The organism is Acinetobacter sp. Ag2, from assembly GCF_001005515.1.
Taxonomy (GTDB): Bacteria; Pseudomonadota; Gammaproteobacteria; order Pseudomonadales; family Moraxellaceae; genus Acinetobacter; species Acinetobacter bereziniae.
On the sequence record NZ_LBNA01000034.1, the window covers coordinates 1 to 57,671 of the forward strand.

The 57,671-nt window shown below is 38.9% G+C and carries 53 protein-coding genes and 4 tRNA genes (1 of these 57 running past the window's edge); 35 read left to right on the top strand and 22 right to left on the bottom strand.

Annotation, left to right across the window (positions count from 1 at the left end):
- The 10 genes from AAV97_RS04130 to AAV97_RS04175 form a co-directional block, all read left to right on the top strand.
- A partial coding sequence (locus AAV97_RS04130; RefSeq protein WP_046759898.1) for an integrase core domain-containing protein occupies nt 1-228 on the top strand: 228 nt, incomplete at its 5' end.
- Nucleotides 229-266: 38 nt separating this feature from the next.
- The gene (locus tag AAV97_RS04135) at nt 267-1,127 is read left to right on the top strand and encodes a hypothetical protein (RefSeq protein WP_228136509.1); all 861 of its coding nucleotides are present in this window, start codon (nt 267-269) and stop codon (nt 1,125-1,127) included.
- Nucleotides 1,128-1,342: 215 nt separating this feature from the next.
- Nucleotides 1,343-2,287 (top strand): lipid A hydroxylase LpxO, encoded by a 945-nt coding sequence (gene lpxO, locus AAV97_RS04140; RefSeq protein ID WP_005035309.1) that lies wholly within the window; start codon nt 1,343-1,345, stop codon nt 2,285-2,287.
- A gap of 104 nt (nt 2,288-2,391) precedes the next feature.
- A complete protein-coding gene (locus AAV97_RS04145) occupies nt 2,392-2,811 on the top strand; it encodes a PH domain-containing protein (protein ID WP_046759900.1) in 420 nt (139 codons plus the stop codon).
- 331 nt (nt 2,812-3,142) lie between these two features.
- Entirely contained in the window at nt 3,143-3,703 is a 561-nt protein-coding gene (locus tag AAV97_RS04150; RefSeq protein WP_228136510.1) for a hypothetical protein, read from the top strand.
- A gap of 95 nt (nt 3,704-3,798) precedes the next feature.
- Nucleotides 3,799-4,728 (top strand): hypothetical protein, encoded by a 930-nt coding sequence (locus AAV97_RS04155; RefSeq protein WP_046759902.1) that lies wholly within the window; start codon nt 3,799-3,801, stop codon nt 4,726-4,728.
- Between the two features lie 160 nt (nt 4,729-4,888).
- Nucleotides 4,889-6,688: an excinuclease ABC subunit UvrC gene (gene uvrC / locus AAV97_RS04160; protein ID WP_009584445.1), complete on the top strand. Its 1,800-nt coding sequence runs from the start codon at nt 4,889-4,891 to the stop codon at nt 6,686-6,688.
- Nucleotides 6,689-6,830: 142 nt separating this feature from the next.
- Nucleotides 6,831-7,625 carry a thioesterase family protein gene (locus AAV97_RS04165; protein ID WP_046759934.1) on the top strand — a complete coding sequence of 265 codons (795 nt, stop codon included), beginning with the start codon at nt 6,831-6,833 and terminating at the stop codon, nt 7,623-7,625.
- A 106-nt stretch (nt 7,626-7,731) separates the two neighbouring features.
- A complete protein-coding gene (gene pgsA, locus AAV97_RS04170) occupies nt 7,732-8,319 on the top strand; it encodes a CDP-diacylglycerol--glycerol-3-phosphate 3-phosphatidyltransferase (RefSeq protein ID WP_004826293.1) in 588 nt (195 codons plus the stop codon).
- Nucleotides 8,320-8,652: 333 nt separating this feature from the next.
- Nucleotides 8,653-9,816, top strand: coding sequence for a hypothetical protein (locus AAV97_RS04175; RefSeq protein WP_046759903.1), 1,164 nt, complete (start codon nt 8,653-8,655; stop codon nt 9,814-9,816).
- A 348-nt stretch (nt 9,817-10,164) separates the two neighbouring features.
- Here AAV97_RS04175 and AAV97_RS04180 read toward each other — a convergent pair whose 3' ends face one another.
- The 4 genes from AAV97_RS04180 to AAV97_RS04195 all read right to left on the bottom strand — a co-directional run bounded on the left by AAV97_RS04180 (nt 10,165) and on the right by AAV97_RS04195 (nt 13,078).
- Nucleotides 10,165-10,383, bottom strand: a complete 219-nt coding sequence (locus tag AAV97_RS04180) for a hypothetical protein (RefSeq protein WP_004826300.1) — start codon at nt 10,381-10,383, stop codon at nt 10,165-10,167.
- Nucleotides 10,384-10,575: 192 nt separating this feature from the next.
- Nucleotides 10,576-11,199: a hypothetical protein gene (locus AAV97_RS04185; protein WP_005035326.1), complete on the bottom strand. Its 624-nt coding sequence runs from the start codon at nt 11,197-11,199 to the stop codon at nt 10,576-10,578.
- Nucleotides 11,200-11,229: 30 nt separating this feature from the next.
- The gene (locus tag AAV97_RS04190; protein ID WP_046759904.1) at nt 11,230-11,637 is read right to left on the bottom strand and encodes a DNA polymerase III subunit chi; all 408 of its coding nucleotides are present in this window, start codon (nt 11,635-11,637) and stop codon (nt 11,230-11,232) included.
- On the bottom strand, nt 11,630-13,078 hold the full coding sequence (locus AAV97_RS04195; protein WP_046759905.1) for a leucyl aminopeptidase: 1,449 nt from the start codon (nt 13,076-13,078) through the stop codon (nt 11,630-11,632). The genes AAV97_RS04190 and AAV97_RS04195 overlap by 8 nt, the downstream gene beginning before the upstream one ends.
- A gap of 144 nt (nt 13,079-13,222) precedes the next feature.
- Between AAV97_RS04195 and lptF the strand changes: the two genes are divergently transcribed.
- The 4 genes from lptF (at nt 13,223) to AAV97_RS04215 (ending at nt 18,293) form a co-directional block, all read left to right on the top strand.
- Nucleotides 13,223-14,323, top strand: coding sequence for an LPS export ABC transporter permease LptF (gene lptF / locus AAV97_RS04200; protein WP_010591214.1), 1,101 nt, complete (start codon nt 13,223-13,225; stop codon nt 14,321-14,323).
- On the top strand, nt 14,323-15,393 hold the full coding sequence (lptG, locus tag AAV97_RS04205) for an LPS export ABC transporter permease LptG (RefSeq protein WP_004826310.1): 1,071 nt from the start codon (nt 14,323-14,325) through the stop codon (nt 15,391-15,393). Before lptF ends, lptG begins: the two co-directional genes overlap by 1 nt.
- A gap of 151 nt (nt 15,394-15,544) precedes the next feature.
- A complete protein-coding gene (gpmI, locus tag AAV97_RS04210; RefSeq protein WP_046759906.1) occupies nt 15,545-17,092 on the top strand; it encodes a 2,3-bisphosphoglycerate-independent phosphoglycerate mutase in 1,548 nt (515 codons plus the stop codon).
- 28 nt (nt 17,093-17,120) lie between these two features.
- The gene (locus tag AAV97_RS04215) at nt 17,121-18,293 is read left to right on the top strand and encodes a S41 family peptidase (protein WP_046759907.1); all 1,173 of its coding nucleotides are present in this window, start codon (nt 17,121-17,123) and stop codon (nt 18,291-18,293) included.
- Nucleotides 18,294-18,391: 98 nt separating this feature from the next.
- Here the strand turns inward: AAV97_RS04215 and AAV97_RS04220 are convergent, their stop codons facing one another.
- From AAV97_RS04220 to AAV97_RS04230, 3 genes are read right to left on the bottom strand one after another with little or no spacing between them, the layout of a single operon-like run.
- Complete coding sequence (locus AAV97_RS04220) at nt 18,392-19,807, bottom strand: sigma-54-dependent transcriptional regulator (RefSeq protein WP_046759908.1); 1,416 nt, start codon at nt 19,805-19,807, stop codon at nt 18,392-18,394.
- A 17-nt stretch (nt 19,808-19,824) separates the two neighbouring features.
- The gene (locus AAV97_RS04225) at nt 19,825-21,393 is read right to left on the bottom strand and encodes a sensor histidine kinase (protein WP_009584451.1); all 1,569 of its coding nucleotides are present in this window, start codon (nt 21,391-21,393) and stop codon (nt 19,825-19,827) included.
- Between the two features lie 36 nt (nt 21,394-21,429).
- Nucleotides 21,430-22,065 (bottom strand): response regulator, encoded by a 636-nt coding sequence (locus tag AAV97_RS04230; protein ID WP_004718392.1) that lies wholly within the window; start codon nt 22,063-22,065, stop codon nt 21,430-21,432.
- Between the two features lie 232 nt (nt 22,066-22,297).
- Between AAV97_RS04230 and pbpG the strand changes: the two genes are divergently transcribed.
- Entirely contained in the window at nt 22,298-23,350 is a 1,053-nt protein-coding gene (pbpG, locus tag AAV97_RS04235) for a D-alanyl-D-alanine endopeptidase PBP7/8 (RefSeq protein ID WP_004826319.1), read from the top strand.
- Nucleotides 23,351-23,573: 223 nt separating this feature from the next.
- Here the strand turns inward: pbpG and thrC are convergent, their stop codons facing one another.
- The 4 genes from thrC to xerD all read right to left on the bottom strand — a co-directional run bounded on the left by thrC (nt 23,574) and on the right by xerD (nt 28,152).
- The gene (gene thrC / locus AAV97_RS04240; protein WP_046759909.1) at nt 23,574-24,713 is read right to left on the bottom strand and encodes a threonine synthase; all 1,140 of its coding nucleotides are present in this window, start codon (nt 24,711-24,713) and stop codon (nt 23,574-23,576) included.
- Nucleotides 24,714-24,866: 153 nt separating this feature from the next.
- Nucleotides 24,867-26,171 (bottom strand): homoserine dehydrogenase, encoded by a 1,305-nt coding sequence (locus AAV97_RS04245; RefSeq protein WP_009584444.1) that lies wholly within the window; start codon nt 26,169-26,171, stop codon nt 24,867-24,869.
- 125 nt (nt 26,172-26,296) lie between these two features.
- Nucleotides 26,297-27,109, bottom strand: coding sequence for a DsbC family protein (locus AAV97_RS04250; RefSeq protein WP_004826328.1), 813 nt, complete (start codon nt 27,107-27,109; stop codon nt 26,297-26,299).
- A 125-nt stretch (nt 27,110-27,234) separates the two neighbouring features.
- Complete coding sequence (gene xerD / locus AAV97_RS04255; protein ID WP_046759910.1) at nt 27,235-28,152, bottom strand: site-specific tyrosine recombinase XerD; 918 nt, start codon at nt 28,150-28,152, stop codon at nt 27,235-27,237.
- A gap of 166 nt (nt 28,153-28,318) precedes the next feature.
- Here xerD and AAV97_RS04260 point away from each other — a divergent pair, with 166 nt between their 5' ends.
- From AAV97_RS04260 to AAV97_RS04270, 3 genes are read left to right on the top strand one after another with little or no spacing between them, the layout of a single operon-like run.
- Complete coding sequence (locus AAV97_RS04260; RefSeq protein ID WP_010591216.1) at nt 28,319-28,588, top strand: FeoA family protein; 270 nt, start codon at nt 28,319-28,321, stop codon at nt 28,586-28,588.
- Nucleotides 28,585-30,447 carry a ferrous iron transport protein B gene (gene feoB, locus AAV97_RS04265; RefSeq protein ID WP_046759911.1) on the top strand — a complete coding sequence of 621 codons (1,863 nt, stop codon included), beginning with the start codon at nt 28,585-28,587 and terminating at the stop codon, nt 30,445-30,447. Before AAV97_RS04260 ends, feoB begins: the two co-directional genes overlap by 4 nt.
- A gap of 44 nt (nt 30,448-30,491) precedes the next feature.
- Nucleotides 30,492-30,743, top strand: coding sequence for a DUF6587 family protein (locus tag AAV97_RS04270; RefSeq protein ID WP_042088576.1), 252 nt, complete (start codon nt 30,492-30,494; stop codon nt 30,741-30,743).
- Between the two features lie 702 nt (nt 30,744-31,445).
- On the opposite strand, the gene AAV97_RS04275 is transcribed toward AAV97_RS04270, so the two are convergent.
- Nucleotides 31,446-33,248 carry an ABC transporter ATP-binding protein gene (locus AAV97_RS04275; RefSeq protein WP_046759912.1) on the bottom strand — a complete coding sequence of 601 codons (1,803 nt, stop codon included), beginning with the start codon at nt 33,246-33,248 and terminating at the stop codon, nt 31,446-31,448.
- 127 nt (nt 33,249-33,375) lie between these two features.
- Between AAV97_RS04275 and AAV97_RS04280 the strand changes: the two genes are divergently transcribed.
- A complete protein-coding gene (locus AAV97_RS04280) occupies nt 33,376-34,005 on the top strand; it encodes an alpha-ketoglutarate-dependent dioxygenase AlkB family protein (protein WP_046759913.1) in 630 nt (209 codons plus the stop codon).
- 44 nt (nt 34,006-34,049) lie between these two features.
- On the opposite strand, the gene AAV97_RS04285 is transcribed toward AAV97_RS04280, so the two are convergent.
- Complete coding sequence (locus AAV97_RS04285; RefSeq protein WP_046759914.1) at nt 34,050-34,748, bottom strand: NAD(P)H-dependent oxidoreductase; 699 nt, start codon at nt 34,746-34,748, stop codon at nt 34,050-34,052.
- Between the two features lie 319 nt (nt 34,749-35,067).
- Nucleotides 35,068-35,871 carry an IclR family transcriptional regulator gene (locus AAV97_RS04290; RefSeq protein WP_009584423.1) on the bottom strand — a complete coding sequence of 268 codons (804 nt, stop codon included), beginning with the start codon at nt 35,869-35,871 and terminating at the stop codon, nt 35,068-35,070.
- A gap of 495 nt (nt 35,872-36,366) precedes the next feature.
- On the opposite strand from AAV97_RS04290, the gene AAV97_RS04295 reads away from it, so the two are divergent.
- From AAV97_RS04295 to AAV97_RS04305, 3 genes are all read left to right on the top strand, one after another.
- Nucleotides 36,367-38,451: an FUSC family protein gene (locus AAV97_RS04295; RefSeq protein WP_046759915.1), complete on the top strand. Its 2,085-nt coding sequence runs from the start codon at nt 36,367-36,369 to the stop codon at nt 38,449-38,451.
- Nucleotides 38,452-38,453: 2 nt separating this feature from the next.
- Nucleotides 38,454-38,660, top strand: a complete 207-nt coding sequence (locus AAV97_RS04300; RefSeq protein WP_004826348.1) for a DUF1656 domain-containing protein — start codon at nt 38,454-38,456, stop codon at nt 38,658-38,660.
- A 68-nt stretch (nt 38,661-38,728) separates the two neighbouring features.
- A complete protein-coding gene (locus AAV97_RS04305; RefSeq protein ID WP_046759916.1) occupies nt 38,729-39,739 on the top strand; it encodes an HlyD family secretion protein in 1,011 nt (336 codons plus the stop codon).
- 54 nt (nt 39,740-39,793) lie between these two features.
- Here the strand turns inward: AAV97_RS04305 and AAV97_RS04310 are convergent, their stop codons facing one another.
- From AAV97_RS04310 to recN, 4 genes are all read right to left on the bottom strand, one after another.
- Nucleotides 39,794-40,507, bottom strand: coding sequence for an SDR family NAD(P)-dependent oxidoreductase (locus AAV97_RS04310; protein WP_046759917.1), 714 nt, complete (start codon nt 40,505-40,507; stop codon nt 39,794-39,796).
- 14 nt (nt 40,508-40,521) lie between these two features.
- Nucleotides 40,522-40,965 carry a Holliday junction resolvase RuvX gene (ruvX, locus tag AAV97_RS04315; RefSeq protein WP_009584400.1) on the bottom strand — a complete coding sequence of 148 codons (444 nt, stop codon included), beginning with the start codon at nt 40,963-40,965 and terminating at the stop codon, nt 40,522-40,524.
- Nucleotides 40,958-41,512, bottom strand: a complete 555-nt coding sequence (locus tag AAV97_RS04320) for a YqgE/AlgH family protein (protein WP_004826354.1) — start codon at nt 41,510-41,512, stop codon at nt 40,958-40,960. Before AAV97_RS04320 ends, ruvX begins: the two co-directional genes overlap by 8 nt.
- Before the next feature lie 255 nt (nt 41,513-41,767).
- Nucleotides 41,768-43,429 (bottom strand): DNA repair protein RecN, encoded by a 1,662-nt coding sequence (gene recN / locus AAV97_RS04325; protein WP_046759918.1) that lies wholly within the window; start codon nt 43,427-43,429, stop codon nt 41,768-41,770.
- A 528-nt stretch (nt 43,430-43,957) separates the two neighbouring features.
- Between recN and AAV97_RS04330 the strand changes: the two genes are divergently transcribed.
- The 3 genes from AAV97_RS04330 (at nt 43,958) to AAV97_RS04340 (ending at nt 46,138) form a co-directional block, all read left to right on the top strand.
- The gene (locus AAV97_RS04330) at nt 43,958-44,281 is read left to right on the top strand and encodes a pyrimidine/purine nucleoside phosphorylase (RefSeq protein ID WP_004718357.1); all 324 of its coding nucleotides are present in this window, start codon (nt 43,958-43,960) and stop codon (nt 44,279-44,281) included.
- A gap of 143 nt (nt 44,282-44,424) precedes the next feature.
- Nucleotides 44,425-45,177 carry a 23S rRNA (guanosine(2251)-2'-O)-methyltransferase RlmB gene (gene rlmB, locus AAV97_RS04335; protein WP_042088569.1) on the top strand — a complete coding sequence of 251 codons (753 nt, stop codon included), beginning with the start codon at nt 44,425-44,427 and terminating at the stop codon, nt 45,175-45,177.
- A gap of 40 nt (nt 45,178-45,217) precedes the next feature.
- Nucleotides 45,218-46,138, top strand: coding sequence for a DMT family transporter (locus tag AAV97_RS04340; protein ID WP_046759919.1), 921 nt, complete (start codon nt 45,218-45,220; stop codon nt 46,136-46,138).
- Between the two features lie 46 nt (nt 46,139-46,184).
- Here the strand turns inward: AAV97_RS04340 and coaE are convergent, their stop codons facing one another.
- Genes coaE through pilB form a run of 4 tightly spaced genes read right to left on the bottom strand, consistent with a single transcriptional unit; the run spans nt 46,185 to nt 50,666 of the window.
- Entirely contained in the window at nt 46,185-46,784 is a 600-nt protein-coding gene (gene coaE, locus AAV97_RS04345; RefSeq protein WP_046759920.1) for a dephospho-CoA kinase, read from the bottom strand.
- A 25-nt stretch (nt 46,785-46,809) separates the two neighbouring features.
- Nucleotides 46,810-47,691 carry a prepilin peptidase gene (locus AAV97_RS04350; RefSeq protein WP_171249346.1) on the bottom strand — a complete coding sequence of 294 codons (882 nt, stop codon included), beginning with the start codon at nt 47,689-47,691 and terminating at the stop codon, nt 46,810-46,812.
- Between the two features lie 2 nt (nt 47,692-47,693).
- The gene (locus AAV97_RS04355) at nt 47,694-48,923 is read right to left on the bottom strand and encodes a type II secretion system F family protein (RefSeq protein ID WP_046759921.1); all 1,230 of its coding nucleotides are present in this window, start codon (nt 48,921-48,923) and stop codon (nt 47,694-47,696) included.
- Nucleotides 48,924-48,950: 27 nt separating this feature from the next.
- Nucleotides 48,951-50,666, bottom strand: coding sequence for a type IV-A pilus assembly ATPase PilB (gene pilB / locus AAV97_RS04360; RefSeq protein WP_046759922.1), 1,716 nt, complete (start codon nt 50,664-50,666; stop codon nt 48,951-48,953).
- A 278-nt stretch (nt 50,667-50,944) separates the two neighbouring features.
- Here pilB and tpiA point away from each other — a divergent pair, with 278 nt between their 5' ends.
- From tpiA to AAV97_RS04410, 10 genes are all read left to right on the top strand, one after another.
- Complete coding sequence (gene tpiA / locus AAV97_RS04365; RefSeq protein WP_046759923.1) at nt 50,945-51,739, top strand: triose-phosphate isomerase; 795 nt, start codon at nt 50,945-50,947, stop codon at nt 51,737-51,739.
- 9 nt (nt 51,740-51,748) lie between these two features.
- Nucleotides 51,749-52,090: a preprotein translocase subunit SecG gene (gene secG / locus AAV97_RS04370; protein ID WP_004826367.1), complete on the top strand. Its 342-nt coding sequence runs from the start codon at nt 51,749-51,751 to the stop codon at nt 52,088-52,090.
- A gap of 53 nt (nt 52,091-52,143) precedes the next feature.
- Nucleotides 52,144-52,228, top strand: a tRNA-Leu gene (locus AAV97_RS04375).
- A gap of 44 nt (nt 52,229-52,272) precedes the next feature.
- Nucleotides 52,273-52,349: transfer RNA gene (locus AAV97_RS04380), tRNA-Met, on the top strand.
- Between the two features lie 75 nt (nt 52,350-52,424).
- Nucleotides 52,425-52,501 (top strand) — tRNA-Met (locus AAV97_RS04385).
- Nucleotides 52,502-52,605: 104 nt separating this feature from the next.
- A tRNA-Met gene (locus AAV97_RS04390) sits at nt 52,606-52,682 on the top strand.
- 201 nt (nt 52,683-52,883) lie between these two features.
- Entirely contained in the window at nt 52,884-53,408 is a 525-nt protein-coding gene (gene rimP, locus AAV97_RS04395) for a ribosome maturation factor RimP (RefSeq protein WP_004826368.1), read from the top strand.
- A 34-nt stretch (nt 53,409-53,442) separates the two neighbouring features.
- Nucleotides 53,443-54,927: a transcription termination factor NusA gene (gene nusA, locus AAV97_RS04400; protein ID WP_046759924.1), complete on the top strand. Its 1,485-nt coding sequence runs from the start codon at nt 53,443-53,445 to the stop codon at nt 54,925-54,927.
- A gap of 10 nt (nt 54,928-54,937) precedes the next feature.
- Complete coding sequence (gene infB / locus AAV97_RS04405; protein ID WP_004826372.1) at nt 54,938-57,646, top strand: translation initiation factor IF-2; 2,709 nt, start codon at nt 54,938-54,940, stop codon at nt 57,644-57,646.
- On the top strand, nt 57,646-57,671 hold the start of the coding sequence (locus AAV97_RS04410; RefSeq protein ID WP_004826375.1) for a ribosome-binding factor A. The gene runs 370 nt beyond the window's last position; the window shows 26 of its 396 coding nt (coding positions 1-26); it begins with the start codon at nt 57,646-57,648; its stop codon lies off the right edge, out of view. Before infB ends, AAV97_RS04410 begins: the two co-directional genes overlap by 1 nt.

The window sequence follows — 57,671 nt, forward strand, 5'->3', positions numbered from 1 at the left end:
TGGTGTACTCAACATGGAATTGAGCATGTGTTTACTCAACCAGGTCATCCACAACAGAATGCTTATGTAGAACGCTTCAACAGGACGGTTAGATATGAATGTTTGAATCAATATTTATTTCGAGAGCTTGAAGAAGTTGAAGACTATACAACGATATGGCAACACTTTTATAATCATGAACGACCACATATGTCAGTTAATGGTAAACCACCTAAATTTAAACAATGATAAGGACTTTGCCTTTCTACTTATTAAATCAATTAAAAATGGGAGTATTACCATATTATTTTGTCGACTATGAGCTTAATGATGACTCAGATAATTTAACGATGGAGTATTACGAAGTTTTTAATAAGCAGTTTAAGAACCTTCAATCAAATACAAGTTTGGATGAATATATTCTTACAGCAAATAAGCTATACACACCACGAGATATTGCAACTAACAAAGTCATATTGAATTCGACCACATCATGGACATCAACATTAATTGGTGATGTAAAAACAGATATTAAGCTCGAAAAAGTAGATATTTCTGGCAGAAATATTTTTGATACGGTTTTACCTGGTTACCGTAGCTTAGGCTTTGACAATGAAAACAATTATGGAGAAGCACGAAAATTGTTAGCTTCATATGGTAAAGAAAACTTTCCAAAAGGCAGCAATTGTTATCGAATTATCTCAACTAAGAATAACCAAGATTATTTTAGCTTTGAGACTAACCAAGAATTTAATCAGGATTTTGAAGACTTCAATCAAGATAATATTGGCTATGTAGATTATTTAAATGAACATTACAAACCTTTAGGTTTGAGTTATCGCTACGAAAGTGGTAATTGGCAAGGGATTCCTTGGACAACGATTTATGAAATTGAACTCGGCATTGGAGACGAAGATGCTGTTGCAGTAAAATATCAAAATAAAACATATTTAGCCGAGTACAACAGTCGTATCGAATGGACCAATGGTAAAGAAATTAGACAGTGGGAAAATCTATTAGGTAGAACCACGACAGATAAAGAAAGAATACCAAAATTGAATATTGAAAGATTAAAAAATGGTTGTACGGTTTATAATTCAACAGCTGCTTCTACTTTAAGTTCATTGAAATTGATTGATTGGAATTAAATTAATAGGTAAGCGTAATTAAGTACATAAATCCAAACTCCAATGTATAAAAATTATTGTACATTGGAGTTTTTTAAAATAAATATAATAAAAACAGTTGATTACTTGGTTTTAGTTTTTTTGATTTTTAGATTTGATATAATAAAAGTTAGGCTACCTAATTCTAATGTTCACAATGTTGTAGAACATCCCGATTTTTTAAAAAAGAGTGCTATATGATTAAATGGATCATATTGGCGATTTTTGTGATTTCTGCTTTGTATATCCAAAATCGCGGTAAAGTACGACATTCGTTTTATCGTCAATTTTTTGATCATTCAACGATACTCGCACCGATTAACTTTCTCATGTATATGTTTTCAAAAGTGCCGAATCAGCCGTATATTGACACGCAATATTTTAAAGATTTAAAAGTATTGGATGAAAACTGGGAAATGATTCGCGATGAAGCGCAAGCTTTATATGCTAAAGGTGGAATTAAAGCTTCAAGTACATATGATGACTTGGGTTTTAACTCGTTCTTTAAAACAGGTTGGAAGCGTTTTTATCTGAAATGGTATGATTCTGCCCATCCATCTGCTGCGGAACTTTGCCCAAAAACAACGGCTTTATTGAAAACTTTGCCGACCATCAAGGCAGCAATGTTTACTGAACTTGCACCTGATAGTCGTCTTGTTCGTCATCGTGATCCTTATGCAGGTTCTTTGCGTTATCATTTGGGATTGATTACGCCGAATGATGACCGCTGCTTTATTGACGTAGATGGTCAACGTTATTCTTGGCGTGATGGTGAAAGTGTGGTTTTTGATGAAACTTATATTCACTATGCCGAAAATACCACGGATCAAAATCGTATTATTTTCTTTGCTGATGTTGAACGTCCTTTAAAAACCAAGTTAATGGAGCGCTTTAACCATTGGTTTGGTAAAAAAGTTATGACGGCTGCCAGCTCTCCAAACGAAGCAGGCGACCAAACTGGCGGTTTAAATAAAGTTTTTGGTTATGTTTATCAAATTCGTATCAAGGCGAAAGCGCTGAAAAAATCCAATCGCTCATTGTACTATTTTTTAAAATGGTTCTTGATGTTGGGTATTTTCTTCCTGATTTTTATTCGTCCTTATATGCCGCAGATTATTGCTTTTATTCAAAAGCTAATCTGATTTAAAGCGCCCATTTTGGGCGTTTTTTTATTGTATAAATAAATGATTCAATGATCATATTTCAGCTAGAATATTATTTTGTAAAACAAATGATAAAGAACGTGATGCAAAAATTTCATACTAAAATTGATTGGTGGGTCTTAGGTTTCTTAATTGCAATGACAGGTTTACTGGTTCAATTGCTGTTTACGATGTATGCCAAAGGAACAATGGTTGAATATCCTGAGCATACAATAGTTTATATTCTCACGATTGCTGTGATTTGGTGGCCTGCATTCAATACTCGCTATAGGATTCAAGACGGAACATTGAGTATTTCTTGCTTATTTTTAAAATGGCATATTCCATTGGCAAGCATTCAAAAGATCACACCTACTCATCATTCGATTGCATCACCTGCTTTATCTTTAGATCGGTTAAAAATTGAATATAGTAAAGATGGTGAAATTAAGCAGGTTCTGATTTCTCCAAGAAATCACCAAGCTTTTATTGAGGCTGTAGAGAAACAACAACTTATCAAATAGTGATTGAATCAACGCTTGTGTAGTCATCAGAAAACTTGGCTCAAGTGTTATACATGAACCATCGAGAACAATAATGATCCCCATTGGTACTTTTAGCTTTCTACAATTCTTTTTATTATTTATCTGCCCAATATTAGGATGGATTTCATGCATCATCTTGGTTGTCTTGGGACTGAACTATTTCATTCAAAAATTTATCAATAAGGTTCCAAATCAGCATTTTTTGTCACTGAAAGTAAAATGTTTTTTAGTATTCTTTGCGGTTTTCAATATCTGGAATATCTATCTGTTTTTTCTGTCAGAACGAGTAAGTGATGAGGTCAATGTATCGATGGAAAATAAAGAAAAACGTAAACGTTTTATATTGCCAGTGGATTATGTTTATGATGGTTTTGTATTTCCTCAAGGAACATTAATCAATGCATATAATGCGCATGACGATGGTGGTCGTTATCGTTATTTAACGCTTTCAGGGCTTGAGCAAGCACGTTTTCAACAGCCGGTTTATATTGCTGATGTTTGGGCTAAGGCGATTAAGGTTGACTCAGATTATGAGTTTTTAATTGAACTTTCACAAGATCAAGATATTTCACCTGTTTATATTCTAGATGGTCAGGGTGAATATAAAGTAGATTCTGCACGTGCTTCAATACATTGTAAAAAGGATCAAATCGCGCAATATACAGTGAATTCTGACTACTATCCTGATAAAGATTACACCAGTGAAGACTGGTATACACTTGAAAAGGAACGTTTTGATCCAAAACAATGGCTGTTTAGAGGCTGTTTTTCCGCTCCGCCAATCTATGTCGATCGCCCTTATCCACAAACAAAATTATATGATGAAGAACGAATGAGCGAGGTGACTAGTGCATCTAATATTAATGATTAAATCAAAGATAAAAATTTTAATTTCTAATATTTTAGTTGTAGTTGATGTTATTATTGATTAATAATACTAAAAAATAAATAAAAGGATTTTTAACAATGAGAAAAGGGTTTGTAATCGGTATTATTAGCTTGATATTAACTTCTTGTGGTGGATCAGATAATTCATCTGGTTATCAACCTCCTTCTAAAATATATGCTATAGATACTTTTAGTGGTGAATATGATCTTACATCTTTGTTGATATTCTCTGCAATTTATACAAATTACAAGACTTATAGTTTTGATTCGAATAGAAATTTTCTTGTTAACTATAGTGATAGACCTATTTTTAGAACAGAAGTATTGCAAAATATCATCACTCAGGAAAACATTTCTACAATTATGCCTCCTCAATTAGAAAACTATCAGTTTCTAATAGGAGAACAAGCCAATTTTAATGAGGGTAATCTTCAATATACAATGATTAATTATTTAGCGCCTAAGTCGCTAATCTTATCTTGGAATTATAAAAAAATTGATGTTTCAGGCAAATCTATTGAAACTGATCAAAATAACCCAATGCATGTGATTAGAAAAAGTCCGAATGCTGAAATTTTCGCAGCGATTATAGGAATAGGATATAGTCAGTCTGAGGTATTTCCTGAAGGATCAGTTTGTTGGCAAAAACAAACAGCTCAAGCAAATCAGGAGTATATTGAGTTTTATCCTGAGAAGGTTATTCGACATGTTTCAGAGGAATCTCAAATTCAACGGTCTGGTCAGTGGAACAAGGCAAGTTGGATTGAGTTTGAAACAGATATGAATGAACCTGAAAGAGCAAATATAAAGCTTGATATTGATGGTAAGGTTTATTGGGGTTTTTATCATCGATTAAATGAAAAGTTTATAATTGATCCAAATAAACTAACTTGTGACTATATGAATGAAACTGCATTTAAAGCTGCGATGTTCAAACTAGATGTCCTTACTGAATTAAGAAAATTAGGAATATGGGATTCTTGGGCTATATTTTATTCGGATGATTAGTTGGTAAATAAAATCTTATTTTTGAAAAATAATTTCATAAAAAGTGAATTATTAGGTAAAAGTGAAATTAATAATATTTAAAATAGAATCATTGAGAGACTTGAAAAATGGATGATCTAACTACATCATCCATCTATAGTCCAAAGTTAAAAAGTCTATTGTGAACGAAAACGCACGTGCAAATATTGAAAAGATTTTAGCCCATATGACCACCTTACCTGGTGTGTATAAAATGCTGGGAAAAGATGGCGAATTGTTATATGTGGGAAAAGCCAAAAATCTAAAAAATCGTGTATCAAGTTATTTTGTCAAAACCATTGAACATCCCAAAACTCAAGCATTGGTTGCACGAATCTATAATATTGAAACCTTGGTGGTTCGTTCTGAAACAGAAGCATTGTTGCTTGAGCAAAATCTAATCAAGCTGCATCGTCCACCATATAACATTATGCTGCGTGATGATAAGTCATATGTTTATATCTTTGTATCCGCAGATAAGCCTTACCCGCGTATTGCCTCAGGACGAGGTAAAGGGAAACACCAAGTGGGTAAGTTTTTTGGACCTTATCCCAGCGCATATAATGCGCGAGATACCCTGCTCGTTTTACAGAAATTATTTAATGTACGTCAGTGTGAAAATAGCTATTTTTCACAGCGCAAACGCCCTTGTCTACAATATCAAATCAAACGTTGTACTGCACCTTGTGTTGGACTGATTAGCCCAGAGGCCTACCATGAAGACGTTCAGAACTCGATTCGCTTTCTCAATGGTGATACCAAAGAGTTGAATCAGGAGTTGATTCAAAAAATGGAACAAGCTGCCGAAAATCTGGAATTTGAAAAAGCAGTATTTTATCGTGATCGTATGGCTTTACTTAGAGATGTTCAGGCACAACAAGCCATTTATAAAGTGAAAGGCGAGGCTGATATCTTGGCAATTGCCTATCAGGCAGGAGTGACCTGTGTACAGATCATGCATGTGCGTAATGGCAAAATGCTGGGTGGAAAAAGTTATTTTCCAGATATGCTTGGTGATGATCTGGGGCAAATGTTGGCAGATTTTATTGCCAATTTCTATTTCCAAGTGGCAGATGAAGTCCCTGCTGAATTGATTGTGAATGTTGAGGTTTCTGATCGGAAAGAATTAGAAGCAGCATTGCATCAACAATTCGAAAAGAAAATTCAGATTAAACACAATGTTCGAGAAACTCGTGCTGAATGGCTGGAGTTGGCTGAAATGAATGTACAGCATGCCATCAAAGGTAAACTTGCCAACCATTTAGAGCTAAATGAGCGTTTTTATCAGCTTGAGCAAGTGTGTGGTCGCCCAATTGACAGTATTGAATGTTTTGATATTTCCCACACGATGGGTGAGGCAACGATTGCTTCATGTGTGGTGTTCGATGCAGGTGGGGCACGTAAGCGCGATTATCGACAATTCTCCATCGAAGACATTACAGGTGGTGATGATTATGCTGCGATGCGTCAAGCATTGACTCGACGTTATAAAAAAGCCATGTTGCCCGATTTATTGCTGATCGATGGGGGTAAAGGTCAGTTACATATGGCGATGGAAGTAATGCAAGAGTTGGGCTTAGAAGCGTTTATGGTTGGAGTCTCTAAAGGTGAGGGGCGTAAACCGGGTTTAGAAACCTTACATTTTACCGATGGTACAAAAATACAACTCCCAGAAGACCATAAAGCCCTGCATTTGATTCAACAAGTCCGCGATGAAGCGCATCGTTTTGCCATCACCAAACATCGCGCTAAGCGTGATAAACGTCGAGGTGGTTCAGTGCTTGAAGCAATTCCTGGTTTAGGACCAAAACGCCGCCGTGATTTACTTACCCATTTTGGTGGTATTCAAGGTGTACTCAAAGCTTCAGAACATGATTTAAAAAATGTTCCGGGTCTTGGTGATGTCATGGCACGTATGATTTATAAAGTTTTGCATGAGTAAACGGCCCCTGTTATCCGTAATACATTGTTATCAGGGATAAGGTACATTTGCCAAAACGACCATTGACGCATGAGTCATTGATCATTTTCATCTTGCTTTAAATATGGAACAGTACAGCAAAGGTCATAAAATTGGACAGATCATGTCATTAGAATCGCTGTTTCAGCAGATTGAGCAAAAGCAATGGATTGATATTCCTCAAGGATGGTTACAAGGACGTACAATTTTTGGCGGTCTTGTCGCTGGTATGTTGATTCATAAAGCCATCACCACCATTGCTGATACTGGGAAAAAGCTGCTTAGCTGTAGCATTACATTTGTGGGTCCAGTTGAAGAAGCACAGGTTAAATTAACTGCTGAAATTCTTCGTCAAGGCAAGTCTGTGACAACAATTGAGGTTCGACTTTGGCAAAATGAAGCTGTGCAAAGTATTCTTATTGCCAGTTTTGGAAGTCAGCGCGATTCAAAAATTCAGGCCGCAAGAGAGCCACAAGTGCCTGATTTTCCATCACTTGATCAAATGAGTATTGTGCCGAAGTATTTACCTTTTCCTGAATGTGTAAAGAATTTTCAATTGGGATGGACCGAGGGTAATTATCCCATGACAGGCAGTAAGCAACCTGATTTTGCTGGGCGTTGTCGTTTTGACCCTGATCTACACAGTAATCGTGAAATGCATATTGCAGATCTATTGACGCTGATGGATGTTTGGCCACCGGGAGTCTTGCCGATGTTTAAAATGCCCGCGCCTGCCAGTTCACTCACTTGGCATGTCACCTTGGTTCATCCACTTAACAATCAGTTGAATGATTGGTTTAAATATCAAGTGATCACAGACTTTGCTGAACATGGCTATGCAACAGAGCATGCCTACTTATGGGACGAGCAAAATCGCCTCATTGCGATTGCAAGACAGACAGTTACTGTATTTGCCTAGTCGACAGTTTTATGTGAATCGTATAAAGTATGAATGAAATAGAGCTTTACTCTACATGATTATTTACCATTAAATTGGGTAAATAGGGGACTCACTGGCGGTGTCTATGACTACAGGTCGTATCCTGAATATTCCAAATATCTTGACGCTTGCTCGGATTGCGTTAATTCCAGTTTTTTTAATCATCGCCTATTGGCCACCTGCAATTGGAGTAGGTGGGCATACTGGTGGCATGACACGACATATTATTTTAACTGCAATTTTTGTGATTGCTGCTGTGACGGACTGGTTTGATGGCTATTTGGCTCGAACCTTGAACCAAACCTCAGCATTTGGGCGTTTTTTAGATCCCGTTGCAGATAAATTGATGGTTGCAGCAGCTTTAATTGTATTGGTGCAATGGCAACCTACGATCGCAATGGCGTTTGCCGCAATTGTAATTATTTCCCGAGAAATTACTGTTTCAGCATTGCGTGAGTGGATGGCTGAATTAGGTGCACGTACCAATGTTGCGGTATCGACTGTAGGTAAATATAAAACAGCATTTCAAATGATTGCGATCACGGTATTTCTGTTAAATTGGCAACCTCTTGAAATGTTAGCTTATGCATTACTGTATACAGCAGTCATTTTGACGTTATGGTCGATGTTTATTTATCTCAAAGCAGCGTGGCCTTATTTGAAGCAACCTTAAGGAACAAAAGTTGTTGTTTAACTTGTGGTCGTAATGGGAAATTAATGTATTTCACCATTACGACATCATTCAAACATAAAATAATTTACTTTCCCTTAGCTTTTGTCGTTACTCGTGATTAGAACTTATACCATTCAAGAAAACTTGCAACATATAGCTAATTTGTTTAAAAAACTGTTAAGTATTTGATTTTAAATTATTTGCTGTGTACCAAGACTAAAATATAAGATTGACTGTGATCTTATGCTATATTGCTGAAGAACAAGATTAGAAAAAATACTGTTGTGACGTTCTCGTTAACTACATCGTCATCAGTAGAACAAAGGAATATTTATGTCATCATTGTTTTATTTATCAAATCAAAATTTATATTTATTGGATGGAAATAAAAGTATAACCGTACCTTGCCAAGCGATTGACCAATATAAGAAAAATCTAGTTGAGATTCAGCAGCGTAAAGAGTGGAAAACCAAAGGGACTGGTGCTCAGTTTACGGGAAATTTTTCACAAGATGATCAAGTTGATTTAAATCATATTTTTCCAACCGATGTGGTCTTAACATCGGATCATAAAATGATTTATACCGCATGCTTACAAGAAGGAACATCAATTAATATTAAATCTCTCAATGACTTGCAAGAAACAGAGGGTTTAATACTCAGAAAAAATGATTTTGTGGTTCAGGACATGGCATATGATGAAGCGAAAAAACGATTAGCACTCTCTGTCAATTCAAATGGTTATGAGCGCCATATTTGTATTTTACCTTTAGACGCGAATCGGACACAGTATTTAACAGAAGGCGACTGTCAGGACTCAAATCCATGTTTTGATCCACAAGATACTATGCAACTTTATTATGACTCTTGTGGTCTAGCTTATGGCGAGCATCGAATTGCTTATAGTCCAAAGGAAATCTACCATTTAGATATGGGGACAGGTGAGTTACAAACGGTTGCTTCGGACCCGAAATTTGATTTCTTTAAACCTAAAATGGATAGTTTAGGAAATTTATATTTTATTAAAAGACCTTATTCACGTGATGGTAGTCATCATTCGCCAGTGACCACAATAAAAGATATTATTTTTGCACCATTTAAAATTATTCGGGCAATTGTGGGCTGGTTAGATTTTTTTACACAGCGTTATACAGGGGAATCTTTAAAAACAACATCAGGGAATAATCCTGCCAAGTCTCAACAAAAGTCAGAAGAAGAATTATTTGTTGAAGGTAATCTGATCAAAGCTCAACAAAATTTAGAGCGTAATCAGAAGTCTGGAGAAAAATACCCTGGCATGATTCCAAAGTCTTGGGAGTTGGTTAAAATGTCACCCACGGGTGAAATGACGACATTAAAGCGAGGGGTAATGAGCTTCGCTTTAAAAGATGACACTATTTTTTATTCCAATGGAAAATATTTAATTGAACTTGATGCAGATCAAAATGAGCATCTTAGAATTGAAGCTAAGCTAATTTCAAAGATTATTTGTGGATGATATTGTCATTTTTGAAGTAAAGAAAACGTCATTGAGCGTTTTCTTTATGGAGCGTTTTTTTGAATTCAGCTTAGCAATGTTTTTAAATGTGATTCAGCTTGACCAACTTGAAAGTGCTCTCATTACATATGGTGAATCTGCTTAAAAATACCTGCAATAAAATATAATGTCTCTTGATCAATACAATCAATCTATTGTTGAATCATATCAAACTTTTATTGCCAAACTTTGCCGCTAAAGCTTAAGTAACTTAGGGCTTCATCTAGGTGATGCTTCATTAAAAAGTCCTAAGGATGAGCTGTTGATTTTGACTCAGGCTTGACGTTTCTTTTATCAATACCGCATACATTAATTTTTGATAATGGTGAGTGATGTATGACCAAATCGTGATTTGGTTTGATCAGTATTTTTGAGTGAAAAACTGCCTTTCTCTGATTCTCGACAAAGAAATACCGACAGTGATTGAAAATCTGCACGACTAATGAATAAATCTTGTATAGACAGGGTCCATTTTTCTCCTGAACGCAGTTGAGCAATTCGGGTCGAAATTTGCTTGAGCAGATCCATTTTATTCATCCTGATTAAGGTGATAAATACTTTGCTATAGCATATAAAAATAGTATTTATCACATCATTTATTTTGCCCTAATTGTTACAAGATCATTTATCAAGGCTATCTAGCATGACTATTTTGTGACAAAGATATTGCATTTTCGTGACAAGTCAAAAAGGCTTTAGATATAAAATAGATAAGCTTTTCTATTTTTCTGCTGAGAAATTGGAATTTGCTAAAATATATTCTATTTCATCTTTTGCTGCTGTTTGAAGTTTACTGCGAAAGGCATCTACCGCTTGTTCAATCAATGTTTCAGCTTCTAATTCAAGACGAAGACGGACACTTTCTAGCTCCGAGGTGATCTGTGCATCTGCAACAGCAAATTGACCATTGGCATAGTCGATCGCTGGTGTATCAGGATTCTTGGTATATTTTTCACTATAAATTGAAATTTCAAGATCAATTTGCTGACGTAAATTTTGTAAGTTTAGTGTTTGTTGTTCATATTGCTGAGTTTCATCTTTTTGTAGTTCTAAATTATAAGCATCTTGTTGTGCACGTTTTTCAGCTAAAGCTTTCTCTAGTGCTAATTGTTTACGAACACGGGCTTCTTCGATCAATTGAGCTTTTAAGTCAGCATAAGCTTGTTCTACTTTGAGTTGAGCAACTTGCATTTCACGTTGGTCGTTGCTTAACCACTGTTGTACATCCGTTTTTGGGCTGAGAAGATCACAGATGCGATTGAGGTCATCTACAAAAGTTTGGCGTACAGCCTCAGGCGTGTCTAACCAACGCTTTTTAAAATCTTGACCGACATTTAATGTCACCGCATATCTCCTTGGGAAAATGTTTAAAATTTATAACTTATAGGTTTGAGGCTGAGTACCCATGTGTCGATAGGCTTTGTATTTCTCTCGACCAACTTGCTTAGCAGACTCATCATTTTCGATAATTTCTATAATGTGACTAAATTGTGTCACTTGTTCAAGTGCTTGACTGTTAAAATTAAACACAATCCATTCAGATGATTCGGGAAGTTTGGATGAAATACAGATCGGTGCATCGACTTGATCAATACCATGTGCCAAAAAACTAGTGGGATCAAAAGACCACAAATATTCATCCAGTTGTTGTTGCATATTCACATCAGGACAATGCAGCCAAATTTTAGCTGCATTTCGTAGAATTTTACGACATAAACGACAAGCACTTTCAACTTGTCGTTCAGGGCTTTTTTCAAACAAGTAAAAGCTAATTTTAGCCATTTGTTTTTACACGATTGGCAATGAATTGCATGAGTAATGGTACTGGACGACCAGTAGCGCCTTTATTTGCGCCAGAGTTCCATGCTGTACCTGCAATATCCAAGTGCGCCCAACGGTAGTCACGAGTAAAGCGTTCCAAGAAACACGCTGCGGTGACTGCGCCTGCTTTTGGACCACCGATATTGGCAATATCCGCAAATGGGGAGTCAAGTTGCTCTTGATAGTCCTCATAAACTGGCATGCGCCATACACGGTCAAATGATGCGTGTCCTGCTGCCGTAATTTCTTCTGCGAGTTCATCATCAGGTGTAAATAAGCCCGATACAACAGAACCTAGTGCAACCACACAAGCACCTGTTAATGTTGCAATATCAATAACCAGCGCAGGATTGAAACGCTTGATATAGGTTAACGTATCGCAAAGCACCAAACGACCTTCTGCATCAGTATTTAAAATTTCAACAGTTTGTCCACTCATGGTGGTGACAATATCGCCAGGGCGGGTTGCATGACCTGATGGCATGTTTTCAGCGGCAGCAATTGCACCGACCACATGAATCGGTAGTTTTGCTTCACATAGGGCACGGATAGTACCCAATACCGATGCTGAACCACACATATCAAATTTCATCTCATCCATGCCTAAGCCTGGTTTCAGTGAAATACCGCCTGTATCAAAAGTAACACCTTTACCAACCAATACAATTGGTGCTTGGTCTATATCTGCCTTATATTCGAGTGTAATCACACGTCCAGGTCGGTCAGAACCTTTGCTGACAGCGAGAAAAGCGTTCATGCCTAAATCAGCCAATTGCTGTTCTTCGAGTACAGTTACTTTTAGCAAATCAGGAAATTCAGCGGCTAAAGCACGGGCTTGTTCTGCTAAATATTCTGGAAAGCAAATATTTGGTGGGCAATTGCCCAAGTCACGGGTAAAGTTTTGACCCTTTTGCACAGCAGAGATCAAATGCAGTTTTTCGCTATTTAAATCTGATTGTGTCGCAATAAATTCAATACTTTCTAAGCTGAATTCATTCTTTTTAGATTTATACTCATCGTAACCATAAGCGGCTTGAGTGAGGCTTAATGCAAATAAATAGTGCAACTCTGAAGGGAGCGCAGAAATATCAATACTGACTTGTTGGAATTTTTTTTGTGACGCTTTGATAATGGTTTGTGCGATTTTTGCTAATTTTGCAACTTTGACATCAGATGCTTTATCTAAACCAATTAAGGTACATTGCGCAACTTGAGTTAGCTTTCCGATCAGTGGTAAAGTTTCATTTAAGCTTGCTTTATATTGAATGCTATCAATCAATGCGTTTAAGTCATTGATTTTATATGTTTCTTGAACCTGTTGTAAGTTTTCAGAATCCACCAGAATAAATAACGCCTGGCGAGATGTAGACGCTGAAAATGACGTGTTAATCGTAAGTTTCATATGTTGTCTTTGTGCCTGTTGTACATTTCAAATCATTAAACCATTGAACCACTTCAAATGGTAGAATTTCAATCTAGTTTTATAATTTTAACTTCGGGTAAACTAGCGCTACGTCATGATACTACCCTTATTTGGAAGATTAATTTGATTATTCGACGCTACCTTGTCAAACAAGTCGTTTCGACCTCCTTAGTGGTGGTTGCATTATTGACACTCATCATGATGGGTGGGCAATTGATTAAGCAATTTGGTCGTGCTGCAATGGGGCGTGTAGACCCAAGTATTCTATTGAGTATTATTGGATTTCGTTTACCTGAGTTCTTGACCTTAATCCTTCCTTTGGGTTTCTTTATTGGGCTGATGTTGGTTTTTGGTCGTTTATATGTTGACCATGAAATGGCCGTGCTCAATGGGAGTGGAATCAGTCGTATTCAGGTTGCTCGATTATTAATTCCATTAACCATTGTTTATTTGCTTGTACAAAGTGCGTTAATGATCTGGATTTCACCTTGGGGACTTCGTCAGTATGGGCAATTGGTTTCTACCCAAGCTGTACGAACTGGTTTTGATTTAGTTCGACCCAGAGAATTTATTTCATCGGGTGCATATACCATCTATGCTGGTTCTCTGTCTGAAGATCGAAAAAATCTTAAAGATATTTTCTTTTATCAGCGTGCAGAGAAAGAAGGTAAGCCTGATGTCATGATTTTGGCGAAAGAAGCGACCCGTGTGGAAATGGCGAATGAAACTGCAAGTGTTGTGGACTTGGTTCTGGGGCGACGCTATGAAATTTATCCAGGTACACCGAAATATAGTCAAACTGAATTTCAAACCTACCGTTTACGTTTAGAGAATAATAAAGAAGCAAAGTTTGAAAGTGATGAGGTTGAAGCACTCGGTTTTGGCAAATTACTTGAGAATAAAGATGACCCAGTCATACAAAGTGAATTGGGATGGCGGTTATTTGTGCCATTCTCAATGATTGTAGCTTTAATGTTAGCAACGGCTTTGTGTGAAGTCAGTCCACGTCAAGGTCGCTATCTTAAACTCTTCCCAGCCTTATTGATTTTCGCCAGTTTGATTGTGGCGTTGATGGCGATTAGAACAAGGATCAGTAAAGATGAAGTTGGGATTTGGGCATATCCTGCAATACTCTTGTTCTATGCGATTGCCGCTGCTTTATTTTCAAGAAAGCAGAAGTTGGCACCGAAGATTAAGAAGCAAATACAGCGAGTGAAATCATAATGTTAGCACGTAGAATTGTCGCAAAACATGTGACCAAGACCACAGTACTCGCTATGGTAGGCGCAACAGCTGTGCTTTCCATTTTGCAAATTTTATTTACCTATTTAGGTGAGCTCAGTAGCTTAAAAGACAATTATACAGCGTGGAATGCATTGCAGTATGTTTTGTGGGGGGCACCTCGTTATCTCTATGAAATCCTTCCTATTGCAGCTTTGATTGGTGCCGTTTTGGGTTTAGGCTCTATGGCATCAAATAGTGAGTTAATTGTCATGCGTGCTGCAGGCATTAGCTTATGGCGCATTGTTGGATGGGTAATGCGTTCTGCAATGCTTTTGGTGATTCTTTCTTTTGCTTTGAGTGAATTTGTGATTCCTTATACCAATGAGCAAGCCAAAAGCATTAAAAGTCACCGTAGCGTTGCAGCATTGGGTGAAGTAAAAGGCTATTGGACACGCGAAGGACAACGGTTTATTTATATTGATTATGCCAATTCACAAGGCACGTTGAAACAAGTTCAGGTGGTGGATTTCGATGAAAATTATCGAATGAAATCTTTGCTCAATTCTGAAGAAGGTCAATTTTTAAAAGAAGGGCAATGGAATTTAAAACAGACGGCCCAAGTCAATTTACTTGCCAATGGTCAAGCACAAGTGGTTGATCAAAATCAGCAAAATCTAGCTCTTGCGCTACAACCTAAGTATGTCCATATGGTGACGATTGATCCAGAAGATTTAGCACCAAGTCAGTTGTTAAGTTTTATGGATTATATGCATGAATATAGTCAAGTACCGAAAACCTATTTATTGGCATTCTGGAAAAATGTAGGTTCACCTTTTGCCTTGCTGGCACTGGTTTTGATTGCTTGTTCATTTATTTTTGGACCATTGCGTCAGCAATCTATGGGATTCCGTTTGGTGATTGCCTTATTTGTGGGCTTGGCATTCTATTATGTGCAGGACTTTTTAGGTTATGCCAGTCTGATTTATGCTCCATCACCCGCATGGTTTGTTTTTTTACCGATCGTATTTATGTTTGGTATAGGGAGCTACTTATTGTATCGGGCTCGATAAGAAATCGGTATATAGCAATCAACTACAGCGAATGAGATAAGAATTTTAGATCGTGGCAAACAGTTATTGCCATTGTCTAAGGATAGAGTCTACCGTAAAAAAACGGTAAGATATGATGATTAATTTGTAAACAGTAAAAAGAGTGTAAATCATGACGGATGCAACTGCTGGCAAAATCCCTCACGTTCTGGTGATTATGGATGGTGTGGGTCATCGTGAAGCGGTCGAAGATAATGCGTTTTTAGCAGCCAAGACGCCAAATCTAACCATGATGCAAGAAAAGCATCCGCATAGTTTAATTTCAGGTTCAGGTGAAGACGTTGGTTTGCCTGATGGGCAAATGGGCAACTCAGAAGTGGGGCATATGAACTTGGGTGCAGGTCGTGTGTTATACCAAGACTTCACTCGTATTACCAAAGACATTCGTACTGGTGCTTTTTTTGAACATGAAGTATTGATTGATGCTGTAGAAAAAGCCAAAGCGGCAAATGGCGCTGTCCATATTATGGGCTTGTTGTCAGAAGGTGGTGTACATTCACATCAAGATCATATTATTGCAATGTGTGAGCTGGCTTTAAAACGTGGTGCAAAAGTTTATTTACATGCCTTTCTGGATGGTCGTGATACTCCTCCACGCAGTGCAAAACCTTCTTTGGAAAAATTGGATGCAGTCTTCGCACAGTACCCTCAACAAGGTCGTATTGCGACAATGATTGGTCGTTACTTTGCAATGGATCGTGATAATCGCTGGGACCGTGTAGAGCAAGCCTATCGCTTAATGACTGAAGGTGAAGCTTTGCGTGTTGTTGATTCAGCAACTGAAGGTTTAGAACAGGCCTATGCAGCAAATGAAAATGATGAGTTTGTAAAAGCAACCCGTATTGGCGACATCGTCAAAGTTCAAGATGGTGATAGCATTGTCTTTATGAACTTCCGAGCGGATCGTGCCCGTGAAATCACCAAAGCTTTTGTAGAAAAAGATTTTGCTGGATTTGAGCGTAAAGTGGTTCCTCAACTGTCAAAGTTTGTCATGTTGACTCGCTATCAAGCAACTATTGATGCGCCTGTGGCTTATATGCCAGAAGAATTAAAAAATTCAATTGGTGAGTACCTTTCATCTTTAGGTAAAACGCAATTGCGTATTGCGGAAACAGAAAAATATGCCCATGTGACATTCTTCTTTAGTGGTGGACGTGAAGATGAATACCCTGGGGAAAAGCGCATTTTAATCCCGTCACCTAAAGTCGCGACTTATGATTTACAACCTGAGATGAGCGCACCTGAAGTCACTGACAAACTTGTCGAGGCGATTAACTCAGGTGAGTTTGATCTTCTGGTCGTGAACTATGCAAATGGTGATATGGTCGGGCATACAGGTGTATTTGATGCGGCAGTCAAAGCAGTTGAAGCAGTTGATGTAAGTTTGGGGCGTTTATATGACGCTGTTATGGCAAAACATGGACATATGTTGATTACTGCCGATCATGGTAATGTTGAGCAAATGCAAGACTATGTAAGTGGTCAGGTGCATACTCAACATACCACAGAACTTGTACCATTTATTTATGTTGGTCCGACTTCAGCAACAATTGCAGAAGATGGCGTGCTTGCAGATGTCGCTCCAACAATCTTAACTTTAATGCAGCTTCCTGTACCGAAAGAAATGCAAGGTCGCAATTTAATTACATTAAAAGTCTAAATATCATTATTCAAATTTAGGTGCGGGAATGGTTCAAGCTTGGAAGTATATTGTTGTATTAACAGGATTATTAACTTGTGGAAGCCATTCCGTTTGGGCAGTAGAAAATGCTGCCGCACTTGATTTTGATGGTGATGTTGAAGAAAGTATTGCAGAAGTGCCAATTGAATCAATTGAACAATTTGTTCAGATCTATGGCATTGTCAAAGACAACTATGTTCAAGAAAAGCCGGATGATGTACTGTTCCTGCAAGCTATTAAAGGCTTGGTCGGTGGCTTAGATCGTTATTCGCGTTATTTAAGCCCTGAAGAATATAAACAACTGATGCAATATACCGAGAGTGATCTTGCAACAGCAGACTTTGAATTGGGCTTTGATAGCCATATTCATCAGTGGAAAATTCAGAATCTACGAGACAATGCTGATTCATTTAAATTAGGTTTAAAAAATGGATTCACCATTTTTAAAATTGAAAATCAAGAGTTGAAAAATTTAAATGCTGAACAAGTCGAAGATTTGTTGCATGGTTCGATCGGCTCTACCTTTCAATTACAACTGAATGAGAAAAGCCCTGCAATCACAGTAGTCAGAAATCGTAAGCTTGATGTTGCTGATATTGAACCTGTGATGTTGCATAATCAGGTTTTGGTGCTTAAAGTTAAAGTTTTTCAACAAGATACTGCGAACGAAATTAAACGATTAATTGAAGAATATAGCACTCAAAAAACCAAGGCAGTTTTATTCGACCTGCGTAATAATCCGGGTGGCTTACTTTCTGCGGCGGTTGAAACAGCCGATTTATTTTTAAATCAGGGAATTATTGTTTCAACCAAAAGTCGTTCCGAAGGAAATCAACAGTTTCAAGCTCTACCCGGTGATGAATTTTCAAATATTAAATTGGGTATTTTGATTAATGGTCGTTCTGCTTCAGCAGCTGAAGTATTTACTGCTGCCATGAAAGAACATCAACGTGCATGGGTGGCAGGTGAGAAAAGCTATGGCAAAGGTGTGGTACAGAAGCTATTTCCGTTGCCAAATGGTGCAGCTTTACAGATGACTGTTTCGCATTATTATACCCCGAATGGCAATATGATTGATGGGCAGGGGATTCGTCCGAATTGGGAATATCCTTGGGCATTGGATCAAAAAGAAGAAACTTATTTAAATAATGTTGCAGACCAATTATTAAAACATCGCTGATCGAATGTGAATGACATAAAAAAGCTGAGTATTTGATGCTCAGCTTTTTTTGATTATGAACAAAATTTATTATCGTTCGAGATCAATATCAGCAGATTCTATTCATCATCAGTATCTAGCCCAAACTTTTTCAAACGATAACGTAAAGATCGAAAGGTCATGCCGAGTTTTTTCGCAGCTAAGGTCCGATTCCAATGGGTTTGATTTAATGCAGATAACAAGACTTCTTTTTCAACATTTTCCAAATATTGTTCCAAGCCTTCTTTCGGAATATTCGGTGCTTTGTTTGGAAGTTCAATCGCCGTATGGTTGGTCGGAACAGATTCAAAGGATTCAATTTTGTTAATACTGCTACGTTGTGGCGCAGGTTGGAGTTGTTGAATATCGATAGAATCCTCATCACACATCGTGATGGCTTTTTCAATAATATTGCGCAGTTCACGAACATTACCAGAATAATGTTGCTGTAAAAGAAATGCTTTAGCTGCATCTGTGAATGATTTGCTCGGAATTCGCCATTCAGTACAAATTTGTTGAATAAAATGATTGGCTAAAATCAAGATGTCACGTTCGCGATCACGTAATGGCGGGAGTGTAATATCCATAACATGAATTCTAAAAAACAAGTCATGGCGGAACTTCCCTTGTTCAACCAGAACTTCGATATTTTGATGCGTTGCACTGATGATTCGAAAATCAACTTCTATTTCAGTATCGCTACCCAAAGGACGGATTTTCTTTTCCTGAACAGCACGTAAAAGTTTAGCCTGCATGGCTAAAGACAGTTCTGCGACTTCATCCAAGAACAATGTGCCTCCATTGGCAGCCTGAACCAAGCCTTGTTTATCTTGCGTTGCGCCAGAGAAACAGCCTTTCTTATGTCCGAAAAGCTCACTTTCCATCAGTTCTTCAGAGATAGCCCCGCAGTTGATTGCAATAAATGGACTATCACTGCGGTTACTGAGTAAATGAATAAGATTCGCAACCACTTCTTTCCCTGTACCAGACTCCCCAGTAATAAAAACAGGTGCTTGTGAACGGGCAATTTTTTTAATCGATTCTCTTAATTTACGAATGATTTGCGAGTCACCAATGAGCATGGACTCTTCGAGTGGGGCTTTAGTTACAGTTTCACTCAACTGAGGAACATGTAAAGCTTTTTGTAAAAGTTGCTGTAAATGTAGTTGATTGATTGGTTTGCTAACGAAATCAAAAGCCCCAGCTTTAAGTGATGCAATTGCGATTTCCATATTGCCATATGCTGTGAGTACAGCGATTGGCGTTTTTGGATAATGTTGCGATACATGTTTGACTAAATCTAAACCACTCCCATCAGGCAAGTTTAAATCTGTAATACAGGCATCATATTTATATTCACTAAAAAAATATTTGGCTTGCTGTAAATGATGTGCCATATGTGTTTTGATGCCCATTCGCGATAGGCTCATTTGCATCAACATACATAAATCTTGTTCATCATCTACAAGTAACACCAATGGTTGTCGTGTAGTCATATCCCCAAAAACCTAATCTAATCCATGCGTGGGCATTCGATACGAAAGCATGCCCCTTGTTGTTTTTGCTCAACGTAAATTAATTTCGCTTGATTTGCTTCGCATATAGTTTGCGATAGGTACAATCCTAAACCAGTTCCATTGATTTCGGTACTAAAAAATGGCTGAAATAATTGTGAAAGATCTTGTTTTGTGACGCCTTTCCCATAATCAATCACATCTATACAAATATGTGCGTCATTTTTAAACGCCTTGACCAAAACGTATTCCGCATTTTGATCATTATGGCGTAATGCATTACGTAATAGATTGACAAGTACTTGCCTTAATTGAGAATCATCAAAATAAATCACAAGATCTGCTTCAATTTCAGTTTGGATTTTAGCTTGAGCATCACTTAAATCGTGTAACAATAAATCTTCTAAAAATAGTGGTAAGTCGATTTGACTGGCATGGGTTTTTTTGTTTTTTGCCATATCTAAAGTATCTTTGATAATACTGTTAATACGGACAGTCTGCTTGGTAATCATTTGATGGAGTAATGCTTGCTGCTGTTCATCACTCATCAGAAAAAGATCATTTGCCTGCGCAATGGCAGCGAGTGGATTACGAATTTCATGAGCAATACTTGCTGATAATTGTCCCAATGCTGCAAGTTTAAGCTGTTGTACCTTTTGATTTATTTTTTGTGCATCTTCAAGTACAAGAAGGGTGAGCGCCTGATGTGGAACAATCAGTTTTTGTACCCGAATATCAACGGTAAATGAGGATTGCTGTGATTCAAATTGAAAACGCTCACCATCTCGAAACATCGCATCTTTTAGAATTTCATAGAGATCAGGCTGGAAATTGGATAAATGATATTGTTCATGTGCATACAGGGGTGATATTCCTAATAGTGAACATGCGGCAGGATTACTGACAATAATTTTACATTTTTCATCGAGTACCAAATAACCGACTTCGATTTGTTCTAAAATATAGCGGTTGATATTTTGTAGCTTAAAAAGCTCTAAAGATTGGTACGTATTTAAGGACTCAAGAACCTGAAAACGGTTGATTGCAATTTGCCCGATTCCGTACACCATAAAAAACAAGAAAGCCAATAAGGCACTATTACTAATATTATTTAAATTAGAAAAATCAAAATAACTGCCCAGAAATTGCTGATAGATAATGGCAATGACAGACACTAAGGTAATAAATAATGCTTTGTTTTTACTCAATAAAAAATTTGCAGTAAAGACTGCAATCACAAATAAAATACTGATGGCTAAATTTGGACCATTCAGCGCAAATACCAAGATACTCAGGAATGGAATATCAACAATAAAAAAGCCAATAAACTGCTGTGCAACGCCATGAGGGTAAAATTTCAACAGCATCATTTGCAATGCTGCAATGATGGTAAAGGTCGCAATCGAATAAAAATATAAACTTGGGTATTCGTAGTGAACAGGCTGATTTTCTAAGGTAATCAGAAAAATAATGATTAAACAAAAGGCAATAATCAGTCGATAACCTGAGTAAAGTGTGCCTAGACGGTAAATTGTTTGATAAATAGGCACAGATACCGTAGACGACATACTCACACTCAAAGGTAGATCATTGTTTTATAAGATTTATGGCTTAATCAGACCATAACGTATGGCTAGATGAGTAAGTTTGACATCACTATCGAGACCCAGTTTTTCAAAGATACGGTAACGATAAGTATTGACCGTTTTTACACTCACAAAGAGTTTGTCTGAAATTTCTTGAGCGCTGACACAATTCACCACCATCATCGCAACTTGCATTTCTCGTTCTGAAAGTGCGTCGAAGGGTGAAGTTTGGGTATCTGATAAATATGAGCTGGCAAGTTGCTCTGCAATATCTGCGCTAAAGTATTTTCCACCTTGCATGACTTTTTTGATTGCACGGACCATTTCTGTAATGGGTGCACCTTTGGTGATATAACCCCGTGCGCCTGCTTTGAGTAACAGAGACGGGTAGGGTTCCTCAGCTAAACCACTTACCGCTAAAACTTTGGTATCAGGAGCAGTTTGTAATAAACGACGGGTCGTTTCTACACCGCCAATACCAGGCATATTGACATCTAAAAGAACGACATTAGGGTGTTGCTGCCTTACAATGGTAATGGCTTCTTCACCAGATTCTGCTTGTCCGATGACTTGAATATCAGTCTGATCTTCTAACATTCTGCAGATGCCTGTTCTTACTAATTCATGGTCATCTACCACTAAAACAGTAATCACTTACACCTCCTTAAATTTTCCAATATCAACATTTTTGTTACATAAAGCAAAAAAGACTTGCAATGACATAACAAAATTGGCAATCCTATTCCTAATATCTATTCAATATTTGCGCACAATACATTGTGATTGAAATATTCGTTTTAATATAGTCACGTTTGAGTGTAAATGTAAGTCATATTTGAGGTAATTAGCAAGTTTGTGAATACCTCCCTGAGGTGAGTAAGTTATCGTGAAAAAACCAAAAAAAACGTTAATGCATGTGCTGAGTTTGTCAGTACTACTCAGTTTGAGTTCAACAAGTTTTGCTGAAATCATCATGAATTCAGGGGGAAGCGGACAAGCGAGTGTAAGTTGGTCATCTTCCGACGCAAGCCAATTATTAAATGGCGACTCTGTTGATGATGATGGTGAAGATATTTCACCTAAAGGCTCAACTACTTTAACCACAACAATTCGTCCATCAAATGCTGCACCAACAACACTGACTAACAAGTCTGTGCAGATTTATGATACCAATAGTTATAACAGTCAACCTTCAGTTAATGCTCGTGCTGCACTCGTGATGGATGCAACAACGGGTGAAGTGCTTTACAGTAAAAATACCAATACTTCGATGCCAATCGCTTCTATTACCAAGTTAATGACTGCGGTAATTACAGCAGACGCACGTTTGAATATGTCAGAAGAGATTACACTTCAACAAATTGATTTTGCTGGAGCAGGTGGTAAGAACTCAAGCTCAACTTTAAAAGTTGGCGATAGCATGAATCGTGCTGAAATGTTACTTGTGGCGTTGATGAAATCTGAAAATCCAGCTGCAGCAGCTTTAGCACGTACCTATCCGGGTGGGCGACAAGCATTTATTGCAGCCATGAACGCGAAAGCGCGTCAATTAGGTATGACGTCTACACGTTATGTCGAGTCTACAGGTTTAGATCCTCATAATGTGTCTTCTGCGCGTGATTTAGGCATTTTGGTGAGTGCGGCATCTCAGTATGGCTTAATTCGTCAATTCTCGACCACAGCGCATTATGACTTCAATTTAGGCTATCGTATCCTCAAGTCAAATAATACCAATGCACTGGTTCGTAATGGTGGATGGAATATCAATATTTCCAAAACAGGATATATCAATGAAGCGGGACGTTGTGTAGTGATGCACACTACAGTGAATAGTCGTCCAGCTGTTGTAGTGTTATTGGGTGCAAGTTCTTCTCAGGCACGTACCAATGATGCAACCAATTTGTTGAACTGGGTAAGCAATTTACCTAAACGTATTTAAGCTTTTGGGATTTAAAAAAACTCTTCAATATGAAGAGTTTTTTTGTGGTTGTTAGAAACTTAAATCAAAAAGAAATGCCTTTAAGTGATATGCGCTTCATCTTAATATGAGTTTATGCTGAATAAGAATAAAACCAAGATGATCAAGTGATTCAAGTAACTGTTGATGTTGGACATAAAAAAACCAGTTGCGAACAACTGGTTTTTTTGCTGCAAAGGCGTTATTACATATTTGAAAGAATTGAGTCACGAACTTGGTTCAAGGTCGCATCAATCGACAGCATAACCGCATCTTCACATTGTTTAATGGCTGTATCAGGGTCTTTTAAGCCATTACCAGTCACAGTACATACAATCACAGAACCTTCCGCAATTTTACCTGCTTTAATATCACGGATAGCACCACCGATTGATGCAGCCGATGCTGGTTCAACGAATACACCTTCATACATAGAAAGTAAACGTTGCGCTTCTAAGATTTCAGCATCAGTTAACTCATCAAACCAACCCTTTGAATCACGTACAACTGCTTTTGCATGATTAAAGCTTTGTGGATTACCGATACGGATTGCTGTGGCAACTGTCTCTGGATTTTCAACCGGACCACCACGTAGGAATGGCGCAGCACCTGAAGCTTGATAGCCCACCATGATAGGGCGACCTTCAGGATTTGGACCTGTAAACTGATCAGTTTCAGGGTCATAAACCACTTGTTCAAATGCTTCAACGGGCTGGTTTGCAACGGCCTCAGTATAACCCATCCAATGTGCAGTTATATTTCCAGCGTTTCCTACAGGTAAGCAGTGATAATCTGGTGCGCGACCAAGTGCTTCTACAATTTCATAAGCAATGGTTTTTTGACCTTGCAAACGATATGGATTGATTGAGTTCACAATAGTCACAGGCGCTTTATCTGCAACTTCTTTCACTAGACGCATACCATCATCAAAGTTACCACGAATCTGCATAGTAATTGCGCCATACATCATCGCCTGAGCCATTTTACCCATGGCAATTTTGCCTTCTGGGATTAAGACAAATGCTTTGATTCCTGCACGTGCAGCATAAGCAGCAGCCGCCGCTGAGGTATTTCCTGTAGATGCACAAATAATCGCTTTAGAACCTTCTTCAACTGCTTTGGTCACAGCCATGGTCATACCGCGGTCTTTAAATGAACCCGTTGGGTTTAAACCTTCGTATTTCACATAAATTTCAACATTTTTGCCAATAAGACGTGGAATGTTGTCTAATTTAATGAGAGGCGTGTTCCCTTCATTTAAAGAGATAGCACGTGTAGTTTTCGATACGGGTAAGCGGTCACGATAGCGATCAACAAGTCCTGTATAGCGATTGGCATTAGACATGATGGTGTTCCAGTTGTATGTAGAGCAAATAAAGGTATTCTTTCGCCTCTAGCCTCTTATCAAAGAAGCTAAATTCACCATTTGGTCTGTTTGAAATGGCGGATTTATCTGCATCTTTGTTATCGATGCAGATGAGGGGAGGATTAAATCCGATTAGTTATCGAGCAATTCTAAACGAATTCGTACGATTTCGCCATGAATAGCAGGTAAGGCTTGAATTTGTGCAATCGCTTCATTCATTTTTGATTCAACAATTGGATCAGTCAAAATCACAATCGGGATTAAATCTTTTAAGCGAGGTTGTTGCATAATTGCATCAATACTAATTCCTGTACGGCTTAAGATGGTGGTGACATCTGCAAGTACGCCCGTTTGGTCTTCAGCATTTAAACGCAAATAGTAACCTGTAGTCATTTCATCACTAGATAAAATAGGCAAGTCTGAAAGGGCTTCAAAAGCCAATTGTGGAATTGTACCTGAACCATCTTCTGTATATATGATGTCACGAACAATATCGACCACATCAGCAACAACAGCAGAGGCAGTTGGACCTGCACCCGCACCTGCACCATAGTAAAGTGTCGGACCTACGGCATTGGCTTGTACCAATACTGCATTTTTTACACCATTTACATTGGCAATCAATTCTTCTTCGGGGATCAGCGTTGGATGAACACGCAATTCAATGCCTTTAGCTGAGCGACGTGCTATACCCAAATGTTTGATTTTATAACCAAGTTCTTCAGCATATTTGACATCTTGCGCGGTAACTTTGGTAATTCCTTCGGTATAGACTTTGTCAAACTGTAAAGGGATACCAAATGCACATGATGCAAGAATCGTCAGTTTATGTGCCGCATCAATCCCTTCAACATCGAATGTTGGGTCAGCTTCTGCATAGCCTAGCTCTTGTGCTTCTTTAAGCACATCAGCAAAGGCACGACCTTTTTCACTCATTTCTGTGAGGATGAAGTTACCTGTTCCGTTGATGATACCTGCAAGCCATTCAATTTTGTTGGCTGCCAAGCCTTCACGAATGACTTTAATAATTGGGATGCCGCCTGCAACAGCTGCCTCATAGGCAATCTGTACATGATGATCATCTGCGGCTTTAAATAACTCATTACCATGTTCAGCAAGTAAGGCTTTATTTGCAGTCACCACTTGTTTACCATGTTTGATGGCTTCCATAATGACTTCATAAGCAGGATGAATTCCGCCCATAACTTCAACCACAACATCTACATCGGGTTGGCGAACGATCTCTAACAGATCTGCGCTTTGCTTCACACTTGCTGGTAAATTTAGATCTGGACGTGGACGACGAGTGCCTACGTGGGTAATTTCAATTTCTCGACCGGTGCGACGTCTAATTTCAGCAGCGTTTTCTTGTAGTAGTTTAAGGGCTCCACCGCCTACGGTTCCTAGACCGAGTATTGCCAGACGAACTGGTTTCACGTCACACTCCAATTATGCATATAAATTATATTAAGCTTAGATCATAGCTAAAAAATGCGCCAGACTCTAGAGTCTGGCGCATCTTTATATTGAGCTATAAATAATAGTAAATTTACTGATAAAAATTATTTATTTAAACGGCTTTCGATTTCATCAGCTGTCATGTAACCGCCCAGATATTCACCATCTGCATTGTAGATTGCAGGGGTACCATTTACGCCCATTCTTAAACCTAAAGCATAAAGGTCACGGACTGGGTTTTTACATGTTGCAGGTGGAAGGGCAGTACCTGCAATGGCTTGATTGAATGCGCTATGGCGATCAGCACTACACCAAATGCTTTCCATGGTTGGAATAAACTGTTCGCCACGAGGCCAAGGGATATAGCGTATTTCAATACCTTTTGCGGTGATTTCACCAATATGTTCATGCAGTTTATGGCAATACGGGCAGCTTGCATCGGTAAACACATAAATCACATGTTTAACTTTACCTTGTGCTGGATAAACCAAGAGGTCTTTAACATTTAAATCAGCAAAGTGTTTTTTATTTTCAGCTGCTTGAAGTTTGTCACCGATACTACTGAGTTTTTCACCGCCTAAACGAATCACATCACCTTGGATTAAAAATTTACCGTCAGCAGTGGCATAGACTGAACTCATTCCTTCCATGCTGATCCAATACAGATTTGGCATTTCAGTCGGTTTAGCATCCAAGATTTTAGCATTCACGCCTGCTTTCTTGAAATTGGCTTGTAGTGTTTGGATGAGGCGTTGTTTAGCGTCACGTTCAGTTAAATTTGATGCCTCACCAGTTGCGGGTGCTGTTGCAGTCAAAGTGTCATCTTTTTTTGAGTCTGGCGTTTTTGAACAAGCACTCACTGCCATCGTGCTTGCAATCAGACAAGCCAACATCAATTTTGAACGATTCAATTGCATAAATAACTCTTTTATGTTTCTTCAGCATTATTGTGTGGGGAATTAGCATAGCAAAAAAATCAAAGCCATACTTTAAAACTTGATTAAGGGATGTAAATTATCAGTATTACTTCCATTTGAAAATCTTATGCGCGTGGGTGATATTTTTCATGTAATTGCTGCATACGCACCTGTGCCACATGAGTATAAATTTGAGTGGTGGATAGATCACTATGCCCTAAAAGCATTTGCACCACACGCAAATCAGCACCATGGTTGAGTAGATGTGTTGCAAAGGCGTGGCGGAGTGTATGTGGTGATAACTCTGCTTGAATGTTTGCTTGTAAAGCATAGCGTTTGATGGCATACCAAAAGTTTTGCCGACTCATGATGCCACCATGCTGGGTTAAAAATAAGTAATCGGTTGCTGATTTATACAGCTGCGGTCGAGAGATATTTAGGTATTGTTCAACCCATTCACAAGCAACCTCACCTAATGGGACCAATCTTTCTTTATTTCCTTTACCTGTAATTCTTAAATAACCCTGTTTTAAATTGATCAAATCGAGTCTTAAATTTAAAAGTTCTGATACACGCAATCCACAAGCATAGAGAACTTCAAACATGGCTCTGTCACGTAAGCCCAATGCTGTACTTATATCAGGTGCTTGGATCAGCGCCTCTACATCTTGCTCAGATAGATCTTTAGGCAATGCTCGTCCAAGTTTGGGAGTTTTATGCATGGCAACTGGATTATCTAAACGAATCTTTTGCTCACGTAAAAATTTAAAAAATGAACGGAGTGCTGAAAGTGAGCGTGCAATCGAGCGTGGGCTTTTACCTTGCTTGGTCAATTCTATGAGGACATCGGAAATATCGTCATGTGTCCAATCGGGTAAATAAGTATTTACACATTCACTACATTGGATTAAGTCGGATAAATAGGCATTTCTTGTATGCGGACTGACCGTTTGAGCAATTAAATAATCACGAAAACCTTGTAAAAAGCTTAAATTTTCAGGAATGGCAACTGCAGTTGGAATACGTGGTTTCTTATTTAACATGGTCTTAGCAAAGTTTAAAGCGTCTCTGTGAGATGAATGTAGACTAAAAAAATAAAGAAGTCGAATACCTAAAGTGAATGAGAATTGTAATGAACCTTACTTGGTAATTATTCTCATTTGTATGTATAATAAACTATATATCGTATTCATTTTAGGGTTAATTGCAGTGCGTTTGTCAGACTTGAAAGTAAAGCAAACTGCCATTATCTCAAAGGTCAGTCGCACCTCAGAAGATAATGTCAATCAGCCAGATTTAGTGGCAAGCCGTTTGGAAACACTAGGTTTTGTGCCTGGCACACGTGTACAAGTGATCACAAAAGGGATTTTTGGTGGTGATCCTATTTTAATTCAAATTGGTTTTACTCGATTTGCTTTACGTAAAGTGGAAGCGCAGAAAATTGAAATTCATCAGGCATTAGAAGGGGCTTCCGCATGAGCGAAACTTTACGTATTGCTTTAGTGGGAAATCCTAACTGCGGTAAAACTTCTCTTTTCAATCACCTTACTGGAACACGCCAAAAAGTTGCCAACTATGCAGGGGTGACTGTTGAACGTAAAGTTGGGGCATTTAATTTACCTTCAGGTCGCGCGGTTCGTGTTTTAGATTTACCTGGAACGTATAGCTTAAATGCAACAAGTCCAGATGAAGCCATTACCCGTGATGTGGTCTTGGGTAAAATTGCAGATGAACAAGATCAACAAGCGTTTTTATGTGTGGTCGATGCGACCAACTTAAAATTGCATTTAGGTCTGGTTCTTGAAGTGATTGAACAAGGCAAACCGATTCTACTTGTATTAAACATGATGGATGAGGCTCGTCGCCGTGGTATGCAAATCAACACTCAGAAACTATCACAACGTTTAGGTATTCCTGTCGTTGAAACAGTTGCTGTGCGAAATGCAGGAATTGAAAATCTGATGGCGGCTTTAGAAGATGAGAAATTCCGTACCCCAAGCGCAGAATTGAGTGATGTGAAGCTTTCAGGTTCTAATCATGAAAAAATCGACCAAATCTTAAAGGATGTGGTGGTTTTTGTAGATCATGAAGATAAACGTACTGATTTTCTCGATAAAATTTTCCTGCATCCTGTTTTAGGGCTTCTAAGCCTTGCACTCATGATGTTTGTCGTGTTCCAAGCCGTTTTTGCTTGGGCTGCACCATTTATGGATGGAATTGAAGAATTCTTTGCGTGGTTTGGTGAATGGATTGGACAATTTATTTCACAGCCATTGCTCAATAGTTTGGTGGTCGATGGTGTGATCGCGGGGGCAGGTAGTGTGGTGGTTTTCTTGCCACAGATTCTGATTTTATTCTTCTTTATTTTGGTCTTAGAAGAATCTGGGTATTTGCCACGTGCTGCATTCTTGTTGGATAAACTGATGTTTAAAGCTGGCTTAAGTGGTCGAGCTTTTATCCCATTATTATCAAGTTTTGCTTGTGCTGTACCGGGTATTATGGCAACACGAAGTATCAGTGATCCGCGAGATCGTTTGGTCACCATATTGGTTGCACCACTGATGACATGCTCTGCACGTTTACCTGTATATGCTTTGTTAATTGCAGCATTTATTCCTGAAAAAATGGTTTGGGGCTTTCTGAACTTACAAGGCTTGGTGCTGTTTGGTCTGTATATGGCAGGCATTGTCAGTGCACTGATTGTTGCAACTGTACTGAAATTTTTCCAAAAGGATAAATCTCAACATGCGTTATTGATGGAATTACCAAGTTATCGTATTCCTGATATAAAAAGCGTTTGGATTGGGTTATTGGACCGTGCCAAGATTTTCTTAAAGCGTGTGGGTGGAATTATCTTCGCTTTGTCGATCTTGTTATGGTTCTTGTGTACTTTCCCTCAACCGCCTGAAGGCGCAACTTTACCTGCGATTGACTATTCATTTGCAGGGATGCTTGGGCATGTCATGCAACCGATCTTTGCACCATTAGGTTTTAACTGGCAGATTTGTATTGCCTTAATTCCAGCGATGGCTGCACGTGAAGTTGTTGTTGCTGCATTGGGTACGGTTTACGCATTGTCAGCAGCAGATGATGATGCTGTTGCTCAAGGTCTATCTCATTTGATTAGCCAAGGTGACTTGAGCTGGACAGTGGCAACAGGGTTATCATTACTGGTGTGGTTTATCTATGCACCTCATTGTTTGGCGACATTGGCAACAGTAAGACGTGAAACAGGTTCGTGGAAAACTGTGGCAGGTATGACCATATATTTATTTGGTCTGGCATATTTTATGGCATTCCTGACTTATCAAATTGCATCACGCTATTTTGGTCTATAAGGTGAATTAAAAAACCTTAAACCTTTGAGCTAAAGGAGTTCGAGATGATTGAATCATTGATTGTTGCGGTATTGGTGATATGGAGTGCGATCTTTGTGTTTAAGAAGGTATTTCCTAAGTCGGCATATTCGGTATTTTCTAAACTGTCTCAATTCTTTCAAGCGAGAGGTTGGACGCGTTTAGCACAATGGACTCAGCCTGCAATGGTGAGTGGTTGTGGTGGTGGATGCGGTTGTAGTACAAATGAACCCGAAACGACTAAAAAATCAGAAGTGCAAGCAGTTAAATGGAAATAACTTAATCTGTATGTTCTCTTGAACCATTTCAAAGTTTAAGAGTCATTTTGGCGAAATAAAGAAGCCATTTTCAATTGAGAATGGCTTTTTTTATTGGTCTTATCTTGACCTGAGTTTGATGTAATTAAATTCTCAAATCATTGAAAAATAATAAATTTTTTATGTGGCTTGCTGCGTTTTTATCAAATTTTAGGATGAGGAGCGGAGCTCCGCAAGCGCAACCATCAATAGCGTTTTATTTCTCTTGATCAATAAAATGAAAGCGATCAATAGATTGTTTGATGATCTAGAGCTTGCACTGCCACGCTTTAGTGCTAAAGTTTAGGCTATGCCTCACTTTTCAGAGATGAAAAGTGACAAAAATCTTTCGTTGAGCGAGGGGTACATCCTCATACCCCCGCTCAACATGGCGACATTCATGTCGCCTCAAGATCGCAAGACCATCGATGATTCAAAAGTACAAAATAAATGAGTCATCCAAATCACTTGTATGAATAATCAGGCGGTTTGGCTGTATCATCTTTCATCAAGGATTTTTATCGAACTCAGGTTATCTTGTTCTATTTAGGGTTGAAAATATTCAATCAAATCATTGTTTAATAACTGTATAACATAATGATAGAACGAGACTATTTTCATCATAGTGCGATTGAATACTGAATGTTTAAATACACTGATTTGAACAATAGTTCATCACTATTATTAGCTATGTGTTTCTTCCTCAGTATCATCTTCAAAAGTTTGAGCAATTTTTTCAATATTCAAACTTTTTGCCATGGCATCAAAAATTTCTTTATAAGTGCCATCTTGACGGTAAAGCTCATGATGTTCGCCATGCTCAACAATTTGACCATCCTTCATGACATAAGTGTAGTCAGCATCAATAATTTGCGAAAGACTATGTGAAATCATGATCACTGTCCGTCCTTGTTTGATTTCGTCCAAACTTTGCTTAATTTGTTCAGCCGCGATTGCATCTAAACTTGCTGTAGGTTCATCTAAAAAGATAATGGGTGGATTTTTAAGAAACATACGGGCAAGTGCAATGCGTTGTTGCTGACCACCTGATAACAATAAAGCATCAGCTTCGTAGGCATGTGGCAGTTTTAAAATCTGTTCATGAATTGAAGCTTTTTTTGCAGCTTGTATCACTTCCTCATTACTGGACTGAGGTTTGCCATAACGAATATTTTCTAAAATAGAACCCTGAAAAATATGATTTTTTTGTAGCACTAAACCAATATGTTCACGGAGGTAGTGGGTGTCAATTTCTTCTAAATCAATCCCATCCAGTTTGATACAGCCTGCATTCGGAAGATAAAATTTGTCTAATAAACTGATCAGTGTAGATTTTCCTGCGCCTGATAAGCCCACCAATGCAGTGATTTTATTAGGTTGTATGGTCATGTTGATATGATGCAAAGCCTGATAACCATTGGGATAGGTAAAATCGACATGTTCAAGTTCAAATTTGCCTAGAATTTTAGGTTGTCGTGAGCCACTGGCTTCGATCTCATTGTCCGCTTCTAATATATTAAAGAAGCTTTCGGAGTAAATCATTGCCGAGTTAATTTCATCATAAATACGATGTAAAGAACGAATAGGTGCAGAGACATTATTAAACAACAACACGTGGTACATGATCATACCGATACTCATTTGACCATCTAACACAAAATAAGCTGTTAAAATGATGATGAAAACCACACCCACTTGTTCAATAAACGTTTTCAAACCATCAAAAAGATAGCTGGTTTGGCGGGTTTGCATTTGATTTTCGGTGAGTGATTTTTGTAGATTCAACTGTTTGGTTGACTCAACACTTTCTTTATTAAAGGATTTAATGACAGTAATTGAATTGATAATACTGAGAATGCCTTGATTCTTTTTTTCAAAATTATCGCGCAATGCACGCCGTTTACCAGACAGTTTTTGTGACTGTTTAAAGGTCAACCAGAAGTAAATAGGAACAATAATGGTAGCAACTAAACCGACCCAAAAATTGGCATAATACATTAAAGCTAAAGCGATAATTGCGCTGCTAAATAGCGGTAAAATATCAATAAAAAAGATTTGTACAAGACGAGTCAGTGAGCTGACTCCACGATCAATACGTGTTTGTAATTTCCCTGCTTGATTATTCTGTTGATCGAAAAAAGCCAGTCTATAGGTAATGAATTTCTCAATGATTCCTTGTGATAGGTCTTGCGAAATTAAAATCCTTAGCTTTTCACCAAATGACTTTTGCCCAAATTGCACAATGGCATTGATGATCTCCTTTCCCAATAAAACAAGGCTAATGGTGATAATGATATGCCAGCCATCCGCCAACCCTTGCCCTGCTTGAATCAGCTGATTGATACTGTCTACGGCATATTTAAGGGTCAGTGCATTGACCTGTGCAGTCAGTGAGCCGATCAGTGTTAACAGTAAGGTCACGATGACGAGCCAGCGATAGGGACGTACAAAGGGGCGTAGTTTTAGAAATAATTGCCATAAATTCATAAGTTTTTGCTTTTTAGGTTTCCTTTTAGTCTAGAACTGAATAAATTTTGTCACAAGTACTTCATGTGTTTTGAATTGTGAAGCGCTAAAGTAAACTTTAAGTAGACATGGGTATGATTGTTTGGTGATGAATTTAGAACTTTTTGAACCTGAAGCGAAAGATAATTTACTGCCTTGTGATGGGGAAGTGAAGGATTTTGGCTTGATCTTAGATCATGAACAGAGTCAAAAATATTTAGTTTATTTCTTACAGCATTTGGCTTGGCAGCACGATGAAGTGTATTTGTATGGGCAATATTATCAAACTGAGCGTAAAGTGGTGTGGTATGGCGATGATCATTATCAATATCATTATTCAGGCATGGCAAAACAGGCACATGTTTGGAATCCCGCATTATTCCGACTAAAGCAACATATTGAGCAATTGACTGGGTATACTTATAATTCATGTCTTGCCAATTTATATGAAAATGGCACACAAGGCGTAGGTTGGCACAGTGATGATGAGCCTTCTTTGGAGTCGCCAGAAAGAAATGTTGTGATTGCCTCACTGAGTTTTGGTGCAACACGAAAGTTTAGTTTCAAACACAAATGGAAAGCTGAAAAGGTAGATTTAAGCTTACAAAGTGGACAGTTGATTGTGATGCAAGGAAGGACACAACGTTATTGGAAACATATGCTCGCCAAATCTACACGTGTGGTGGAGCCACGGGTAAATTTGACTTTTCGCTATTTTTATCCAACTAAATCGCAGTAATGATATTTACGAATTAATGGTTTTTTTATCTCAACGAATACTTGTTAAAGTGGATAAAGTTTGTCATCAAACTGTTCTAGTTTTGGAAATTCTAAAGCTTGTAACTGTTCTAAATTCTGCAAATGTTGCTGATATTGTTGTAATAATTGCTGGCGAGCTTCATCGGTAATATAGGGTACATGATAGGCAATAAATGGAGGCAGCACCTCAAATCCAACATAAGCCAGTGTGCCACGCTGAATAGGAAGCAATAAATCGTCTATAGCGCCATGAATTGCGTTTTGCCCAAACATATGGTCACGACCACCGAGGGTAAAACTGAGCATTGCTTTTTTGCCTAACATACCACCACGATTATAAAAACGTTTACCACCGTAAAAAATACCTGAAACAAAGACTCGATCAATCCATCCTTTTAAAATGGCAGGTACAGAAGTCCAATACATGGGAAAACTGAAAATTAATAAATCTGCTTTTTGCACTTTTTCAATTTCAATTTGAATGTCTTGTGCAAGATCATGGGTTTTCGATGCGTGACGTTGTTCTAAAGCATAATTCAAATATTCTTGGTTGCTTCGACTATCAAAGTCTGCTTGAGATGCAACGGGATTAAAGTTCATTGCGTATAAGTCTGAAACTTCTACATGATGTCCTAAATTATGTAGGGTATCAACAGCATGATCCTTTAGTGCTGTGGTAAACGAAAGTGGTTCAGGGTGAGCGTGAACGATAAGAATATTCATAGCAGTCCTTGAAAAATAATGATGATTTTATTGTTTGATATTTGGATTATTTCTAAAAAAGCATGATTCGCCAATCACCTGAATTATTTTTTTTAGGTCATCAGGGTAAATCAAATTTTTAATACAAGTGGTCTAATCATAAATAAACCAGTACGCATAAAAAAAGCCTATGTTTAAGGGCATAGGCTTTCTTACTCTGAGGAGGCATTGTCTTCTAAAAAACAATGCCAAAATATCATGGATTACTGAAGAACATAATCATATTATGAGAATGTAAAAACATTATCAAGAGAGAAAAACATTACAAAATGTTAAATTATCAATTTATCCCTTCTTGTGGATGAAAGGCAGAAAGTTGATCATTGGCAGAAAGAGCCTGGTAACGTTTTTCGATTTGAGTGGCTGAATCTTGTAAGGTTTCAATCAGTTTTTGAGTATTGACGTATTCAAAACGATTTTTAGAGGCAAGTACAGTAAGCGCTAAAGGTGCTTCTTTGCTTGAGAATTTAACGGGAATAGACAGACCTGAAACATTAGGATCTAATTCACCTTGCGAAAAATAGAAGCCTTGTTTTTTGATTTTTTTCATTTTATTGATAAAGGTTTCAGCATTTTCAGCAAAATTGACCTCTGCCAGTTGGGTCGCAAAACGATTGTAATAGTCATGAATTTTTTGCTTAGGTAAATGGGCAATGATCACTTTGGGTGATGAACCCATAAATACTGGACGAGGACAACCACGCCCATAAGATAATAACGTTTCATCACGATAAACCTCATGATGAACATCGATACAGTAGTCATCATTTAAATGTGTCAACAGGCAACACAGTTCTGTACGTTCTGAGATTTCCTGCATAAATGGCTTACTGATACGCACCAATGGATCTGTCGTTCTAGAAATATAATCCATGACTGCAATTTTAGGACCCAGTGTATAGTCACCTGAGGTTCCATTTAAACGTTGCAAAATATCAGCCGACACTAATTCTTTCAAATAACGATAGCTGGTCGGTTTCGATAGACCAAGCTCTTCACAAATCACATCGACATTAATTACTGGGCGAGACACCGAAAATAAATCTAAGACGGTGAGAATTTTGCCAAAACTTGAAAGTGCCATTGATGACCTACTCAATAAGTGAGAATCAAAAAATAAAAAATTAATGTTACTTTATAACAAATTGTTCAAGAAAAAACAGCCGAATTTGCAATGTAATTGCAAATGATTCTAGATTTATTACTTTAGTGCTAATTTTGAGAAAATGCACTACATTTAAGCAATGATTTAAACTATATTGTAGTTCATTATCAAAATAAGATATTTTTATTGACTTATTTGAGGTTTTTTGAAAAAATTGTCTACATGAATATCCAATGACGAAATTTATCTGTTGAAAAATAGTTTAAATTTTGAGCATAAATTTTCATTGTCAATTGAGTCTTTCTCTACTCAATGGTTGTACTGAGCAAAATCCTAAATTTGTTCCTCTATTCAGTTTTTATTCATCACACTGTTTATTTCTTTAAGCAGTGCGTTTTTTTGGTCGTGAATAAAACAAAAGATAAATCGTACAGCTCAAAAACCAACATTATTCAATCATCGTGAGTCGCAAACATGTTATTAATCAAACCACTATTGGCTTTTAGACCCAATAAACTGGATTGGATTTTTGCGACTAAAACATTTATTGCTGGCATGTTGGCGTTATATATTGCGTTTGAACTCAACCTCAGTTATCCCATTTGGGCGATTGGTACAGTTTTTGTGATTGCCAATCCGTATTCGGGAATGCAGGCATCTAAAAGTATTTATCGGATTTTAGGGACCTTGTTTGGGGCTATTTTTGCAATTGCCGTGATGCCTCATTTGGTCAATACGCCGTGGTTATTTACTTTTGTCTTGGCAGCTTGGGTAGGGTTGTGTCTTTATTTGTCTTTAATTGATCGCTCACCACGCAGTTATGTGGTGATGTTGGCAGGATATACCGCAGTTATTATTTGTTTTAACTCAATTTTTTACATCGATACGGTTTCAATTTTTGATATGGCAGTGGGGCGATTTTTAGAAATCTCCTTGGGTGTTGTGTGTAGTGCAGTTGTCTCAGCAACGATATTTCCCATGCATATTGGACCTGTTATTCAAATGCGTGTATCTAAAACCATGCAAGACACCAAACAGGCATTTGACTCTATTTTGTCAGATGCTCAACATTCTGAAAATTATACTCAGCTCTTGGCAAATATCACACGTGACACCACTGATATTCATACCATGGCGGTGCATTTAAGTTATGAAACATCTAAATTTAAAGGGATGACCAAGCCATTACAGGAACTATTGCATCAAGTGACAATGTTGGTGGCAAATTTGGTCGCGATGTCTGAAAGAATGAAACAGTTGGATCAAATTGATCTGAACTATCGTCCGTATTTGCAAAAGTTTCATCGTAATGTAGATGACTTTTTAGACAATGAACGTGTCATTCTTGAACATCAGCTAAAACATTTACCTGAGCATTTTGAGTCTGATTTTCAAGCCATTGTTGATCATGCATCTCCTGAGCAACACATTATTTTGGGCAGTTTGAAAATGGATATTCGTCATTTTATTCAAAATGTTCGTGCGGTGAAATTGATTTGGCAATGTATGCAACGGGGAGACAATACCTTACCAGAATCCATTACACCATTAACCACCACCTATCCAAGTTTGCATCGTGATTATGGTGTTGCTGTTCGAGGTGGAATTTCTGCATTTCTTACCACCTTACTTGCTTGTACATTCTGGATTTTAAGCGGTTGGAAAATGGGCTTTATGTTGGCTGAGATGGCGGCAATTACTGCCTGTATTCTGACATTCATGGATGATCCTGTACCTGCATTAAAAATTTTTATTCGTGCCAGTGTTTATGCTGCATTTCTGGTTTTTATTTATGCTTATGGCATTTTTCCTCATGTGACCGCTTTTTGGGAATTAGCTATCGTATTGGCACCTTTCATTATGTTTTGTGTGATGTTGTATTTGCATCCACCTTTACATGCACTGGGTTTGCCGCTGATCATGAGTACTGTCATGGGATTGAATTTACAAAACCGCTATATGATGGATCAAGTCACCTTTTTCGATGCTTCAATTGCAACGGTGATTGGACCGATTATTTCAGTTTGTGTCATGCAAATGGTCCGTTCGATGTCACCTGAAATGACCGTAAAACGCATGTTGACCTTACACTATAAAGCGATGCGTGAAAGTATCACGATGCCTTATGGTACAGGCTTTAGAATTCATTTAAGAAGTATTCTCGATCGTATTGGTGTTTTAAATACCAAGCAGATTCAGTCAGAACAACTCAAAGTAGAAATTAATAACGCATTAATTGAATCAAGTGCTGCAATTGATTTAACTCGTTTACAAGAGCTGGTGCAAAAGCTTTCTCCGGAATCAGCAAGCACAAGATCGATTGTCAAATTACAAGATTTGCTTGAACGGTGGTGGACGGAGAAAAAGCATAGCCAATCTACCGATCATATAAAACAGCAATTGATCCAACAATTTGATCAAGTGATCGATGATGTGCAAGCCGTTGGTGATGAAGACATTCGACATCGTATTGAAATTTCAGTGAATAATATTCGAAGCAGTATGTGTCATATTCAACAGGCTGAGCGACAGTCTTCTATACCTTTACTTGGAGCATAAATATGGGTGAGCTAAATATTTATGGTGTTTATGTCCCAATATTTTTAATCCAAGCTGTGGTGGCTTTTTTGATTTGGAAAATTGTTTGTATTGGTACAGATCGCTTGGTTGAAAAAGAATGGATTGCATTGCCAGGCATCTTCAATATCTGTACCTATTTGATTTTATTGTGGTCAATACATTGGGTTTTTATTCAGATCACGACTTAGCGTCTATAGATTGTTGGTTTTAAAGTTTCAGGTTTTAAAAATTTAAGTTTAATGATTGGATTTGTGAAATGAAAACGTTTGATATACGTAAGGCTATACGCCCAATATCCTTAGCTATTGTAATCATTATTGCGATACTTTGCGCACGACATATTTGGAATTATTACAATGCTGAGCCATGGACACGAGATGGTCGTATTCGTGGAGATGTCATTCAAGTATCGTCTGATATTGCTGGATTAGTCACAGAGGTGATGGTTCAAGATAACCAAACAGTGAAAAAGGGACAGGTGTTATTTAAAATTGATGTGGCTCGTCAGGCTTTGGATGTTGAGCAGGCCAAAGCCGATCTCGCCAAAGCACAATCTGGACTTGCTGAAGCGGAAGCTGCACTTGCTGAGGCAAAAGCCAATATTGTGAAGTCGAAAGCCAACATTAATCTTGCTGATAAAAATGCACGCCGATATTCGGATTTAATGGATGGTGCAATTTCTAAACAAGAGCAAGATCAAATGTTTGCGACACGAGATCAAACTCATGCTGAGCATCAACAACTTGAAGCTGCTGTGCAACAGGCAGAAGCCAGTATCAAGCAACAAAAAGCCTTGATTGAAGCTGCAAATAGTAGTGTGCACCTTGCTCAACTGAATTTACAACGTTCAGAGGTATTGGCGCCTGCGGATGGAACATTATCCAACTTCGATTTACGCGTCGGAAACTATGTCAAAGTTGGTCAAGCTGTTGCGGCCTTGTTAGATCGAAAACAATTGTATGTGGTTGGTTATTTTGAAGAAACCAAGCTTAATAAAATTCATTTGAATGATCCAGTAACTGTACAGTTAATGGGTGATTCCATCAAATATAAAGGGCATGTTCAAGGTATTGCATCTGGGATTGAAGACCGTGAGCGAACCACTTCTTCAGGATTGTTGGCGAATGTGAATCCAACGTTCAGTTGGGTACGTTTAGCACAGCGTGTTCCTGTTAAAATTGTTTTAGATGATGTTCCGCATGATTCATTGGCATTTGTTGCAGGGCGTACAGTGACAGTACATATTTTGGAAAAAGCTAAGAAATGATCAATTTCAGTCATTAAACTTTAAATTTTAAACCCATCAGATGATGGGTTTTTTTTATAGATTCAAATCTGCCATTGCAGGCATATCGATTTCTTTTACACAACTTGCTTTGCTGGTTGATAATATAAATTGAATGGCAAGCACTACGTCTTGCAAAGGGATTAGTTGAGCATCACTCTGTAAAATTACTTCATCTATGGGGGTGCTGATATCAAATTCCGTGGCCAAATAACCTAAGTTTAAGATGCTAATCCCAATTTGATCTTTGCGTAATGTTTCACGTAAAGCATGTACAATCCCTCGTAAAGCAAATTTAGTGGCAGAGAATACCACTTCTTTTCCAGAATGGTTATCAAGTCCCCATGTGGAACCAATTAAGATGATTTTGGCATTTGCAGAAAGGCGTAAATTTTCTAGTAAGGACTGAATTGCCAAAATGCAGGATTGAATATTGGTCTGAACTAAATTGGAAATTTCTAAATCTGAACATTGTTCAAATGCATAATCTGTATCAAATGCTTTTTCTTCCCAAATACCGACATTGTAAATCAGATAGTCGACCGTTTGACGCTGGATTTGATGTTTAACAGTATCTCTTGCTTGTTCAGGTTGAGCAAGATCAGCACAAATCCAATGAAAATTTGGCAGATCTGATTCAGGTTTTGAACGAGAAACGCCAAAAACCTGATCTTGTCTTTGCGGAATTGTTTGTAAAAGGGCTTGCCCTAAGCCCTTACTGACACCATAAATTACAAAGGTCTTTGACATTTAAATGACTCAAATTATGGCGTAATCCCTTCAGGATTTCGATACCAGCTTTCGATAAATAATGCAGCTGCGATACTGTCAGCGGCTAATTTTTTTGCACGCCCCTGAGCTTGATAATGTTCAAGTTCATCTCGTGCTTCACGGGTGGTCAAACGTTCATCAACCATAACTGTTTCAATATTAGTTTGATGGCGTATGCGCCGTGCGAATTTACGTGCTCGGGTTGATAATTCAGATTCAGAATCATCCATATTGAGCGGCAAGCCGACCAAAAATAAATTTGGTTGATGTTGTTTAACGATTTTTAACAGCTCATCCCAATTGGGGATGCCATCTTTCATCGGGAAAAGTGCAAGCGGTGTTGCACTTTCAATGAGAGATGAACCCACCGCCATGCCCATTTTTTGTGTACCAAAATCAAATGCAATAATGAGTTGCGGTGAATTTAAATCAGGCATGTCCAATCTCAGAAGCTAACCAAGTACGATCAATGCCTATTTTACGATAAGCTGCATCCCAACGGTCGGTATAAGGTAAATTAAATACCAGATCCATATCTGAGTCACAAATCAACCAATCTCCACGAGCAATTTCTTCTTCCAATTGATTTTTAGTCCAACTGGCATAACCCAAAGCAATTTGATAACGCCCGACACCTTCATTATGGGCAATCGCATCTAAAATATCTTTACTGGTGGTGATACAAAGATTTTCACCGACTGCAATTGAAGAATGCCAAGTCGGTTGTCCAGTATGCAGAACAAAGCCTGCTTCTGGGCGTAAAGGACCCCCTTGTAAAACTTCATGTGGATGGACATTATCTGCTGCGATGTCTAAGTCATTGAGCAATTCTTTGACTTGAATGCCAGAAGGGCGATTGATAATAATCCCTTGTGCTCCATCTCCATCATGGCGGGCAATATAAATTACGGTATTCGCAAAGAAATCATCCGCAAGATCAGGAGGGGCGATTAGGCAACGATGAGAAAGATATTGTTTGGTCACCGATATGCAGCTCCTTGTCGAACTCAGGTTAAATATTTTAATTTTGAGAAAATCTATAACTATATAAATAGCACAATTAATATCAATAGGTTGTGAATATTTCAAAAGCCTACAAAAACAGTGAGGTTTTGCAATGGATTTGATGAAAAATTAATCAAAAACATGCTTTAAGTTAAATGCTTCTCAATTGAGGAGCATTTATATGGTCGCTCCAAATCATGATTGAAGTAGCAATAGACACTATAAATGCATTTGTTACGAATGCTGGAATTTTAATTGTCGGAGTTGTTTGGCGTGTTGTAATGTGGTTTCACCAATTTCAATACCACCGGTCATGCGTGCCAACTCTAAAATTCGTTCCTCTTCTTCAAGTTCCACAATGGTACTGCTTGCAGGGTCAGTTTGGAGCTTTTTCACCAATAGATGTTGGTCTGATTGTGCTGCTACTTGAGCCTGATGGGTAATACAAAGAATCTGTACATGTTGACCTAAACCAGCCAATAGACGCCCAACAATTTCAGCAGTACCACCGCTTATACCGACATCAATTTCATCAAAAACCAAAACCTCAGCTTCGGTTTTTTCAGCATTCATCACTTGCATGACAAGTGCGATACGTGATAATTCACCTCCTGAAGCAACACGCGCGAGTGGTTGAGGAGGAATGCCTTTATTGGCTGTAAACAGCAGTTGGATAAAGCTTAATCCTTCCGCAGTAACAGGTTCTAAAGGTTCAAATTTAAACTCGAAATGCGCCTCAGGTAGTGCCAGCTGTTTAACTTGTTCAGTCAGTTGTTTGGCTAAAGGTTCAGCAGCTTGGCGACGGATTTGATCTAAATACTGCGCTTTTTCTATAAAAGCTTGATGGGCGTGTTCAACTTGCTCTGCCAATGTCTCAGGGTCTTCAAGTTGATGTAATTGTTCTAATTCATTTTGCCAAGTTTCATATTGCTGTTTAAGTTCATCAGGCTGAATACGATACTTGCGTGCCAGACGATGGAAGACTTCGAGTTGCTTATTGAGTTCATCCATACGCTCAGGATCAAAGCTTTGACGATCTATAAACTGACGTAAATTGGCTGTTGCATCATCGATTTCACTTTGTGCATTAATCAAAGAGTTGTAGATTTCTGACAATTGCTCACTACGACCCGCATGCGATTCCAGACGACGAATAATGGATGAAATTTCTTGGGTGATATTCTGTTCTGACTCATCCAACACATTTAAGCTGTATCCACAATCTTGCATGATGTGTTCGTGGTGACTTAAACGGTCAAATTCTTGTTCTATTTCTTTGTAGTCAACCCGAATCACATCTTCAAGCTCTTCGAGTTGCAGTTTTAAAGTATCGATACGTTGCAGGCGATTGGCTTGTGCATCTATAGCTGCTTGATGAATGCGAATGTTTTTTTGCCATGTGCTATAGGCATCACGAACATCTTGAGCGGCTTGGTAAAAATTACTATAACGATCTAACCAGTGTTTGGGATAAGGTGGTTCCAAAAGTTGTTGTTGGCTATGCTGGCTATATAATTGTACCAACAAACGTCCTAGTTCTTTCAGTTCAGCAAGGCTACTTGGACGCCCGTTAATCCATGCTTTACTGCGACCTGTGGCAAAAATCACGCGTCTTAAATGAATTTCGCCAGATTCATCATCTAATTCATGGGTGGTTAACCATACTGCTTCAGGACTTTCAGGTTGATAACTAAAAACTGCAGTAATGTCTGCTTTTTCTGAACCATAACGCACATAATTGGTGTCAGTACGCTCACCTAGACAGGCTGATAGTGCATCTAACAATAATGACTTACCTGCACCTGTTTCGCCTGTGAGGACATTGAAGCCTTTTTCAATATCAATGGCAAGATTATCCGCTAAAGCAAAATTGATCAGATTTAAGTGTGTCAGCATAAACGCATCCAAGCTGCGAACGGTGAAGTTCTAAGATAGTGAAGTTTTGTTTTAGTCACAAGTCAGAAAATATTCTAATGCGCATATTTTTAAGTATTTTAAATAGATTTAAGCTGAAAATAAAATGTCTTGAGTTTAAACAATCGATAGGCTGTGTATAAAGCGAGTATTGAGGTGATATTTCTAAATAAACCTAAGCTTTATCCATCTATCCAATGATGATATTCATAATGCCTTAGAAGTGAGGGAGCCTCGAACAGTTAAAGATGAAGTTGTAAATATCACAATTCTTCCATCACTTTATATTGAACGCAAATTGAGACTAAAAATAGGCATATCCTTTGCTTGTATTAGAGTCGCGTTTTCAGGTTTTGCTTTAGTGTAGATATGAACTGATGACGATTGCCCATGTCAATTTGTAAAGGCGCGAAACCACCACAATAAAATCTTCGATTGATTAGTTTGTAGCACGACATTAAACTACATCGAACATAATTTTTATAAATGCGCATTATCTGGAGAATACGCATGTCAGCTCAGTACGATCACGTATCCGTAGTTAAAAAATCCAATGTATATTTTGGTGGTCTATGTATTAGTCACACTGTGCAATTTGAAGACGGAACAAAAAAGACTTTAGGCGTTATTCTTCCTACTGAAGAAGCTTTAACATTTGAAACACATGTCCCAGAGCGTATGGAAATTATTTCTGGTGAGTGTCGTGTCAAGATTGCAGACAGCGAGGAAAGCGAGTTGTTCCGTGCCGGACAATCTTTTTATGTCCCTGGAAATAGCCGTTTTAAAATTGAAACAGATGATGTACTCGATTACGTTTGTCATTTGGAAGGCTAAACACTGTAACAATGCGAGTGTTTTGAAATTAAGCAAAGAATTTCTCAGCTAAATCGGTTAAACTGAATCATCAAATAGAATCCTGTAAAGTTGGCTTTGCAGGATTTTTCATTTCTATCATGCTGTTGTTAATGAGGTTGTTCATGGCGAAGTCCGAATATTATTATGGCGTTCATTCAGTGGAGTCATTATTAGAGTTGGAACCTGAACGTGTTTTAACCTTATTTACGTTAAAAGGGCGTGATGATCAGCGTTTGCAACGTATCTTACAGCTTGCTGAACCGTTTGGGATCAGTGTGCAAAAAGCCAGTCGTGATAGTTTGGAAAAACTTGCAGGACAACCTTTCCATCAAGGGGTGGTCGCGGCTGTACGTCCACATCCTGTGTTGAATGAAAAAGATCTTGATCAACTTTTAGCAACGAGCGATTCACCATTGTTGTTAGCACTTGATCACATCACAGACCCTCATAACCTTGGTGCATGTATTCGTACAGCAGCAGCGATGGGGGTTGAAGCCGTGATTGTACCACGTGATCGTTCAGCGACATTGACGCCGACTGCGCGTAAAGTCGCTGCGGGTGGTGCTGAAAAAGTGAAATTTATTCAAGTGACCAATTTGGCGCGAACACTGGGTCATATTAAAGAGCATTATCATGTCCGTGTGGTGGGCACGATGTTGGATGAAAATGCCTTGCCTATTCACAAGTTCGATTTTACAGGAACACCCGTGTGTGTGGTGATGGGTGCCGAAGATACGGGTTTGCGTCCAATTACCCAATCACAATGTGATCAAACTGTATTTATTCCTATGTCTGGGAATTTGCAAAGTTTGAATGTCAGTGTGGCGACAGGTATGGCATTGTATGAAGCATGTCGCCAACGTCAAGCAAGTTAATACGATCATTACGATGATTGATCGTATTTGAGAAAACATCATGATGACTGTTCGTACCCAAGGTTACATTTATGTAGCAATCACCATGTGTATTTGGGGCGGATTTACCATTACCTCAAGGCTGAATGCGCTTTGGCATATCAGCCCTTGGGATATTACCGCATTACGTTTTTCTTTGGCATTTTGTATTTTGATGCCTATTTTAATTTATAAAAAAGACACCGCTTTTCTATTTAAAAAACAACCTTTTATTTTGGCTATGGTCGGTGGTGTTGTTTATTGCTTAACTTCTTATAGTGCATTCCATTTTGTACCAGCAGCCCATGCCGCAATTTTTCTAAATGGTTGTATTCCTTTATGTACTGCCTTAGCGGGTTATTTGCTCTATCGCCAACCTTTTGACAAACATACATGGATCAGTTTGATTATTATGTTATTGGCGATCTCCGTGATGAGTTTCTTGATGTATCAACAAACGGGTGTGGCATTTGGTTTTGGTGATTTGTTATTTTTTCTCAGTGCAATCTGGTGGGGAATTTTTACAGTATTACTGCGTCAGTGGAAGCTTTCTGCATGGCATTCTATGGCAGGTGTAGCGATCTGGTCCGCTATCGTTTATGTACCGATGTATCTATTATTTTTACCTAAACATTTGGACCAAGCGTCAACACCGCATTTATTGATGCAGACACTTTTTCATGGTGTGTTTGTCGTGATCGTGGCAACCTTAGCCTATGTAGAAGCGATTAAGCGTCTTGGTGCATTTAAAACAGGCAGTATCGTAACACTTGCACCTTTTATCGCGGCAATAATCGCGGTGCCTTTGTTAAATGAGCCATTAAGTTTGGCAATGATATGCGGTTTAATTGGCATGGGAGTTGGGGCATTACAGCCTTGGCGTTGGTTTAGCCATAAAGACAGTTTGCAACAACGTTTAGATATTAGTAAACATAATCAATGAGTATTTTTAATTACATGTTATTGATTTGGTAGGTGATAGTGCAGAATTAAGCTGTTGCAAGCTCTAGATAGTATTGATGTAAGGGTGTTAATTTTGCATATAGATGATCAATATGACCATCGTTTAAAATAATATCATCTGCATGGTTTTGCTTTTCATGTCGTGGCATTTGCGCTGCAATGATTTTTTCAATTTGTTCAATTGACTGTCCATCACGTTGCGATGCACGTAAGATTTGTAAGTCTTCACTGGCATCTATCAATAAAGTACGTTGAGTCAGTTCGTGCTGATTGGTTTCAAACAGCAGTGGAGAAACCAAAATTGCATAGGGGCTGGTAGCTGCTTGTAGTTGTTGAATGATTGAAGCTCGAATCGCGGGGTGAGTGATCGACTCGAGCTGTTGGCGTGCCGAAGCATCTTTAAAAATATGTTCTCTTAATGCGCGACGATCCAATTCACCATTTGCCGTTAAAGTCCAATCGCCAAATGCCTCTTGGATTTTTTTTAGCGCAGGTTGACCCTTTTCAACAATTTCTCGTGCCACTATATCGGCATCTACAACAACAATTCCTTGGGACTCAAACCATTGACTTGCTGCGGATTTACCACTTCCAATGCCACCTGTTAAGCCCAATATAAAAGTCATGTTGTCATCCTCATTGATGTTTAAATTATTGACCTAGGTAAATCTTCATGATTTGTTCGCCCCATAAGAATGCAATCCAACCTGCAATGGCGATATAAGGTCCAAAAGCAAAAGGAATATTTTCCTTACGAATTTTTAGCAGGATGATACCAATAATTGCCCCAACAACCGAGGAAAGCAGGATAATCAAGGGTAGTAGCAAAGGTCCCATCCAAGCACCCAGTGCAGCAAGAAGCTTAAAGTCACCATAACCCATGCCTTCCTTACCTGTCACGATTTTAAACAGGTAATAGACAATCCATAGGCAAAGAAAACCAATAATATAACCCCAAATTGCAACACTTGCCGTGGTATATATTTCAAATGAGTTAATGCCTAATCCGAGAGCAGCGAGCGTTAGGGTAAAACGATCAGGTAGTAATTGTGTATCAAAATCAATAAAGGTCAGGGTAATCAGCACCCATGTCAGCAATACACCAAACACCATTTGGAGTGTTGGTCCATATACTGCAACAACGGTTAAGGAGCAGATTGCTGTCAGTAGCTCAACCAAGGGATAGCGGATACTGATGGGGTTTTGACATGAAGCACATTTACCACGTAACGCCAACCAACTGATCACGGGGATATTTTGATACCAGCGAATAGGTGTTTTGCATTGTGGACAGGTGGATGCTGGTTGACTCAGACTCAGTTTTTCTTCGTCAATGACGATCTGTTGAGAACCAGCAAGCAATTGACATTCTGCTTGCCACTCTTGGCGCCATTCCTTTTCCATCATCTTTGGTGTGCGATAAATCACCACATTGAGGAAACTCCCGACACATAGACTGACTAGACCGACAACAATAAAAAGTGCGGTCGGGGATTGAATCAAAAAGTTTAAAAAATCATTAAACATACCCATTATTAACCAACCACTGAACCCATTTGGAAGATTGGAAGATACATGGCAATCACAAGACCACCAACCAAGACGCCTAAGATTGCCATAATTAAAGGCTCCATCATTGAGGTTAAACCGTCCACAGCATTGTCGACTTCATTTTCGAAGTGCGTAGCCACTTTATCGAGCATGGCATCCAGTGCTCCTGATTCCTCACCAATGGCGACCATCTGCACAGCCATAGCGGGAAATTTATTGGTTACACGCATGGCAAAATTTAGTTGTTGACCTGTAGCCACATCTTCGCGAATTTTCATCACAGCTTGTTCGTAAACCACATTGTTGGTTGCACCCGCAGTAGATTCTAGTGCTTCAATGAGGGGAACCCCTGCCGCAAAGGTAGTTGCTAGTGTGCGGCTATAACGCGCAATAATCGCCTTGTAAACCAAATCGCCAAAAATGGGTAGTTTGAGTGCAGTTCGGTCTAGTAAGTCTCGGAATTTTTGACTACGTTTTTTTGCTTCTAAAAAAGAAGCAATACTAACTGCGATAAAGATAATCATAATAAACCAATAGCTTTGCATCCAATTGGACATATTCACCACCATTTGAGTAAAGGCAGGTAGATCTGCACCAAAGGAACTAAATAAGCCTTGAAAGACAGGTACAACTTTGACCATCAAAATAATCGTCACAATGATTGCAACAACAATCACTGTCATAGGATATTTCATGGCTTTTTTAATTTTTTGCTTTAATAATTCACTTTTTTCTTTATAAATCGCGACACGATCCAACATGGTCTCCAAAGCACCGGATTGTTCGCCAGATTCAACCAGAGAGCAAAATAAGCTGTCAAAGTAACGAGGATACTTTTTCAAGGCGCCAGCAAAAGTATTTCCGCCTTCAACTTCACTCTTGATCCCTAGGACAACTTCACGCATAGAAGGGTTTTCTAAACCTTCGGCAACAATTTCAAAACTTTGTACTAAGGGAACACCCGCCTTCATCATGGTGGCAAGCTGACGGGTGAAGATGGTGATATCTAAAGTTGAAATTTTCTTCTTCATTAAGCCTTCGAGAATATTCTTTTTCTTTTCTCGAATGGTTTTAATGGTGATGCCTTGTTTTCTCAACGTGACTTTGGCGAGTGCCATATTGCGTGCAGGCAATTCTCCTTTGACCTTGATTCCTTTTCGATCAACCCCGTCATAAGCAAAGGTAGGCATCATTTGCGCTTTTTTAGCTGCCATAACAATTTCCTTAAATATTGATTATATTTATTCACTGGTTACACGGTTGATTTCTTGTAAAGACGTTAAACCATTCATAACCTTTTTTAAACCTGAACGTCGTAAATTATCAAACCCCAATTTCTCAGATGCTGCTGCAATTTGTAGTGCGTTGCCATCTTCCATGATAATTTTTGAAATTTCAGGTGTTACTTTCATCACCTCATAAATACCGACTCGTCCTTTATAACCTTCTCTACATTCAGAACAGCCCACAGGCTGAAAAATCTGTAAATCAGGATGGTTTAAGTCTTGTTCAGTAAAGCCCAGTTCTAGCAAACTTTGTTTCGGAATTTCAATAGGTGCTTTACAGTGGTTGCATAAACGTCGAGCAAGACGTTGTGCAATCACAAGATTGACCGATGTTGCAATATTGAAGGATGGCACACCCATATTGCGCAATCGGGTCAAGGTTTCTGGTGCACTATTGGTATGCAGTGTGGACATCACCATATGACCTGTTTGGGCTGCTTTGATTGCAATTTCAGCCGTTTCAAGGTCTCGAATCTCCCCGACCATGATAATATCTGGATCTTGACGAAGAAATGATTTTAGCGCGACTGAAAAGGTCAATCCTGCTTTAAGATTAACGTTTACTTGGTTAATCCCCTCCAAATTAATCTCCACAGGGTCTTCTGCGGTTGAAATATTGGAACTTTCGGTGTTGAGGATATTTAAGCCAGTATATAAAGATACGGTTTTACCAGAACCTGTTGGACCGGTAATCAATAACATACCTTGTGGTCTTTCTAGTGCTTCCATAAATAAAGCTTTTTGATCTTCTTCATAGCCCAAAGCATCAATCCCTAACATGGCACTGGAAGGATCAAGAATACGCAGAACTAATTTTTCACCAAACAATGTTGGAAGTGAGTTCACACGAAAATCAATAGCTTTGGTTTTAGACAGTTTAAGTTTGATCCGCCCATCTTGAGGAATACGTTTCTCTGAAATATCCATTTGCGACATGACTTTTAAACGGGATGCCAAACGATTTGCCAATTGCAGTGGGGGATTGGTAATGGTTCTCAGTACGCCATCTACGCGATAGCGAACACGATAACTTTTTTCATAAGGTTCAAAATGTAAGTCTGAGGCGCCCATTCGAATGGCATCAATCAACAGTTTATTGATATATTTAACAATCGGTGCTTCTTCTTCTGAAGTTTCCTCATCATCGTCATCTGAAGGTGGAGCATCATCCGTCGCAATAATATCGACATCAAAATCTTCATCGCCAAAATTAAAGCTTTCTTCTACAGTAAAATGCTTTTCTAAATTTTTTAATAATTTATGATGTTCAACGATGATTGGTTCAATGTTTAGACCACAACTAAAACGAATCGCATCAAGTGCCTCGATATTGGTGGGGTCGCTGGTGGCAACATATAAGATATTGCCGCGTTGCACCAATGGAATCACTCCATGCTTGCTGATTAAACCGGCGTCCACAATGTCCTTGGGCAACATTTCAGGATTAAAACTGTCTAGATCAAAAATAGGCTCACCGAACTCGGAGGAGATCATTTCAGCGATCAGCAATGGTGAGATCGCTAATTTCTCAATCAGGTACGGCACCAAATGGGTTTTACTTTTTTGAGCACTTGTTAAGGCATCTTTCATTTGCTGAGCAGATAAAAAGCCTTCATCGACTAAGCGACGGATATAACCCGAAAACTTAGGTGAACCATTTTGCATAGACATCCCCAAAACACTTTAAATTTAATTTTATAATTGGAATAATGAAATTATACGATGATCCTTAAAAATATCTAGAATTAAACGTATTCTTCTAAAAACATATTTTAACCATAATTTGCGCCAATTTGGCTTTTGTTGACGATCTTTGAAACGTTTTATATTTCTGGCGCATATATTCACTGACAGACTTTAGAACAGAAGTGCGAATTGATAAAGAAAAAATACTTTAAAAATCTAAATTCCGTGTAGAATGTGCACATTTTCGATAAAAGGTTAGATGTATGTCGAGTTCGACTATTATTCCTTGGGTTGTCGGCAATTGGAAAATGAACCCAATGCAAGCGAATTCGCAACAACTCATACAAGACTTAAAACAGTATTTACAACAAAACCCAATTACACAACAACAATGTCATTTGGGGGTTGCGCCGATTTCTATTGCTTTATTGTCGGTACAACAACAACTTCAAGATGCTCATTCACCCGTTAAAGTTGTTGCTCAAGACTTGTCTCAAATGCCAGGTACTGGCGCATATACCGGTGAAGTGAGTGCGGAATTGCTCAAAGATAGTCAGATTGATTATGTATTGGTTGGGCATTCTGAGCGCCGTGAAATTTTTGGTGATGATGTTGTGAAAGTAAAAGCGAAACTGACCAATGCGCTGAATGCTGGGCTAACTGTCATTTATTGCGTTGGGGAAAGCCTCGAACAACGTGAGACGGGTCAAGCTGAACAGGTGGTTTTACAACAAATTTGTGATCTTGCTGCGGTTGTAAAAGCAGGGCAGTGGCACAATATTGTTATTGCTTATGAGCCAATTTGGGCGATTGGAACAGGCAAGACCGCATCGCCACAAGATGCTCAAGCGATGCATTCAAAAATTCGTGAAGGTTTAACTCAAATTACAGTTGAAGCACAACAAACGGCTATTTTATATGGCGGTAGTGTAAAAGCTGAAAATGCAGTAGAGTTGGCTGCGTGTCCAGATATCAACGGTGCACTGGTTGGTGGTGCATCACTTAATGCAGAGTCTTTTTATAAAATTGCTCAAGCATTTGCTAATACAAAAGAATAGGAGTTCAGCATGCATACATTTGTGCTGGTTGTACATATCATCTTGGCTGTTTTAATGATCGGGCTTATTCTCGTTCAGCACGGTAAAGGTGCAGATGCAGGCGCTTCATTTGGTGGTGGCGGCGCAGCTACGGTATTTGGTGCTTCAGGTTCAGCAAGCTTTTTAACCCGATTAACTGCAATTTTGACAGCTTTATTTTTTATTACCAGCTTAAGCCTAGCAGTCTTTGCGAAAAAACAAACCACAGATGCTTATGGCTTGAAAACAGTACAAACGACAACTCAAACAACTGCACCTGTACCAACAAATACGGGTGAAACTTCGCCAACTGCACCAAAAACTGGCGAATAATGTCAATTAGTCCTTTCTTTTTCTAAGGGATGCGACTAGAATGCGTCACAGCTGCGGTGGTGGTGGAATTGGTAGACACGCTACCTTGAGGTGGTAGTGCTTTCGGGCGTGGGGGTTCAAGTCCCCCCTTCCGCACCAACAATAAACCAGTATTGTTGGTGCTAGCGGCTAAAAAACATTGTTGCGGGATGGAGCAGTCTGGTAGCTCGTCGGGCTCATAACCCGAAGGTCGTTGGTTCAAATCCAGCTCCCGCTACCAATTTAATTAAGATGCAACTTAATTAAAGGTAATGTAGATCAAAAGTCTATTTTATTTGTGAATTTGCAGTATTGTTGCGGGATGGAGCAGTCTGGTAGCTCGTCGGGCTCATAACCCGAAGGTCGTTGGTTCAAATCCAGCTCCCGCTACCATTTTTGATTAAGGTGCAACTTGATCAACCAAGAAAATAGAATGATCAATGTTTTAATATTGATTGAAAAATTCAAAGTTCTTGTATATAATTTTGCAACGCTGATGCGGGATGGAGCAGTCTGGTAGCTCGTCGGGCTCATAACCCGAAGGTCGTTGGTTCAAATCCAGCTCCCGCTACCAAGTTTCTAAAAAGGGCTCACAGATAGGTGGGTCTTTTTGCATAGTGAATTACGATTTACTGTGCGATAATAGGGGCGATTACGCCCTTTTTTATTGGCTATCGTGTGGTGTGGACATCAATTGGTCAAAAAGACATGCTTCACTATAGTAAGTTGAATAAGTCCAGTGAGCGATTGAATCGCACAAATATGACGAGAGTAAATGAAGCTATCAAATAAAACTCAAGCACTTCAAGATTTAATAACTCCTGCAGTGCAAGCTTGTGATGTAGAACTTTGGGGGATTGAATTCATTCCTCAAGGTAAGCGTTCTTTATTGCGTATTTATATTGATAAAGACGTTGCTGAAAATGCTGAGCCAACCATAAATGAAGATGGTGAGGTTGAGTTGGGTCGTGGTATTGGCGTACAGGACTGTGTGCGTGTGACTCAACAGGTGGGTGCAATCTTAGATGTGCATGATCCAATTTCAGGTGAGTATGCTTTGGAAGTGTCTTCTCCAGGTTGGGATCGTCCATTCTTTCAGTTGGCGCAGTTAGAAAAATATATCGGACAACAAGTTGCATTGCGTTTGATTGCAGCCGTTGAAAATCGTCGTAAATTCCAAGCCAAGTTGGTTGCTGTAGATTTAGAAAATGAAATGATTCAAGTCGAAGTTGAAAAGCAACAGGTACTTGAGATAGACAGTAACAACATAGACAAAGCGAATTTGATCTTTCAGGATTAATCCAGAAATAGAAATCTGAATAAATAGGTGACTTATGGCACGTGAAATTCTCACCGTCGTTGAAACGGTTAGTAATGAGAAAGGTGTGAGTCGTGAAGCAATCTTTGAAGCACTTGAACAGGCTTTAGTTGCAGCGACTAAAAAGAAATTCTACGAAGGAACGAATTCGGAAGAAGCGCAGTTACGAGTAGAAATTGACCGCAAAACTGGTGATTACAGTACTTTTCGTCAATGGGAAGTGGTTGCAGATGAAGATCACGAAATGCCAGCATGTCAGGATGCGATTTCTGATGTAGATCCTGCAAAATGGTCGATCGGGGATATTCGTGAACTTGAAGTGCCATCAATTGATTTCGGTCGTATTGCTGCGCAAATTGCTAAACAAGTGATTGTACAAAAAATTCGTGAAGCAGAGCGGGCTTTGGTTGCTGATGCTTATGAGTCTAAAGTGGGCGAGTTAATCTACGGTGAAGTGAAAAAACAAACCAAAGATGGCTTTATCATCGACTTAGGTGATAACGCTGAAGCATATTTGGCACGTGAAGAAATGATTCCAAAAGAAATTCTTCGTCCAAAACAGCGCATGAATGCGATTCTGTATAGTGTCAATCGTGAAGGTCGTGGTGCACAGTTACTATTGTCTCGTGCTAAACCTGAAATGCTGATTGCTTTGATGAAAAAGGAAATTCCAGAAATTTCTGAAGAAATCATTGAAATTAAAGCAGCAGCACGTCAACCGGGTGTACGCGCAAAAATCGCGGTCAAAACCAATGACCATCGTATTGACCCTGTAGGTGCATGTATTGGTATGCGTGGTACACGTATCCAAGCAGTACAATCAGAGTTAAATGGTGAACGTATTGATGTTGTGGTGTGGTCTGATGATCCAGCTCAATATATCGCAAGTGCTTTAGAGCCAGCAGATGTATCGGGTATCGTGATTGATGAAGATGCACACACAGCGGATATTATTTTTGCAACCAGTGATCAACTTGCTCGTGCAATTGGCTCACAAGGACAAAACGTTCGTTTAGCATCAGAGCTGACAGGTTATAAGTTAGATATGATGCTTGAAGATGAGTATCGTGCTCGTCAACAAAATGAAGCTCAACAGTATTTAGATATGTTTGTTACACGTCTAGATATTGAAGAAGATCTCGCAATGGCTTTGGTAGAAATGGGCTTTACCTCACTAGAGGAAATTGCTTATGTACCTGCGGAAACTTTCGATGAAATCGAATTGGATGCAGATACAGTTGAATTACTACAAAGTCGCGCAAAAGAAGCCGCTTTGGCTGATGCATTAAAACAGCAAGAAGATATTCAGGACCCAAGTCCAGAACTTGTTGCGATGGAAGGTATGACTTCTGAAATTGCACAGGCTTTAGCAGCACGCGGTGTAATCACAGTCGATGACTTGGCGGATCAAGCAACGGATGATATTTCTGATATCGAAGGCTTGGGCGCTGAAAAAGCGGGTCAATTGATTATGAAAGCACGTGAATCATGGTTTAACTAGGAGGTAGTACATGACGGATAAGTCAATTCAAGAGTTAGCAGTCAGTGTAGGACTTCCAGTTACAAAGCTCCTTGATCAGGTGCGTGAAGCTGGGTTACCTCAAAAGCAGGCTGAAGACAAAATTTCTACTGAACAGCAAGATGTGCTCGTGAACCATTTGAAAAAAGCTCATGGTCAAGATACGGGACAAGCAGGACAAATCACGTTGAAACGTAAAACGACAAGTACCGCGAAAGTGGCGAGTACTTCAGGTAAGGCTAAAACTATCAATGTTGAAGTTCGTAAAAAACATACGTTCACTAAGCCAGATCCTGAACAAATTAAAGCGGAAGCTTTAGCAAAAGCGCAAGCGACGGCTCAGGCAAATTCAGCGCCAAAAGCACAGCAAGTGCCTGTGGCAAATGAAGCTGAAAAAACAGAAAGCTCTGCAAAAGCCAATTTAGAAAAAATGCGTGCTGCGGCAAAACAGCAAACTGCAGCAAAAGAAACACCAAAAGCAGCTGTGGTTGTTAAACGTAAGTCGACCAATAAACCGATTACCAAAGCAACTGTAAAAACAATTGAAACACCTGAACAAAAGCGTGCACGTGAAGCTCAGGCAGCCCAATTAAAAGCTGCTGAGGAAGCGGCTCGTCGTAAGTCAGCAGAAGAAGCACAACAACGTACACTTGAGCAAATGCGTCAAATGGCATCTAAGTATTCTTCTGATGAAACAACAACGACTATTCGTGTAGTTGATGATTCACCGTTGGCTGCTGGTTTGGTTGGTCAAGCATATGAAGACTCATTTGCAAAAGAAGACCGTGAAATCAAACGTGGTACCAACACTGCAAATACACGTTCTCCGAAGAAAGGTGGTCGTCGTGGTCAGGAAGAACAATCTTTCAGTCATAACCCACATAAACGTGGTTTAAAAACCAGCCAAGCGAATAAACATGGTTTTGAAAAACCTGTTAAAAAGCAAGTGTATGACGTTGAAATTGGTTCAACAATCGTGGTTGCTGACTTGGCTGCAAAAATGGCAGTTAAAGTCCGTGAAGTGATTAAATCACTCATGAAAATGGGGGAATTGGTTACACAAAACCAAGCCATTGATCAAGAAGTTGCAGCATTGATTGTTGAGGAAATGGGACATAATCCAGTTCTTGTTTCTGATACACAAGCTGAAGATAACTTGCTCGAAGCAGCTGAAGGCGCGCGTGGAGCACAAACTACACGTGCACCAGTGGTTACCATCATGGGTCACGTTGACCATGGTAAAACATCGCTTCTTGACCGTATTCGTCGTGCTAAAGTGGCTCAAGGCGAAGCGGGCGGTATCACACAGCATATCGGTGCTTATCATGTAACCACTGATAAAGGGATTATTACTTTCCTTGATACACCAGGACATGCTGCATTTACTGCAATGCGTTCACGTGGTGCGAAAGCTACAGATATCGTAGTATTGGTTGTTGCAGCAGATGATGGTGTAATGCCACAAACTGCGGAAGCGATTGATCATGCTCGTGCTGCAGGTACTCCGATTATTGTTGCAATCAACAAAATGGATAAAGAATCTGCCGATCCAGATCGTGTATTGAACGAATTGACGACCAAAGAAATCGTGCCTGAACAATGGGGCGGTGATGTCCCAGTTGCAATGGTTTCAGCGCATTCTGGTCAAGGTATCGATGAGCTTCTAGATTTAATTTCAATTCAAGCTGAAATGTTAGAGTTGAAAGCATCTGAAGAAGGTGCTGCGCAAGGTGTTGTGATCGAAGCGCGCGTAGACAATAGCCGTGGTGCGGTAACGTCTATTTTGGTTCAAAACGGTACTTTGAAAGTTGGTGATCTTGTTCTTGCTGGTGCATCTTACGGACGTGTTCGTGCGATGACAGATGAAAATGGTCAACGTATTCAATCAGCAGGTCCTTCGATTCCAGTTGAGATTTTAGGTCTTCCTGAAGCGCCAATGGCGGGTGATGAAGTGCTTGTTGTCAATGACGAGAAAAAAGCACGTGAAGTTGCTGATGCTCGTATGGATCGTGAACGTCAAAAACGTCTTGAACGTCAAAGTGCGATGCGCCTTGAAAACATCATGGCATCTATGGGCAAGAAAGATGTACCTATCGTGAATGTTGTGCTTAAAACTGATGTACGTGGTACCTTGGAAGCATTGCATGTTGCATTGGCTGATCTTGCGACTGATGAAGTTAAAGTTCGTGTAATCGGTTCGGGCGTGGGCGCAATCACTGAGTCTGATGTTACTCTTGCTGAATCTTCAGAAGCTGTACTGCTAGGCTTTAACGTACGTGCTGATAATACTGCACGTCAAAAAGCAGATGCTGATGGTATCGACATTCGTTACTATTCAATCATCTATCAGCTTATTGATGATGTGAAAGCTGCAATGAGTGGTAAACTTGCACCTGAACATCGTGAAACGATTCTGGGTGTTGCAGAAGTTCGTGAAGTATTCCATTCAAGTAAATTCGGTGCTGCTGCGGGCTGTATGGTACTTGAAGGTGTATTGCATCGTAATAAACCAATTCGTGTACTTCGTGATGATGTGGTGGTATTCCAAGGTGAGCTTGAGTCTCTTCGCCGTTATAAAGAAGTGGTTGAAGAAGTTCGTGCTGGTATGGAATGTGGCCTTGCTGTTAAAGGCTATAAAGACATCAAAGCCCTCGATAAAATCGAAGTATATGATGTTCAGTTGATCAAACGGAGTCTTTAATGGCGGGTAGTCAACGTCTTAAGCG

Coding starts and splice junctions, on each gene's coding strand:
- AAV97_RS04135 (WP_228136509.1), top strand. CDS start 267: ATGGGAGTATTACCATATTATTTTGTCGACTATGAGCTTAATGATGAC.
- lpxO (WP_005035309.1), top strand. CDS start 1,343: ATGATTAAATGGATCATATTGGCGATTTTTGTGATTTCTGCTTTGTAT.
- AAV97_RS04145 (WP_046759900.1), top strand. CDS start 2,392: ATGCAAAAATTTCATACTAAAATTGATTGGTGGGTCTTAGGTTTCTTA.
- AAV97_RS04150 (WP_228136510.1), top strand. CDS start 3,143: ATGGAAAATAAAGAAAAACGTAAACGTTTTATATTGCCAGTGGATTAT.
- AAV97_RS04155 (WP_046759902.1), top strand. CDS start 3,799: ATGAGAAAAGGGTTTGTAATCGGTATTATTAGCTTGATATTAACTTCT.
- AAV97_RS04165 (WP_046759934.1), top strand. CDS start 6,831: ATGTCATTAGAATCGCTGTTTCAGCAGATTGAGCAAAAGCAATGGATT.
- pgsA (WP_004826293.1), top strand. CDS start 7,732: ATGACTACAGGTCGTATCCTGAATATTCCAAATATCTTGACGCTTGCT.
- AAV97_RS04175 (WP_046759903.1), top strand. CDS start 8,653: ATGTCATCATTGTTTTATTTATCAAATCAAAATTTATATTTATTGGAT.
- AAV97_RS04180 (WP_004826300.1), bottom strand. CDS start 10,383: ATGGATCTGCTCAAGCAAATTTCGACCCGAATTGCTCAACTGCGTTCA.
- AAV97_RS04190 (WP_046759904.1), bottom strand. CDS start 11,637: ATGGCTAAAATTAGCTTTTACTTGTTTGAAAAAAGCCCTGAACGACAA.
- AAV97_RS04195 (WP_046759905.1), bottom strand. CDS start 13,078: ATGAAACTTACGATTAACACGTCATTTTCAGCGTCTACATCTCGCCAG.
- lptG (WP_004826310.1), top strand. CDS start 14,323: ATGTTAGCACGTAGAATTGTCGCAAAACATGTGACCAAGACCACAGTA.
- gpmI (WP_046759906.1), top strand. CDS start 15,545: ATGACGGATGCAACTGCTGGCAAAATCCCTCACGTTCTGGTGATTATG.
- AAV97_RS04215 (WP_046759907.1), top strand. CDS start 17,121: ATGGTTCAAGCTTGGAAGTATATTGTTGTATTAACAGGATTATTAACT.
- AAV97_RS04220 (WP_046759908.1), bottom strand. CDS start 19,807: ATGACTACACGACAACCATTGGTGTTACTTGTAGATGATGAACAAGAT.
- AAV97_RS04225 (WP_009584451.1), bottom strand. CDS start 21,393: ATGTCGTCTACGGTATCTGTGCCTATTTATCAAACAATTTACCGTCTA.
- thrC (WP_046759909.1), bottom strand. CDS start 24,713: ATGTCTAATGCCAATCGCTATACAGGACTTGTTGATCGCTATCGTGAC.
- AAV97_RS04250 (WP_004826328.1), bottom strand. CDS start 27,109: ATGCAATTGAATCGTTCAAAATTGATGTTGGCTTGTCTGATTGCAAGC.
- xerD (WP_046759910.1), bottom strand. CDS start 28,152: ATGTTAAATAAGAAACCACGTATTCCAACTGCAGTTGCCATTCCTGAA.
- feoB (WP_046759911.1), top strand. CDS start 28,585: ATGAGCGAAACTTTACGTATTGCTTTAGTGGGAAATCCTAACTGCGGT.
- AAV97_RS04270 (WP_042088576.1), top strand. CDS start 30,492: ATGATTGAATCATTGATTGTTGCGGTATTGGTGATATGGAGTGCGATC.
- AAV97_RS04275 (WP_046759912.1), bottom strand. CDS start 33,248: ATGAATTTATGGCAATTATTTCTAAAACTACGCCCCTTTGTACGTCCC.
- AAV97_RS04280 (WP_046759913.1), top strand. CDS start 33,376: ATGAATTTAGAACTTTTTGAACCTGAAGCGAAAGATAATTTACTGCCT.
- AAV97_RS04285 (WP_046759914.1), bottom strand. CDS start 34,748: ATGAATATTCTTATCGTTCACGCTCACCCTGAACCACTTTCGTTTACC.
- AAV97_RS04290 (WP_009584423.1), bottom strand. CDS start 35,871: ATGGCACTTTCAAGTTTTGGCAAAATTCTCACCGTCTTAGATTTATTT.
- AAV97_RS04295 (WP_046759915.1), top strand. CDS start 36,367: ATGTTATTAATCAAACCACTATTGGCTTTTAGACCCAATAAACTGGAT.
- AAV97_RS04300 (WP_004826348.1), top strand. CDS start 38,454: ATGGGTGAGCTAAATATTTATGGTGTTTATGTCCCAATATTTTTAATC.
- AAV97_RS04305 (WP_046759916.1), top strand. CDS start 38,729: ATGAAAACGTTTGATATACGTAAGGCTATACGCCCAATATCCTTAGCT.
- AAV97_RS04310 (WP_046759917.1), bottom strand. CDS start 40,507: ATGTCAAAGACCTTTGTAATTTATGGTGTCAGTAAGGGCTTAGGGCAA.
- ruvX (WP_009584400.1), bottom strand. CDS start 40,965: ATGCCTGATTTAAATTCACCGCAACTCATTATTGCATTTGATTTTGGT.
- recN (WP_046759918.1), bottom strand. CDS start 43,429: ATGCTGACACACTTAAATCTGATCAATTTTGCTTTAGCGGATAATCTT.
- AAV97_RS04330 (WP_004718357.1), top strand. CDS start 43,958: ATGTCAGCTCAGTACGATCACGTATCCGTAGTTAAAAAATCCAATGTA.
- rlmB (WP_042088569.1), top strand. CDS start 44,425: ATGGCGAAGTCCGAATATTATTATGGCGTTCATTCAGTGGAGTCATTA.
- AAV97_RS04340 (WP_046759919.1), top strand. CDS start 45,218: ATGATGACTGTTCGTACCCAAGGTTACATTTATGTAGCAATCACCATG.
- coaE (WP_046759920.1), bottom strand. CDS start 46,784: ATGACTTTTATATTGGGCTTAACAGGTGGCATTGGAAGTGGTAAATCC.
- AAV97_RS04350 (WP_171249346.1), bottom strand. CDS start 47,691: ATGGGTATGTTTAATGATTTTTTAAACTTTTTGATTCAATCCCCGACC.
- AAV97_RS04355 (WP_046759921.1), bottom strand. CDS start 48,923: ATGGCAGCTAAAAAAGCGCAAATGATGCCTACCTTTGCTTATGACGGG.
- pilB (WP_046759922.1), bottom strand. CDS start 50,666: ATGTCTATGCAAAATGGTTCACCTAAGTTTTCGGGTTATATCCGTCGC.
- tpiA (WP_046759923.1), top strand. CDS start 50,945: ATGTCGAGTTCGACTATTATTCCTTGGGTTGTCGGCAATTGGAAAATG.
- secG (WP_004826367.1), top strand. CDS start 51,749: ATGCATACATTTGTGCTGGTTGTACATATCATCTTGGCTGTTTTAATG.
- rimP (WP_004826368.1), top strand. CDS start 52,884: ATGAAGCTATCAAATAAAACTCAAGCACTTCAAGATTTAATAACTCCT.
- nusA (WP_046759924.1), top strand. CDS start 53,443: ATGGCACGTGAAATTCTCACCGTCGTTGAAACGGTTAGTAATGAGAAA.
- infB (WP_004826372.1), top strand. CDS start 54,938: ATGACGGATAAGTCAATTCAAGAGTTAGCAGTCAGTGTAGGACTTCCA.